This is a genomic window from Bacteroides sp. AM07-18 (assembly GCF_003602695.1).
GTDB classification, from domain to species: domain Bacteria; phylum Bacteroidota; class Bacteroidia; order Bacteroidales; family Bacteroidaceae; genus Bacteroides; species Bacteroides uniformis.
Genome location: NZ_QTLM01000010.1, coordinates 1 through 57,671 on the forward strand (window position 1 = coordinate 1; position 57,671 = coordinate 57,671).

The 57,671-nt window shown below is 45.4% G+C and carries 39 protein-coding genes (1 of these 39 running past the window's edge); 14 read left to right on the forward strand and 25 right to left on the reverse strand.

Annotation, left to right across the window (positions count from 1 at the left end):
- Positions 1 to 41: 41 nt before the first annotated feature.
- The 7 genes from rlmN to DW096_RS12635 all read right to left on the reverse strand — a co-directional run bounded on the left by rlmN (position 42) and on the right by DW096_RS12635 (position 8,739).
- Positions 42 to 1,082 (reverse strand): 23S rRNA (adenine(2503)-C(2))-methyltransferase RlmN, encoded by a 1,041-nt coding sequence (rlmN, locus tag DW096_RS12605; RefSeq protein ID WP_008665254.1) that lies wholly within the window; start codon positions 1,080 to 1,082, stop codon positions 42 to 44.
- 152 nt (positions 1,083 to 1,234) lie between these two features.
- Positions 1,235 to 3,373 (reverse strand): SurA N-terminal domain-containing protein, encoded by a 2,139-nt coding sequence (locus tag DW096_RS12610; RefSeq protein ID WP_005831949.1) that lies wholly within the window; start codon positions 3,371 to 3,373, stop codon positions 1,235 to 1,237.
- A gap of 122 nt (positions 3,374 to 3,495) precedes the next feature.
- Positions 3,496 to 4,752 (reverse strand): hemolysin family protein, encoded by a 1,257-nt coding sequence (locus tag DW096_RS12615; RefSeq protein WP_005831951.1) that lies wholly within the window; start codon positions 4,750 to 4,752, stop codon positions 3,496 to 3,498.
- A 4-nt stretch (positions 4,753 to 4,756) separates the two neighbouring features.
- Positions 4,757 to 5,383 carry an LPS export ABC transporter periplasmic protein LptC gene (gene lptC, locus DW096_RS12620; protein ID WP_117865908.1) on the reverse strand — a complete coding sequence of 209 codons (627 nt, stop codon included), beginning with the start codon at positions 5,381 to 5,383 and terminating at the stop codon, positions 4,757 to 4,759.
- Positions 5,384 to 5,387: 4 nt separating this feature from the next.
- Complete coding sequence (locus DW096_RS12625) at positions 5,388 to 6,713, reverse strand: M48 family metallopeptidase (protein ID WP_118930898.1); 1,326 nt, start codon at positions 6,711 to 6,713, stop codon at positions 5,388 to 5,390.
- Between the two features lie 45 nt (positions 6,714 to 6,758).
- Positions 6,759 to 8,021 (reverse strand): hypothetical protein, encoded by a 1,263-nt coding sequence (locus DW096_RS12630; protein ID WP_057089747.1) that lies wholly within the window; start codon positions 8,019 to 8,021, stop codon positions 6,759 to 6,761.
- Positions 8,008 to 8,739 (reverse strand): type III pantothenate kinase, encoded by a 732-nt coding sequence (locus tag DW096_RS12635; protein ID WP_118930899.1) that lies wholly within the window; start codon positions 8,737 to 8,739, stop codon positions 8,008 to 8,010. The genes DW096_RS12630 and DW096_RS12635 overlap by 14 nt, the downstream gene beginning before the upstream one ends.
- A 505-nt stretch (positions 8,740 to 9,244) precedes the next feature.
- On the opposite strand from DW096_RS12635, the gene DW096_RS12640 reads away from it, so the two are divergent.
- The 5 genes from DW096_RS12640 to DW096_RS12660 all read left to right on the forward strand — a co-directional run bounded on the left by DW096_RS12640 (position 9,245) and on the right by DW096_RS12660 (position 17,250).
- Positions 9,245 to 10,465 carry a DUF4105 domain-containing protein gene (locus DW096_RS12640; RefSeq protein ID WP_087331776.1) on the forward strand — a complete coding sequence of 407 codons (1,221 nt, stop codon included), beginning with the start codon at positions 9,245 to 9,247 and terminating at the stop codon, positions 10,463 to 10,465.
- Positions 10,465 to 12,033 (forward strand): alkaline phosphatase family protein, encoded by a 1,569-nt coding sequence (locus tag DW096_RS12645; RefSeq protein ID WP_057089745.1) that lies wholly within the window; start codon positions 10,465 to 10,467, stop codon positions 12,031 to 12,033. Before DW096_RS12640 ends, DW096_RS12645 begins: the two co-directional genes overlap by 1 nt.
- A gap of 97 nt (positions 12,034 to 12,130) precedes the next feature.
- Positions 12,131 to 15,466, forward strand: a complete 3,336-nt coding sequence (gene secA / locus DW096_RS12650) for a preprotein translocase subunit SecA (RefSeq protein ID WP_005831963.1) — start codon at positions 12,131 to 12,133, stop codon at positions 15,464 to 15,466.
- Positions 15,467 to 15,636: 170 nt separating this feature from the next.
- On the forward strand, positions 15,637 to 16,737 hold the full coding sequence (locus DW096_RS12655) for a DUF6340 family protein (protein ID WP_120028705.1): 1,101 nt from the start codon (positions 15,637 to 15,639) through the stop codon (positions 16,735 to 16,737).
- Between the two features lie 66 nt (positions 16,738 to 16,803).
- Entirely contained in the window at positions 16,804 to 17,250 is a 447-nt protein-coding gene (locus DW096_RS12660; protein WP_005831967.1) for a hypothetical protein, read from the forward strand.
- Positions 17,251 to 17,356: 106 nt separating this feature from the next.
- Here DW096_RS12660 and DW096_RS12665 read toward each other — a convergent pair whose 3' ends face one another.
- From DW096_RS12665 to DW096_RS12690, 6 genes are all read right to left on the reverse strand, one after another.
- Entirely contained in the window at positions 17,357 to 20,359 is a 3,003-nt protein-coding gene (locus DW096_RS12665; protein ID WP_120028706.1) for a glycoside hydrolase family 55 protein, read from the reverse strand.
- Between the two features lie 29 nt (positions 20,360 to 20,388).
- The gene (locus DW096_RS12670) at positions 20,389 to 23,403 is read right to left on the reverse strand and encodes a glycosyl hydrolase family 28-related protein (RefSeq protein WP_120028707.1); all 3,015 of its coding nucleotides are present in this window, start codon (positions 23,401 to 23,403) and stop codon (positions 20,389 to 20,391) included.
- A 71-nt stretch (positions 23,404 to 23,474) separates the two neighbouring features.
- The gene (locus tag DW096_RS12675) at positions 23,475 to 24,191 is read right to left on the reverse strand and encodes a DUF3823 domain-containing protein (protein ID WP_005831972.1); all 717 of its coding nucleotides are present in this window, start codon (positions 24,189 to 24,191) and stop codon (positions 23,475 to 23,477) included.
- Positions 24,192 to 24,216: 25 nt separating this feature from the next.
- Positions 24,217 to 26,208: a RagB/SusD family nutrient uptake outer membrane protein gene (locus tag DW096_RS12680; protein WP_005831973.1), complete on the reverse strand. Its 1,992-nt coding sequence runs from the start codon at positions 26,206 to 26,208 to the stop codon at positions 24,217 to 24,219.
- A 12-nt stretch (positions 26,209 to 26,220) separates the two neighbouring features.
- Entirely contained in the window at positions 26,221 to 29,622 is a 3,402-nt protein-coding gene (locus tag DW096_RS12685; protein ID WP_118930900.1) for a TonB-dependent receptor, read from the reverse strand.
- A 235-nt stretch (positions 29,623 to 29,857) separates the two neighbouring features.
- Entirely contained in the window at positions 29,858 to 30,871 is a 1,014-nt protein-coding gene (locus DW096_RS12690) for a FecR family protein (RefSeq protein WP_005831976.1), read from the reverse strand.
- Positions 30,872 to 31,008: 137 nt separating this feature from the next.
- On the opposite strand from DW096_RS12690, the gene DW096_RS12695 reads away from it, so the two are divergent.
- The 4 genes from DW096_RS12695 to DW096_RS12710 all read left to right on the forward strand — a co-directional run bounded on the left by DW096_RS12695 (position 31,009) and on the right by DW096_RS12710 (position 35,782).
- Positions 31,009 to 31,587: an RNA polymerase sigma-70 factor gene (locus DW096_RS12695; RefSeq protein WP_117962750.1), complete on the forward strand. Its 579-nt coding sequence runs from the start codon at positions 31,009 to 31,011 to the stop codon at positions 31,585 to 31,587.
- Positions 31,588 to 31,941: 354 nt separating this feature from the next.
- Positions 31,942 to 32,436 carry a hypothetical protein gene (locus DW096_RS12700; protein WP_005831978.1) on the forward strand — a complete coding sequence of 165 codons (495 nt, stop codon included), beginning with the start codon at positions 31,942 to 31,944 and terminating at the stop codon, positions 32,434 to 32,436.
- Complete coding sequence (locus DW096_RS12705) at positions 32,433 to 33,362, forward strand: ThuA domain-containing protein (protein WP_120028708.1); 930 nt, start codon at positions 32,433 to 32,435, stop codon at positions 33,360 to 33,362. The genes DW096_RS12700 and DW096_RS12705 overlap by 4 nt, the downstream gene beginning before the upstream one ends.
- Positions 33,363 to 33,367: 5 nt before the next feature.
- On the forward strand, positions 33,368 to 35,782 hold the full coding sequence (locus tag DW096_RS12710) for a glycoside hydrolase family 9 protein (RefSeq protein WP_120028709.1): 2,415 nt from the start codon (positions 33,368 to 33,370) through the stop codon (positions 35,780 to 35,782).
- 77 nt (positions 35,783 to 35,859) lie between these two features.
- Here the strand turns inward: DW096_RS12710 and DW096_RS12715 are convergent, their stop codons facing one another.
- On the reverse strand, positions 35,860 to 38,493 hold the full coding sequence (locus tag DW096_RS12715; RefSeq protein ID WP_117865915.1) for a valine--tRNA ligase: 2,634 nt from the start codon (positions 38,491 to 38,493) through the stop codon (positions 35,860 to 35,862).
- A gap of 101 nt (positions 38,494 to 38,594) precedes the next feature.
- Here DW096_RS12715 and DW096_RS12720 point away from each other — a divergent pair, with 101 nt between their 5' ends.
- Positions 38,595 to 39,641 carry a DUF3810 domain-containing protein gene (locus tag DW096_RS12720; RefSeq protein WP_117588457.1) on the forward strand — a complete coding sequence of 349 codons (1,047 nt, stop codon included), beginning with the start codon at positions 38,595 to 38,597 and terminating at the stop codon, positions 39,639 to 39,641.
- 8 nt (positions 39,642 to 39,649) lie between these two features.
- Entirely contained in the window at positions 39,650 to 40,474 is an 825-nt protein-coding gene (gene mazG / locus DW096_RS12725) for a nucleoside triphosphate pyrophosphohydrolase (protein WP_117962747.1), read from the forward strand.
- Between the two features lie 86 nt (positions 40,475 to 40,560).
- Here mazG and DW096_RS12730 read toward each other — a convergent pair whose 3' ends face one another.
- From DW096_RS12730 to rpsA, 6 genes are all read right to left on the reverse strand, one after another.
- The gene (locus tag DW096_RS12730) at positions 40,561 to 41,034 is read right to left on the reverse strand and encodes a hypothetical protein (protein ID WP_035449335.1); all 474 of its coding nucleotides are present in this window, start codon (positions 41,032 to 41,034) and stop codon (positions 40,561 to 40,563) included.
- A 25-nt stretch (positions 41,035 to 41,059) separates the two neighbouring features.
- Positions 41,060 to 41,425: a hypothetical protein gene (locus tag DW096_RS12735; protein ID WP_005832902.1), complete on the reverse strand. Its 366-nt coding sequence runs from the start codon at positions 41,423 to 41,425 to the stop codon at positions 41,060 to 41,062.
- Between the two features lie 47 nt (positions 41,426 to 41,472).
- On the reverse strand, positions 41,473 to 42,027 hold the full coding sequence (locus tag DW096_RS12740; RefSeq protein ID WP_117962719.1) for an RNA polymerase sigma factor: 555 nt from the start codon (positions 42,025 to 42,027) through the stop codon (positions 41,473 to 41,475).
- A 54-nt stretch (positions 42,028 to 42,081) separates the two neighbouring features.
- The gene (locus tag DW096_RS12745) at positions 42,082 to 42,996 is read right to left on the reverse strand and encodes a ribonuclease Z (protein WP_005832904.1); all 915 of its coding nucleotides are present in this window, start codon (positions 42,994 to 42,996) and stop codon (positions 42,082 to 42,084) included.
- Positions 42,997 to 43,030: 34 nt separating this feature from the next.
- Positions 43,031 to 43,825, reverse strand: coding sequence for a hypothetical protein (locus tag DW096_RS12750; RefSeq protein WP_057097779.1), 795 nt, complete (start codon positions 43,823 to 43,825; stop codon positions 43,031 to 43,033).
- A 175-nt stretch (positions 43,826 to 44,000) separates the two neighbouring features.
- On the reverse strand, positions 44,001 to 45,797 hold the full coding sequence (gene rpsA, locus DW096_RS12755) for a 30S ribosomal protein S1 (protein ID WP_005831997.1): 1,797 nt from the start codon (positions 45,795 to 45,797) through the stop codon (positions 44,001 to 44,003).
- A 196-nt stretch (positions 45,798 to 45,993) separates the two neighbouring features.
- Between rpsA and DW096_RS12760 the strand changes: the two genes are divergently transcribed.
- Positions 45,994 to 46,815, forward strand: coding sequence for an alpha/beta hydrolase (locus DW096_RS12760; RefSeq protein ID WP_005832910.1), 822 nt, complete (start codon positions 45,994 to 45,996; stop codon positions 46,813 to 46,815).
- Positions 46,816 to 46,818: 3 nt separating this feature from the next.
- On the opposite strand, the gene coaW is transcribed toward DW096_RS12760, so the two are convergent.
- Both coaW and DW096_RS12770 read right to left on the reverse strand, forming a co-directional pair.
- A complete protein-coding gene (gene coaW, locus DW096_RS12765; protein ID WP_005832001.1) occupies positions 46,819 to 47,649 on the reverse strand; it encodes a type II pantothenate kinase in 831 nt (276 codons plus the stop codon).
- Positions 47,650 to 47,808: 159 nt separating this feature from the next.
- Entirely contained in the window at positions 47,809 to 50,130 is a 2,322-nt protein-coding gene (locus tag DW096_RS12770) for a DUF5686 family protein (protein ID WP_034522728.1), read from the reverse strand.
- Between the two features lie 416 nt (positions 50,131 to 50,546).
- Between DW096_RS12770 and DW096_RS12775 the strand changes: the two genes are divergently transcribed.
- Positions 50,547 to 52,736, forward strand: coding sequence for a glutamine synthetase III (locus DW096_RS12775; protein ID WP_120028713.1), 2,190 nt, complete (start codon positions 50,547 to 50,549; stop codon positions 52,734 to 52,736).
- 292 nt (positions 52,737 to 53,028) lie between these two features.
- Positions 53,029 to 53,730: a Crp/Fnr family transcriptional regulator gene (locus tag DW096_RS12780; protein ID WP_005832010.1), complete on the forward strand. Its 702-nt coding sequence runs from the start codon at positions 53,029 to 53,031 to the stop codon at positions 53,728 to 53,730.
- 83 nt (positions 53,731 to 53,813) lie between these two features.
- Here DW096_RS12780 and trxB read toward each other — a convergent pair whose 3' ends face one another.
- The 3 genes in view from trxB to DW096_RS12795 are tightly spaced (at most 37 nt apart) and all read right to left on the reverse strand, a layout consistent with a single transcriptional unit that may run on beyond the window.
- Entirely contained in the window at positions 53,814 to 54,764 is a 951-nt protein-coding gene (gene trxB, locus DW096_RS12785) for a thioredoxin-disulfide reductase (protein ID WP_057255730.1), read from the reverse strand.
- Positions 54,765 to 54,801: 37 nt separating this feature from the next.
- Positions 54,802 to 55,452: a LolA-like putative outer membrane lipoprotein chaperone gene (locus DW096_RS12790; RefSeq protein ID WP_005832014.1), complete on the reverse strand. Its 651-nt coding sequence runs from the start codon at positions 55,450 to 55,452 to the stop codon at positions 54,802 to 54,804.
- Between the two features lie 3 nt (positions 55,453 to 55,455).
- Positions 55,456 to 57,671: the 3' portion of a DNA translocase FtsK gene (locus DW096_RS12795; protein WP_120028710.1), read on the reverse strand. 289 nt of this gene lie beyond the right edge of the window; only the last 2,216 of its 2,505 coding nucleotides appear in the window; its start codon lies beyond the right edge, outside the window; it ends in the stop codon at positions 55,456 to 55,458.

Sequence of the window (57,671 nt, forward strand, 5' to 3'; positions counted from 1 at the left end):
GCAAGAAGGACGCTGAAGAGCTTAGTTGCGGATTTGAGGATTTATATTAATTCTTCTTTATTCTCCTCCTGCTTGGCAGTGGACAACATGCCACAAGCAGCAAATATATCCTCTCCACGCGATGACCGTATAGTGGTAAACAGACCGTGCGAAGTCAGATAATCACGGAACGCAGTCATGGTTTCCATATCAGCCCCTTCAAGATTCACTCCAGGTATGGCATGAAAACGAATCAGGTTAATCCGGCAGTCCAGCCCACGTAGCAACTTCAGAAGTTCCTTTGCATACGGTAACGAGTCATTCACTCCTTTGAAAACAATATATTCAAAAGATAGTCTGCGCTGTTTGCTAAAATCATAGTTTCTTAACAATTCAACAATCTCCGTGATGGAGAAGGCCTTCTCTGCCGGCATCAGCTCGCGACGTTGCAAAGGTATCGGCGAATGAAGGCTGATAGCCAGATGGCAGTCCGATTCCCCAATAAAACGCTGCAAGCCCTTCTTCAATCCCACTGAAGAAAGGGTGACACGCTTGGGACTCCACGCATATCCATAAGAGGCGGTCATTATTTCCAGCGCTTTCAATACCTCGTCCAGATTATCAAGTGGTTCGCCCATGCCCATCATTACCACATTGGTCAGCTTGTCCCTTTCGGGCAACGAACTGATTTGGTTGATAATCTGGTTGGATGTCAGATTGGCGGTAAAGCCCTGCTTGCCGGTCATACAGAATTTGCAGTTCATCTTACAGCCCACCTGAGAGGAGACACAAAGCGTAGCCCGGTCTTCGTCGGGTATATAGACAGCTTCCACGAAATGTCCCTCGCCTGCCCGGTATAAGTATTTCACCGTACCGTCTACAGAGCGCATGGCATCTACCGGCGCTTCGGCACCTACCTCATAGATTTCTTTCAGCAATTCCCGATGCTTCAACGAAAGATTGCTCATTTCGTCTATAGAAGCCACCTTCTTGTCATACAGCCAGGAAGCTATCTGCTTGGCAGAGAAACCGGGCATTCCCAAATTCTTCACCACATTCTGCAATTCAGCGAGCGTCAAGCCCAATAGAGGTCGTTTCTGCATATCGTTTTTCATTAAAACAAAACTCTTTCAAAAATGCAAAGGTAGGAATAAAGTTGCACAAAGACAACGGAGAGTGTAGAAAATGAAATGTACAGACAATGAAAAAGCCGCCCGGAAGTACCGGACGGCTTTTCAATATGGGTTTTCTATTCTTAGAAGAATAAATAACGTTGGTCTTTTACGTTGGCTTTCATATACAAGTCACTGATGAACTGGCTTGCCATACGTGCATGCATGTTAGCCAAGTTAGCCTCTTCAGTTTCCTTGTTGAATGTTTCGTTCAGCTTCTCTTTTGCATATGGTTGCAGAACGAATACACCACCGTTACCCTTGATAGGAGCACTCAGCTTGTTCACTTCAGCAATAGAAGCGTACGCGCCTACCAGAGGTTCGCTACTACGCAATGCCGGGATATAGGCAGGAGCAGAGAAAGTAACGTGCTTTACAGAATCACTGACAGCATTTGCCATATTCTTGTACTGCTCGAACGAAGTTGCATTGGCAGCCTTCATATCAGCCATAATCTTCTCTGCTTTCTTGTCACGGAGAATTTCAGCTCTCAACTGGTCCTTTACCAAAGCCAGTGGGCGATAACCTTCAGGAACAATACTTGCAACACCTACTACCAGCATACGGTCGCTCTCGCCACATTCGTACAAACCAGAAACTTCACCGGCTTTTGCCTCAAACGCCCATTTCAAAGCATCTTTGGTTCCTCTGATACCACCGATACCATGTTCAGAGCTGTACAAATCGGCTCTATCCAGCAACTTGTAACCAGCATCTTCCGCATTGGCAATCATTTTCTCTAAAGTATTGTTTGCAGCGATGAACTGGCTGAACTCATTGTATGCCTTGCTGTAAGTTTCCTTGCTGAATTCTACCGGACGCTTGATAACGGCTACCTTATATTTATCCTTGACAGCCTTCTTGTTGGTTACTTGCAAAATGACATTTGCTTGTCCCAACGCCAGATTGGTCAGTTCGTTCTGTCCCAAAGTTGTGACAGCGGTAATGTATTTCAAGTTGTCACCGTCAATCTGTGCGCCTTCGTAGTTAGCAGAAGAAATCCAGGTAGGCTCACCGGTCTGACCGTACTTCTTCGCAACTTCAGCAAAGCTGGCACCACCCTTAATAGCATTGTAGATGCTGTCGGCCAAAGTCTTCGTCTTTTCAGCATCTTCGGCAACTACCTGAATCTGACGGAACTCGATAGAGTCCGGCATGGCAGCAGTAGCCAATTTCTTGAAAGAGTTGAGGGTATTGTCAGATACGTTATAATAAGGCCCGAACACACCACCCACCGCAACAGAGTCCAAACGGGCTGTCACATCAGCAGGCAGAGACTTAGTAGTGTAGAACAAGTCTGTATAAGGAGCTTCGGAACCGGTAGAACGGATGAAGGTAGTATAGTCAGAAGGATTGGCAGTAAGTTGTTCGGTGTATTCTTCCATTTCCTTCTGGAGAGCAGCTCTGTCTTCTGCACTTGCAGTAACTTGCACATCAATGAACTTGATATTGCGAGTTTCCACATATTGCTTGAACTGTTCTTTCTTCTTGTCGTATGCAGCTTTCAAATCGGAATCCTTGATAACGATGGTAGAGTCAACGATAGAAGAATAGGGAACTGCAGCAAGCAGCAGGTCTGACTGCTCTACTCTTGCATCAAAAGCGTCCTGAGCTTCTACCGGGTTGGAGAAAAGAGATTTTGTAATCAAAGCCTGATACTTCTCCTGAAGACGTGCCTGGATAAGGGACTTTTCGAGGAAAGACCAGAACTTGTACATGGATTCATAGTATTCTGCATATTGTGAAGGCATCTGTGCCTTATTCATTTTTGAATAGTCCACCAAGAACTTCTTCAACATATCCTTATCAAACGCACCGGTCTGAGGATTACGGAACGGAGTCTGTTGCAGCATCGGATGCACACCGGCATTAATGATAGCCTGAATCTCAGCCTTCGATACAACCAGACCGAGTTTCTTTGCTTCCTTTTCAATCAGCTTATTATTGACGTATGTTCTCCATACTTCATCTTTGATTTGGTTTGTCTGCTCATCGCTCAATGCACTGTTGCCACTGGAGAACTTGATGACTTCTGTATATTCTTCTACCAATGCTTGAAAATCCTGAGCGGAAATTGATTCCCCGTTCACTTCACCTACGTCTTGTGACTGGTGTGGCTGAAGCACTTTCCACGCGTCACCTGCGATGAAAGCAAACAGCGCCAAACCAATAACAATCACCAATAAAGGTCCTTTAGACCGAATGTTTTGTAATGTTGCCATTTTAGTTAATATGATTTATTTGTTTATTATTATTTTCCTAACATGTTCATTTTAGCGCACGAAGATACAAAAAATGCTAATACGCATCCATTTATTCTTTAAAAAATTACGCCTAAATGAAATTATTCAATGACTTTCAGTCTTACCAACTCAATTTTAGTGGCTGTTACCTTGATTATTTTAAACTGATAATTATCCACTTCAATCACTTCATGCAGTTTCGGGAAACTTTGATAACGGTTCAAAATCAGACCGCCCACTGTCAGATAATCATCCGATTCCGGCAGGTCGAGCCCGAAAGTCTCATTTACCTTTTCTATTTCCAGACGGGCCGAAAGCACATATTCACGTTCACCCAACTGCTTACACACATAGGATGTGTTATCATGCTCATCCTCAATATCGCCAAAAATTTCTTCCACCAAATCCTCTAAAGAGACGATACCCGCCGTACCACCGAATTCGTCCACCACTACAGCAATCGTTTTTTTCTGTTGCATGAACAGTTTCATCAGTTTGTGGGCCGACATCGTTTCGGGTACAATAGGCACTTCCTTCACGTTATTCCTCCAGTCCACCGGATTCCTGAACATCTCCGACGAGTGAATATATCCCACCACATTATCTATATTTCCATCATATACTATGATTTTGGAAATACCCGACTCCACAAAAAGACATTTCAATTCTTCCAATGTAGTGGTCAGATCTACAGCTACCACCTCTGTACGCGGTACAATACAGTCGCGTATCTTTATATTCGAAAAGTCAAGCGCATTTTGGAATATCTTTACCTCTGCATCCAGTTCTTCTTCACTTTCCGCATTCTCTATGCTCGACTGGATGAAGTAATCCAAATCCACTTTGCCAAAAGCCTTGGCCGACGCCTCCTTGTTTACTTTCATCCCAAATATCCGAAGGAACAGATACGACAATCCCGATGCAAACTTTGAAACAGGAAACAGAATGACATAACATATGAATAAAGGAATGGCACATACCCTCAGCATCAGATTGGGATTGATTTTAAACAAAGTCTTCGGCAAGAACTCACCGGTTACCAAAATAATAAGAGTGGAAATTACAGTCTGCACCAACACCATTACAAAATGATTGGAAATAATTCCGGCAAGAAGATTCACCTCTATGATTTGTGCCATCAAGATACCATAAATGACAAGCGCGATGTTATTACCCACCAGCATGGTCGAGATGAAGTTATTCGGGTTGCGAAGGAAATAGGAAATGATACCGGAAGTGACGCCTGACTTCCTTTCCATCTCAAAGCGCAGTTTATCTACGGAAACAAAGGCAATCTCCATTCCTGAAAAGAAAGCAGAGAAAGCCATGGTTATCAATAAAAAAATAACGGTATCCATTTTATCAATTTATGGTATCAGTCTGCAAGCTGTCTGCTGCGGCAGTCTCCTCGTCAACATAGAAGATACCCTCCGGCTTGCGAATCGTGTAAACAGTCATCTGCTGATTGGATTCAAAGCCATGTCCCGTAATGATACGGTCAGGCTGCTCGATACGGATAAACTCATCCGAATAAATTCTTTGTGCCCGCTGGTCCCAATACAGCAGCTCTGTATCAAACTGCTCACCTTTCAAATTCTGTATATGCACATTCCCCATCAGTTTCCACAACTCCTCCTTATTAAAGAAGTAGGCTGTATCAGCCTTGATACTTGCCTCCACTTGGAAGATAGAGTCGAACTTCTCCAAATAGACCCCCTTTTCAAAAGCCCAGTAAGGAGGATTTTTCCGGTCAAAGACCAGCCACTCTTCCGTATTGATGCGATAACGTGTTACACCCGAGTCAGACACCAGTGTAGTCACCCCGCGGGTATCCATCACTGCCATAGAGTCACGCTCGGTAATGGCATCTCCCAGCTCCTTCTTCTTCCCGGAACATGAAGAAAATAAAAGAAGCATAACCATTGCCCCAAGGACAATGGTTATGCTCGCATTTTTATGATAAACAACGTTGATGGGTTGTAGCAACATGATTTTATCTGATAGTTGTAGATTCACCTATCCATCCGCCGATAGTGATACGGTCACCAGCTTTGTAACCCAACATAAAGAGGTCTTTAGCCTGGGGAGTGTGGCGGGAATAAGTACCAATCAATTCGTTAGCACGTTCTGTAACTGAAGGATCTACAGCTTTAGCTCTCTGCAGCTTGTCAATTACTACAAAGTAAGTACACTTATTCAGAGCAGGCTCATCGGTCCAGTTAGGATTGGAGCCGTAAAGCTGTGCCAGTAAAATATAAGGCTCTCCATAGTTCTCCTTAAAGCTCATAGCCTTTTGGCAGTAGCTTCTTGCCTGAGAGAGTTTCTTGGCCTGCATCAAGGCTGCGGCAGTAGCGTATGCCATTTCAGCCTTCTTGTCATTATCTGTTTCTTTAGCCAATGCTTCATCAAAATACTTCACGGCATTGTCATAGTCACCTTTCTTATAGTACATGTATGCTACACCTACAGCTGCATCGGCAGTCGGGTCAATCTGATACATGTACTCAGATGCCTTGAAGTAAACTTCGCTTTCGTTGCACTTCATCAATTTCAGGATGTTCAATGCCTTCTTCAAGAAAGCGGAGTCAGTCTTGCTTGCTTCCACCTTAGGACCATAGATATTCTGCAAAGATTCACAATCAGCTACACCACTCTGAATGAACATGGCCACGAGGTTATCCTTGATAGCTTGCAAGTTAGCCTTCTTAGCTTCCTTGGTTTCAGCAGCAAGTGCGTCATCTGCATACTTGGAAGCATCAATATAATCCTGGAAGAACTGGTCGGTATGATTATCATCAGCCTTTACCTTCTGCATGGAAGTATCCAGGAAATAGTGCAACACCGCACCTTTGGAACCACCCTTTTCAGCATGAACAGATTCTTTCAGCCAATTATAAGCCGTATTAAGGTCCGGAGCAGGAGCGAACTGAAGATAATCCACAGCTTTGGCACCCAAGGCATCAGCCACACTCGGCACGCCCTTCATTCCCTTACCAATGAATTCAGGAATGTACTTCATTCTCAAATCATATACATCCATCAACTCATCAAAATACTTCTTGTAATCAGCAGAATTTCTATCCTTAATCTGACTCAAGAAACCCACTAAAATCTTCTGAGCATCTGTAAATGTGTAATACCGCAGTGTAGGACAATCCTTCAATACAGCCATACAAGGAGCGTATGCATCCTTAAAGTTACCAGCTCTCACTGCTTCATGAGAGATACTACTGTTCGAATTACAATTTTCAGTCTGTGCGAAAGTGCTGGTCACTCCACCCGAAAGGAGCAAGACAGCCACAAGCGTCTTAATTTTCATTGTATTTAAATTTTAGTTGTTATATTTTTGTCTATTCAATTTCCATTAATCCACTTTACGCTTGAAGAACCAACGTTCGTTAAAGGTTACTCCGATACAAATGCGCAATGTATTTTCGTTCAAGAACGCTGCTTGGGTTCCTTTGGTTCGCACGTATTGCGCAGAAAGGCTCAATACAGAACGGGTTCTCGGTATGGGTAATCCAAAACCGGCAGTAACACCATATTCATCAGCGGCACGTACACCGTCTATCTTATAATAAGGTTTGGAATAATAAGCTCCCAAACGATACTTCACATGAGACAAATAACTTCTTCCCATAGGATTCGGCAGATACTCTGCACCAACGGATATTCTTCCACGGTCGCAAAACGCCTCGTCATTGTTCATATAGCTCACTTTGCTCCAATTCTGGAACATCACATCCGCTCCTACCGTCAGACGATTGTCGTACACGTACGTCACACCTGCGCCAAATGTTGTCGGAATGCCGCAAGTAACAATAGTGTCCCTCGTTGCCGAAGTAGCTCCCGTATTGCTATCACCAGTCTGCGTAACTTCGTACGCATCGTTACTCAAATCATGCCCCGGAGAAAAGACGACTCCCAACGTTGCAACATGCTTTTTCCCAAACTGATGGGTGTACTGCGCTCCAAAATCCAACTTATAACTCTTTACAGCCACATTAGACTGTATTGTAATAGGAAATACACTTGAACTGGACGGAAAGGTTTCCGCAGCGGTTCTTGTTATATCTCCCCAAAGATACGAAAAATTCGCACCGACAGAAAGATTTTTAATTATTTTAAAGCCCGCACCTAAATAAAGCTGATGCAGACCTCCTTCTCCCGAATAGCTTACCGTCGTAGATTTGTCTGGGAATTCCGTATCTTCCCGGTACTCTCCCATGCTGTATCCCACATTCGAATAAGGCAACAATCCCAAGCTTATGGCAGCCCATTTACTTGCACGAAACTGCATCGTGATGTAATCAAAACTGGAATTCTTGGCATTTCGTTTCAGAGTACCGTTACTGAGGTTTGTATTCTGTAGAGAGACTGCTCCATCAAAGATAAAAGTCAACGAATCTACCGCCGTATAGGATGCTGGATTAGCGAAGTTAGTCTGGTACTTGTCTCGTAAACCATAGGCAATACCACCCATCGCCCTGCTGTTACTTGAGCCTTGTTCAGATAACTGTCCATATCCATATCGTGTATAGGGAGAATTTGTATTATTTTGAGCGACTGCCGCTCCTGATAATATCGTGAGCAAGAGCACTAACAGTGTTTGTCTATAGCCTGTCATTATTATAGTTTAAAATTCTATTTAATCCTTTCAACACTAAAAATCTGTCTGCAAAGATGATACTTTTTAAGTTTGTATCAAAAGAAAAATCATCCCCGCCCGTTAAAAAAACCAAAAGTTCAGGATATTTATGCTTCATAGCCGTAACGTAACCTGAAATTTCATATTCAATACCCTTCAGTACTCCGGCACGGATAGCTGTATCGGTATCCTTCCCCATGGGCACCATCCGCCCCTCAAGAGCCACCATTGGAAGCCGTCCGGTAAACTGATGAAGCGCCTTGAAACGCATCTGCAGGCCGGGAGAGATATTCCCGCCATGATAGCGGGCAGCAGCATCAACAAACTCATAAGTGATACAGGTACCGGCATCAATCACCAGTATATCCCTGCCAGGAAATTGCTCATTGGCTCCTACCACCGCCGCCATACGATCATACCCCAGCGTCCGGGGAGTTTCATAGAGGTTTTCTACCGGAAGAGAAGTCTTTTCATTGAGCCACAGAATAGGGACAGCCATACCTTCCAGTTGCGACAACACCTCTCTACTCAAATCAATGACAGTAGCCACTATCGCTTTTTCAATCGTATATGTACGGCATACTTCAGGCAACCGTTCCAACGTCAGATTGGAGTCATACACCACCTCCACGATACGTCCACCATCAAACACCGCCATCTTGGCGATTGTATTTCCTATATCAATAATGAGATTCACCGTATTGCATAAATTTAGCGGCGCAAAGATATAACATTAATATTGAAATTCAGCAGAAACCACCTCTTTATTAGAAGAACAACTGCACAAGAATTCTTATTCACATCCGCACCAAACAATCACAATGCCACTTCTACATTCTGTTGAAATTTATTAAAGCCACAGCATCATACCACAACCATCTGATTATCAATACAGCTAAATGCGCTACATTCAGTATACGACTGAGCCCTATTCAGTATACGATTGAATGGCATTCAGTATACGACTGAATCAGGTTCAATATACCACTATTTCTTGCACCCGTATCGTTTGTAAATAGAAAATACCTACCACTCGTACTCGACAGTTGATTCAAAACAACCAATAATGCGAATTAAGAATTGTATCAAGTTCATAATTAAAAAAGATTCTTCGGACACAGATGACCGGAACAACGCGAATAACCGCTTTAGTTCCTAATCACAAATTGGGATAATATTAGTTTTTTCCGTAAGTTTGCAGCATGAAACGAAGCCTACTTATACATATATATATAGTAATCTTTTTCTTCTGTTTGCCTTCAGCAAATGCCCAGGTGACACAACAGCAAAAGACTGCTGCAACAGACTCCGTACGCGTCAGCCTACTGACTTGCGCTGCAGGAGGAGAGATTTATTCCCTATTCGGACACACTGCCATACGATACGAGAACTATACACGTGGCATTGACGCCGTCTTCAATTACGGCATGTTCAACTTCAACGCCCCTAACTTCATCTTCCGTTTTGCCTTGGGAGAAACGGATTATCAACTTGGAGTCACCGATTATGAGCATTTCGCCGCCGAATACAACTATCTGGGACGCGATGTCTGGCAACAGACGTTAAACCTAACCGAAGAGGAAAAAGAACGCCTGATAGCACTATTGACAGAGAACTACCGCCCTGAAAACCGAGTATACCGTTACAATTTTTTCTACGACAATTGTGCCACCCGCCCGCGGGACCAGATAGAGCGTGCCATCAACGGCACTCTGCAATACGCTGACAATATGACTGCTAACAGTACGGGAATCTCTTTCAGGGATTTGCTGCATAAATACAGTGAAGGCCATTTGTGGTCACGTTTCGGCATGGACCTATGCATGGGCAGCAAAGCAGACGAGCCCATCAACCGGCGGCTGGCAATGTTCGTCCCCTTCTACATGCAGGAGTATTTCAATAAAGCGCAGATTGTGGACAAAGAAGGACAAACACGGCCACTGGTTGCTAAAGAAGAAAAAATCGTAGTAACGGGTAAAACACCAGCCGACTTCGTCAGCGGAGGCATCACACCGATGCAGTCGGCTTCGCTATTACTGATACTTGTAGCAGGCATCAGCATTTACGGCATACGAAGAGGGAAAACTCTCTGGGGCATAGACCTCATACTCTTTTTGATTGCCGGAATAGCCGGATGTATACTGGCATTTTTAGCACTATTCTCACAGCATCCGGCAGTAAGTCCCAATTATATATTATTTGTATTCCATCCATTTCACCTTTTCTGCCTTCCATTCATGCTATCCAGGGTACGAAAAAGGGAAATAAGCCGCTATATGCTGGTTAATTTTGCAGTTTTAACACTTTTTATAGGGCTTTGGACAATAATTCCGCAGAGAATTCCGCCAGCAGTATTACCTTTGGCACTGTGTTTGCTGATACGTTCTGCAAGCAACCTCATTCTAACATACAAACGAAAGTAATGAAAAAAGGACTGATAACTTCCATACTCGCACTTACATTCAGTGGTCTGCAAGCCCAACCGCTGCCTGCCTCCCCAAAGCTGGTGGTAACATTGACCATTGACCAGTTGCGTACAGACTATATGGAAGCATTTTCGTCCTTATACGGAGAAAAGGGGTTTAAGCGCTTACTGCGTGAAGGTAAAGTATTCCGTCAAGCAGAATTTCCTTTTTGCGGAACGGACCGAGCCTCGGCCATTGCCGCCATCTATACCGGGACAACACCGTCCATGAACGGCATCATTGCAGAGCAGTGGCTGGATGCAGGTACACTACGCCCCATAGACTGTGTAGAAGACCCCAACTTCATGGGCAACTATACCGACGAAAGCACTTCCCCCTCCCTATTACTGACCTCCACCATTGCCGACGAGCTGAAAATAGCTACCCGCAACAAAGGTCTGGTCTACGCCATCGCACCTTTCCGCGATGCCGCCATATTGGGTGCCGGACACGCGGGGAACGGTGCCTTCTGGCTTAATAACAATACCGGAAAATGGTGCAGTACAACTTATTATAATGAATTTCCGTGGTGGCTGAGTCAATACAACGACCGGAAATCTCCCGACTACCGTATCAAGGATATGGTATGGACACCTGCACTTCCTTTTACCAACTATACATTTCTGCCCGAATGGCGCAACGAGCCATTCAAATACAAGCTGGATGGTGAACGGACAAACAAGTTCCGCCGCTTGATAACCAGCCCTTTCATCAATGAGGAAGTCAACCTGCTGACCGAAGAGCTGCTGAATAAGAGCACTATCGGACAAGATGACGTGCCCGACCTATTATCGCTGACTTACTACGCAGGAAATTATAACCACCGAAGTACGCAGGAATGTGCCATGGAAATGCAAGACACCTACGTGCGACTGGACCGTAGTATAGCTTCCTTATTAGAGCTCATAGAACGTAAAGTTGGGCTCCACAACGTACTTTTCTGCATCACCTCCACCGGCTATGCCGACCCGGAAGCAGCCGACCCGGGCGTATACCGGATACCGGGTGGTGAATTCTACCTGAACCGCTGTGCCGCCCTGCTAAACATGTACCTCATGGCATCCTATGGCGAGGGACAATATGTGGAAGCTTATTATGACCAACAAATCTATCTCAACCATAAACTTATTGAGAACAAGCAGTTGAGCCTGACTGAAATTCAAGAAAAATCTGCCGAATTTCTGGTTCAGTTTAGTGGCGTGAGCGAAGTATATTCAGCTCATCGCCTGCTTTTGGGCCCCTGGTCACCGCAAATAGAACGTATACGCAATAGTTTTCATCGCAAGCGCTCTGGCGATTTGCTCATTGAAATACTCCCGGGCTGGACTATCATGCAGGAAAATAGTACTGATAACCGTGTAGTACGTACGGCCGATATTCCTGCTCCCCTCATTTTATTGGGAGGAGGAATGAAGGCTGAAACCATCCGTACCCCCATCAGTATTGACCGCATTGCCCCTACCTTGGCAAGTGTAATGCGCATCCGCGCCCCTAATGCAAGTACAGCATCTCCCCTTGACTTTTGATTCTAAAATAATCTGTGCAAATCTGGATAATCTGTATAGAAATCAGTAACTTTGCACGCTCAACTAACTCAGCAATAATAATAAAAACAAATATATAATGGGATTTAATGAATTTTTAAGCTCGATTTTCGGCAACAAATCCACACGCGACATGAAAGAAATACAACCGTGGGTGGAGAAAATCAAAGCCGCTTACCCGGAAGTAGCCAAACTCGACAACGACGCCCTACGCGCCAAGACAGAAGAACTGAAAGCCTACATCCACGATTCGGCAGCCGAACAACGCGCCAAAGTGGAAGAACTGAAAGCCAGCGTTGAAGATACCGAACTGGAAAAACGCGAAGACCTCTTCAACCAAATCGACAAAATCGAGAAAGAGATATTGGAGATTTATGAAAAAGCGCTGGACGAAGTATTACCCACCGCTTTCTCTATTGTAAAGGAAACAGCCAAACGATTCTCTGAAAATGAAGAAATAGTGGTTACAGCTACCGATTTTGACCGCCAACTGGCTGCCACTAAAGACTTTGTACGCATCGAAGGCGATAAAGCCATCTACCAGAACCATTGGATAGCAGGTGGTAACGATACTGTATGGAACATGGTACATTATGATGTACAGCTATTTGGTGGTGTGGTTCTACATAAAGGTAAGATTGCCGAAATGGCAACCGGTGAAGGTAAGACATTGGTAGCTACCCTACCGGTATTCCTCAATGCCCTGACTGGTAACGGCGTGCACGTGGTAACAGTGAACGACTATCTGGCAAAACGTGACTCCGAGTGGATGGGTCCTCTTTACATGTTCCACGGTTTGAGTGTAGATTGCATCGACAAGCACCAGCCCAACTCTGATGCCCGTCGCAAAGCTTATCTGGCAGATATCACGTTCGGTACAAACAATGAATTCGGTTTCGACTACCTGCGTGACAACATGGCTATCAGCCCCAAAGACCTGGTACAACGCCAACATAATTATGCCATTGTCGATGAGGTGGACTCAGTATTGATTGATGATGCCCGTACTCCGCTGATTATCTCCGGACCGGTTCCCAAAGGCGATGACCAACTCTTCGAACAGCTCCGCCCGCAAGTGGAACGTCTGGTAGAAGCTCAGAAAAAACTGGCTACCCAATACCTGGCCGATGCCAAGCGCCTGATTGCATCAAACGATAAGAAAGACCAGGAAGAAGGCTTCCTCGCTTTGTACCGCAGTCACAAGTGCCTGCCCAAGAACAAGGCACTCATCAAGTTCCTCAGCGAACAAGGCATCAAGGCCGGTATGCTGAAGACCGAAGAAATCTACATGGAGCAGAACAACAAGCGCATGCACGAGGTGACTGACCCGCTGTACTTCGTTATCGAAGAGAAAATGAACAGCGTGGATTTGACGGACAAGGGCGTAGACTTGATTAGTAGCAATGTAGAGGACCCCACTTTCTTCGTACTCCCCGATATCACAGCGCAACTCTCTGCCTTGGAAAACGAAACAGAGCTGACAGACGAACAGCGCCTTGAAAAGAAGGATGCCCTGATGACCAACTATGCCATCAAAAGCGAACGTGTGCATACCATCAACCAACTGTTGAAGGCATACACCATGTTCGAGAAAGATGACGAATATGTGGTAATTGACGGCCAAGTGAAGATTGTGGATGAGCAGACGGGACGTATCATGGAAGGACGTCGTTATTCTGACGGTTTGCACCAAGCCATCGAAGCCAAAGAAGGCGTGAAAGTAGAAGCTGCCACCCAGACTTTTGCCACCATTACATTACAGAACTATTTCCGTATGTACCACAAACTATCCGGTATGACCGGTACGGCAGAAACAGAAGCCGGCGAGTTGTGGGACATCTACAAACTGGATGTAGTGGTTATTCCGACTAACCGCCCCATTGCCCGTAATGACATGAATGACCGCGTTTACAAGACAAAACGTGAAAAATATAAAGCAGTCATCGAAGAGATAGAAAAAATGGTGGCAGCAGGACGCCCCGTACTGGTGGGTACCACTTCTGTTGAAATCTCTGAAATGTTGAGCAAAATGCTTACCATGCGTAAGATTGAACATAGTGTATTGAATGCCAAACTGCATCAGAAGGAAGCGGATATTGTGGCTACTGCCGGTTTGAAATGTGCTGTAACCATCGCTACCAATATGGCCGGCCGTGGTACCGACATCAAGCTGAGTCCGGAAGTGAAAGCTGCAGGCGGTCTTGCCATCATCGGTACAGAACGCCACGAATCACGCCGTGTGGACCGTCAGTTACGTGGTCGTGCAGGACGTCAAGGCGACCCGGGTTCTTCTGTATTCTTCGTATCTTTGGAAGATGACCTGATGCGTTTGTTCTCCAGTGACCGCATTGCCAGTGTAATGGACAAACTGGGTTTCAAAGAAGGTGAAATGATTGAACACGGCATGATTTCCAAATCCATTGAACGTGCGCAAAAGAAAGTTGAGGAAAACAACTTCGGCATCCGTAAGCGTCTGTTGGAATATGACGACGTGATGAACAAGCAACGTACAGTAGTCTACACCAAACGCCGCCACGCTTTGATGGGCGAACGTATCGGCATGGATATCGTGAACATGATTTGGGACCGTTGTGCCAATGCCATTGAAGCGCCCGACTACGAAAACTGCAAGATGGATGTGCTCCAGACACTTGCCATGGAAGTACCTTTCACCGAAGAGGAATTCCGTAATGAGAAGAAAGAAAAACTGGCAGACAGAACTTTTGACGCTGCCATGGAACTCTTCAAACGCAAGACAGAACGTATGGCACAGATAGCCTATCCGGTCATCAAACAAGTATACGAAACGCAGGGACACATGTACGAAAACATACTTATCCCCATCACAGACGGAAAACGTATGTACAACATCTCCTGCAACCTGAAGAGAGCTTATGAGACAGAATGTAAGGAGGTGGTGAAGTCATTCGAGAAATCCATCTTGCTGCACGTCATCGACGAAGCATGGAAAGAAAACCTGCGCGAGCTGGACGAGCTGAAACACTCCGTGCAGAATGCAAGTTACGAGCAGAAAGACCCGCTGCTGATTTACAAGCTGGAATCTGTGAACTTGTTTGATGCCATGGTGAATAAGATTAATAATCAGACTATCTCTATCTTAATGCGTGGACAAATCCCGGTACAAGAGGCTCCGGCTGAAGCCCCTGAGGCTCCCCAGGCTCCCCGCCAAGTAGAGGTGCGCCAGGCTGCTCCGGAACAACGCCAGGATATGAGCAAGTATCGCGAACAGAAGGTTGATTTGAATGACCCGAACCAGCAGGCCGCTGCGGCACAAGATACACGTGAACAACCAAGACGCGAACCTATCCGTGCCGAGAAGACCGTAGGACGCAATGATCCTTGTCCTTGCGGAAGCGGTAAGAAATACAAAAACTGCCACGGACGGAATGCATAAAGCAAAGCTATAAAATGATAAGGCGATAGGGTGATAAGATGATACCGTCAGGTATCTTTTATCACCCTATCACTTTTTCTCCTACCACATTATCACATTTTTTATTCGTTCCAGCTTTTGAATATTCAGCTAAAAGAGTACTTTTGCTCCAAAGAACAAAACCAAAGACTATGACCAAATATCACTATTGTCTGTTATTGATGGGGTCTCTGCTGTTAGGCAGCTGCCAGAGTGTAGAACAACTGTCCATTGATTATATGCTTCCGGCAGAAGTCAGTTTCCCGGCAACACTGAAACGTGTGGCTGTTGTCAACAACATGCCAAACGTACCGGACAACAAACTCATCATCACTGAGGAAGAACAGAAAAAAAGCGAGAATGAGGTGGCACGCCTCACCAACTACTACAATGGAGACGCCGCAATAACAACCGAATCCCTTGCAGAGGCCCTTGCCAACGAAAACTACTTTGAAGAGGTTGTGATATGCGACTCTGCCCTCCGGAGTAAAGACATCAATCCCCGCGAAAGCACATTATCGAGAGATGAAGTACTGGAACTTACACAGAATTTGGACGTAGATTTCCTGATAGCCCTGGAAAACATACAAATGCGTTCCAATCGCAAGATAAGTTATATGCCCGACTGGGGTGTGTTCCTCGGCACAGTGGATGTAAAGGTATATCCTACCGTCAGAATATATTTACCTAACCGCAAAGGTCCTATGGTGACCGTCAACAGCAATGACAGTATTTTCTGGGAAGAGGCAGGAAATGGTGAAGCGTCAGTACGTTCCCGCCTCATCAGCGAAGAAGACATGGTGAAGCAAGCATCTGAATTTGCAGGAACGGTTCCGGTAAGACATCTACTCCCTTATTGGAAAACTGGTAACCGCTATCTCTTCAGTGGTGGTTCTGTAAATATGCGTGACGCAGCCGTATATGCCAAAGAAGAAAATTGGAGTAAAGCAGTAGAGCTCTGGAAGCAGACCTACGAAACAAAAAAAGGAAAACAGAAAATGTATGCAGCCTATAACACCGCTTTGGGCTACGAAATGCAAGACAGCATAGATACTGCCTTGGAATGGGCATTAAAAGCGCAAACCCTTGCCCGTGAGAAAAGCAAGACAGACAAAAAAGAGACAGGCGAAATACATGATGGAACCATCTCCTATTACATCTTTATCAGCATGTATGTAGACGAATTGGAGAAACGAAAAGAGGGAATGGCACGCCTGAACATGCAAATGAACAGATTTGATGATGATTTTTAGTCAAATGATGCAGAGATAACCGTTTTTTTTATACCTTTGAACAACCATTAAGAAAAGAAAGTTATTATGAAGCTCAGTCAATCGTCATTAGCACTCTTGGAGGACACTCTTAAAAAAGCAATCGGCAAATACACCTGCGGTTGCGAACAGACTATCGTTACAGACATTCATCTGCAACCGAATCAGAATTCGGGCGAACTGTCTATCTTTGATGATGAAGATGAAGAGCTTGCCAATACTTCCATTGAAGAATGGATGACATACGAGGGGGATGATTTCTACGAAAATGTAGAGCGTATCTTGTCCTCACTGCTCTGCAACATGAAAAATGAAGGAAAGTTCGACAAGCTGACTATTCTGAAACCATTCTCTTTTGTACTGGTGGATGATGATAGAGAAACAATAGCAGAACTGTTGCTGATGGATGATGATACTCTATTGGTCAATGAAGAGCTACTGAAAGGATTGGATGAGGAACTGGATTCTTTTCTGAAAGAGCTGCTGGAAAAATAATATTCCAAACAATCAGCCTATAAGGAAAAGAGACCTTCTTATAATAAATTAGCCCCTGCGATATAAAACGACCGCAGGGGCTAATTCTTTTTTACCTATACAATACCTAACGTATCTTAATTCCATAGAAAGAACTTGAGGTGGTAACAAAAAGCATATCCTTCTGCCTTCCACCAATTGCCAAGGAAATCGGGCGTTCTTCTATCTGAATACGTCTCTGCTCTTTACCATATTTGTCATAGACAAATATTTCACCATCAGCAACATAGACATTTCCGTCAGCATCGGTCACATTACTGTATTGGCCATAAGGACATATTATTCCTTGTTCTGTCAAACGGCCATCCCCACCAACGGAAAGTTGTACTGTCGTTTTATTCATCTCATTTACAATATAAACCGGTTCTGACTGACCGGGAACTGTAACAGTCAAAGCACAAGAACGCCCCAAATCATAGGTATCCGGAATAATTGTCACGCCATCCGGAGCGACAAAACTATACTCAGGCATACTGGCAACCACCTTGTCAAAGTCACCTCTCCAACGACTGGAAGGGTGAATGACTTTCTGTATATTCTTCATACCGGCTGTAACGACACGTGGCATAGGCTTCATCGTAGCATCCACGTTATCCGGATTAAAAGAATACCCCCAAGCACTCCAGCCACTGTTACCCCAACCACTGTACATCGGATTATCATCCGGCAAGCGCACTACCGTTTCCTGCTTGCCGTTCACCAGATAACCCGGCTGAGGGTCATAGCGGAAAATAACCAGCAGATTGTCTTGCGTATCAGTAGTCAATGTAAAAGGCTTCCAGGGATAATCGGCTATCAAAGTAATCTGCTCCGTGTCTGCCGACCATCTATAGATTTTCTTCAGACGGTTTTCACAGAAGTAGATATTTCCTTTACTGTCGGTAGTAGCTCCGGAGGCCAGTTCAAAACCGGTAGCCAGCTTCACAGGCTTGTCCATGACCGTGCAGGAAGGGCGAAGGCTCTTCTCGCTACCCGAAACAGTGAGACGGGCAAAGTCCCACGAATAAACGGGCAACTTCTTATTCATATCATATATAGGAAACTCTATGACTGGCAATATCTGCGTATAATTGTGCATATTACGGAAAGTGATATTCTTGCAATCCCATATGCGGAAACCTATCCTCTTCGGCATAAAGGCACGGATAACGCGATACATCCACACATTTACCATTTCGATATTTTGACAATTGGACATTTCTGCCATATAACAATCAGGCCCTTCACGACCTTCTTCCTCAAACTGGAAAGCATAAATTTTCCAGTTGGCCACATTATGGAAACGGGCTTCAGTACGGACATGATGCTCCAAAGACATGGCATAAATACGTCCCGGAGTCTTCGTTTCGCTAATATAAAGCCCACTGGCAGCATACGTACTGGCTGTCCAAACATCCTTAATTGTCCCGCCGCCATTGTTTGTAATCCACAAACTCCAATACTGGTTGTCCCAAGCCATATCCTTACCGGTCTCCATGACCGGAGAAGACGGGGAACTAATTCGACGCTCGCCCCTGCGGTAAGACGACTGTCCGGAAACATTCGGAGCCGGTTTGCGCAAGGTGCCGTGCCCGCCTACAAACTTCACATCATTCAAGTACGAACGCTCACCCGCCATCCATTTACAGCCGACAGCACGGTAATTATACGCACCGGTATTAATACCTATGCCATTCAGCATGTCGTCGCCGCCTTCGGAAGATTCAACCAAAGGCACAGGCACGCCGAAACCACTGAATGCAGGCTCGCTTTCCTTCAACAGAAATTGAGTCCCAAAAGGATGCAGCCCAATCAGCTTAGTACCGGGAGACAGCTTCAACGTTCTCGTCAGGCGATACCAACCCTGGGGCACATAGATGTTTTTATGCAAAGAGACAGCTTTCTCAAAAACTTCCGTATCATCAGTCTCGCCATCACCTTTTGCCCCTAAGTCTCGGATATTGACCCATGTCTCCATTGCCGGAAGAACCGGAAGGTCCTTGCCAAGTGTAACCGGCAGTTTTGCCACCGGCTCTATTTCACATATTTCCCTGAAAGAAGAAGCATCATTCAAATCCTGATACACCAGACCGTAAGTAAACTCCTTGACTCTGTACATTTTTGCTTTTCCGGCAACTTTCTTTCCACTTTGAGCATAGCCCACCAGTACGGGAACATTCCTGCAATCCACATTCACCAGATTCAATTGCGAAAAAGTATTTCCCTCTACGCTTACCCTGACACCGGCTTCCGAAATATTCTCCCACAACGAATTCTCCACATGAAGGCGGTCTGCCAGATTCTCTGCCATTTCAAAGGCAACGGGCGTATTCTTCACATGCATATTGACGATGGCAAACCCCACCTCTTTTGAATAGACAGCCGCCTTTCTCTGCCCCTCAAAGTAAGTATCGACCATCATCATAGGCCATCCCGGAGAAGTCCTGGAGGAAATTATCCCATATTCACCGCCATAAAACCTGACGTCTTCCAGTTCATTGCCAACATCATACATGCCGGCTTTTCCCGAACCAATCCGAATGTCGCAATGATTGATAAATCCATGCTGGGCAAAATGCGCACGAATGGCGACGGCTTGAGGATTACCTTTGTCTATACGGAAATCCACATTGGACACCGCACTATAGAAAGTACCTGCACCAGCATCCGAAGGCTTCCTGCCCTCTTGTGCCAGCCCTCCCGTAAACCATATCATATAATTTTGAGTAGTCTGGAAACCGGGTGTATCGGCTCCCAAATAAATCACCGGCCGTTTCTTCCCATAACCAATCAGCCGGATGGATGAGGGAATTTGAATCGTCTTGCTAATGCGATAATTTCCTTCCGGCAGAAACAGTATCCCAAAGTTCTTTTCGCGCTTCACCTGATTGATTGCCTCTTGAAGTGCATCGGTCACGTCGGACTTTCCATCAGCCTTGAAGCCGTAATTCTCCGGGGTAAAGTAGAATGCTTCCGGATCGTCCGGTCTTTGCGTATAGGTGGAACCACCCTCTGCCGCCCACCCGGACGGCATATTACCGATAATCCAACAGACTATCAGCAGGTATCTCATTATTTGATAATTTCTCATTACACAGTTTGTTTTAATATGGATTTTCCTTATTTAATACGTACACCAAAGAACTTGGAACGGCCTGTGACAAACAATGTATTGCCATCCTTACCGCCAAACTGTAATGTGGACGGACGTTCGGGAACACGAATCATCCCTTTCTTCTTGCCATCCTTATCAAAAATATAAATTTCCCCATCCGCTATATAGAGGTTTCCTTCCTTATCTACCGCTGAACCAAATTCGCCCTGCTCCACAAAATAGCTCAAGTTGGAGAGCGTGCCGTCATTGGCCACATCCATCTTCACCATTCTGCGGTCATATTCATCAGAGGTATAGAAAGGCTTTCCCGGATAGGCTTCCAGCAGGGAAGAACTACGTGACAAGTCGAAATAATGAGGAATGATGGTTTTTCCATCCGGTGCCAGGAAGCACATTTCAGGAACATAGACCGACACCGCATTGAAATCGTGGAAGTCTCTCCAACGGTTAGAAGGATAAAGAGCCTTATACACGTTCTTCACTTGACCCATCGGAACACGCGGCAACAGTTTGATGGTCTCTTCCGGATTTTCCGGGTCAATGGAGTAGACTCTCATTGTATATGCGGAATTACCATATCCGCTGAAAGAAGTACCTTTTGTATCAGGCATTACCGGCATTTCCTCCGGCTTACCATTAATCAGATATCCCGGCTGCGCATCATATCTGAACAATACCAATAGATTATCTTCTGAATCAAAAGCCAGGTTGGAGGGTTTCCACGGGAAATCTGCCAGCAGCGACAAGCTGTTTGTCTCTACCGACCACTTAAAGATACGACGCATCCGATGGTCGCAGAAGTAAATGTTACCTTTACTGTCGCGCGCAATGCCTTCGGCAAATTCCAAATCGGAAGCCAATTGGTTCACCTTACCTATTTCATTGCCTAACGATTGCTGATGAGGTTCTTTTCCGGTTACAATCAAGCGAGAAAGTTCCCACGGGCGGATGTCAATGTCTTTGTTGACATCGAACACTGCAATGTTATTCGTATATTTAATCTGAGAATAGTTATGCAGGTTCAGAAATGCGATGTTCTCGCAATTGCGGATACGTACAGAACTGTGATACGGTTCATTGACACGGATAACGCGGAACATATACAAGTTTGCAAAGGTCACATCTTTGCAGTCGTCCATCTCTATCGGTTGGCAATCGGTACTTTCGCGGCTCTCTTCCTCGGTTTGCATGCAATACACCTTCCAGTTGGACACCTTGCTGAAACGTACTTCATTTCTTACATGATGCTCGATGGACATGGCATAGATACGCCCCGGAGTAGAAGTATTGTTGGCATAGAAACCATTGGTGGCATATGTGCTTGCTGTCCAGATATCTTTAAAGGTGCCACCACCGTTGTTGGTCACCCACAGACTCCAATACTGGTTGTCCCAAGCAAGATCCATGCCCGAAGCCGCTACCGGATTATCGGGAGAACTGATACGAGCCGGTCTGTTCCACCGGCCACGTGGTTCCTCAACACCCGGTTTAGGTTTCCATAAACCGCCATGCCCGCCTACAAACTTCACGTCATTCATATAAGAATCTGCATTTGCCATCCACTTCACACCTACAGCACGATAGTTATAACCGCCGGTATTGATACCAATGCCCATCAGCATATTTGCACCGCCTTCCGAAGATTCCACCATCGCTTTCGGACCGCCAAAACCACTGAATGCAGCAGTACTTTCATCTAGCCGGAACTGAGTGCCAAAAGGATGCAGGCCTATCAACTTGGTATCGGGCTTCATCTTCAAAGTTTCGGTAATGCGATACCAGCCCTGGGGCACATAGATATTATCGTACTTGTCAATAGCCTCCTGGATGACCTTCGTATCATCCGTTTCCCCATCTCCCTTTGCACCGAATTCGCGCAGATTTACCCATGTTGTCATTGCAGGCAGTGCAGGGATGTCCATCAGTTGGGCAACCGGCATCTTCTGTATCGGTTCAATATCAACCAACGTTTCATATTCCGGCATATCCACCATGTTATCCATCTGCAAGCCGTGGTCGTATGACTTTACCTTATAGATTTTATGAGCAACATGGGTGGCCGTATTGCTACGGGTATATTTCGCCAAGGTCGGTACATTCTTACAATATACATTGCGGAAGGTTATCTGATTGTTGCTGTTGTTCTCGTTGGTAATCACCACTGCCGGACCACTTACATTTTCAAAATAGCTGTTTTCCAAAAATAACTTGTCGCAATAATTAGGGTCAATATCAAATACAGCCGGAACATTCTTGGCATACAGATTCACCATTGCCAAACCGGACTCCTGGCAACGAAGAGCAGCTACACGCTGTCCCTCAAAATAAGAGTCGACCATCATTACCGGCCATCCGGGAGAAGCTTTTGTCGTATAAATGCCATAATCTCCCCCGTAAAAAGCAACGTTTTCCAACTCATTGCCCACATCGAACAGACCAGCCTTGCCTTTACCTATGTATACGGCCACATAACTGATAAAACTGTGTTGGGCAAAGTGTGTGCGTAGCGCCACTGCATGCGGATTGCCATCTTCTATACGCAAGTTGATATTCGACATGGCACTGTAGAACGTACTGGCACCGGCATCACGGGGTTTCTCACCTTCCTTGACAACGGCTCCCGTAAACCAGAACATGTATTTAGCTTTTCCTTTATCATCAGCTACTTCCTCCTGAAAACCCGGAGAATTCTTAGCCAGAATAAATTCCGGGCGATTCTTTCCATAGCCAATCAAACGAATAGCCGTAGGAATATAAATGGTCTTGCTAATTTTATATTTACCTTCAGGGATAAAAAGGATTCCGAAATTCTTTTCTTTCTTCACTTGATTAATCGCTGCCTGCAAAGCATCCGATACATCCATCTTTCCATCCGCCTTTATAGGATAGTTCTCGGGAGTGAAATAAAAAGCTTCGGAGTCATTGGGTTTTAGAGGATATATCGAATTCAATTGTACAGCATACAACTGAGTACATATCATCCCCAGCAAAATTAAAATAATCGTGTTCAATTTCTTCATGGTCTTATTTTTAATGTATGGATAAAAAAAGACGTTCTGCCGTCAAGCAGAACGTCTCCCTCTGCTATAAATTACAATTTTATAACTACTACCGGCGCATAATTATGCCGTACAGTGCCCACACCCGAAACATCAGCCAGAGCGCCAATACGGAAATAATAATTCTTGCTGTATTTCAAGACATCAGCATTTTGTCCCAGATCGATGGACAATGTATAAATATCAGCGCTATTTATAGCAGTACTCGGACTAAACACTTGCTTATCAGTCCCTCCATTCAACGTCAATTTCACATTGTTACCTACCCACATATCTGAAAAAGCAAACAGCTGAATCTCTTTCAATTTCACTTCTTGTTTACCAGCTTCCAACGAGAATGTAGCAGTAATTACATTGCCATTCTTTTCTACTTTTGGACTTTTAACGCGAATATAAGGAATAACCTTGAAATCATACACATTATCCCCTGACTTAACAACAAAATCCTTCACTTCAAATGGATAAAAATTCCCATTTTCAAAACGGACATCATAAGTGGCAGCAAAAACCATATTGTTACGGTATTCTCCGGTATTTGTGATATACCAGGTTTGATCCGTAGCATTAGTAAATCCATGCTCCCTCACTTTAATTGCATTACCGTTTTCCATATCAGAACCTACAAGTTCACCAGTCTGTTCGTCAAGGATAGAACCATGTATGGAAGCATCCGGTCCCTCATAATTATCAATTTCACAAGATGTCAATGCGAATAAGAAGCATGACACAAATAACAATATCTTTTTCATAACTTTCTACTTAATATTATTCAAATTAATGACCTGGATTCTGAACTAAACCATTCGTGGCAATATTAGGTATGCCCCTATAGTAGTTGATGTTCTGGAAAGTACGCCCTCCTCTTGTTTCGTCACCAAAGTAGTTCACCCTTGCAAAGACATATTTAGGCTCTGCACCACGCAAGTCAAGCATCGGCACCAAAGCTTTACGAATTCTATTATTGCTGAACTCAGTATGGAATTCCCTACGACGATTCATATCCCAAAAACGCTTTCCTTCAAACGCCATCTCCACACGACGTTCCTTCAAAACACTCTCTAATGTCAAAGATATCCGGTCGGTATGTCCGGCTCTACGTCGCAAAGCATTCAAATAGTTCTCAGCCAATTCCTTATCGCCAAATCCACTACCATTTTCCACAACAGCCTCAGCATAATTCAGGTAGACTTCTGCCAAACGCATATCAATATAAGAGGTAGTGGACGAAAGACGGTCGGGAGACATGCTCTCGCCCTCGGGCATATACTTACGAACTCCAAAACCTGTAGCAGTCCAATTAGCATCCTCACCACTGTTCACATTATTAAATCCAGAGAACATGGTTTCACCTTCGGCTCCTAAAGCATAATATGTTGTTCCATTTTTCTGAGTAGACTCGTTTGAATAAGCCACATAGCTATTATTGTCCTTAATAAATCCGCCCTGGATAATAATCTCAGTGCCGGCATAAGATGAACCCGGCACAACCACACTTGCCAACAGACGTGCATCCTTGTTGGCAAACGGTTCATACAAATCGTTATATTTAACAAAAGGTACCGACATCAAGGTGTTCACTACAGAAGCATTATTCATATTATGGAAATTAGGGATATAAGCATCTTCATTCCCATCCGTACGAGTTACAATCTTTGCACTTTTTCCCGTGCCGTCATCCGTATAATCTTCAAACAAATCAACGATTTCCAACATCGGATTGAAACGTCCATATTTCAGAGCGCCCGGATTGACTTGAGGAAGGATATTAAACTGAGCATAGCTATGTCCTTGATTAGTATTGGTTGTTCCATTAAGATACGCTTTACTGAAAATGACCTCTTCATTCTGGTCATTCAGGAACAAGGCCTGGAAGTTTGATGCAGCCTCCTTAACAGTAGCCGGAGCAGGCTTATAAAGAGATTTACCGGAATTCTCTATAAGGGACTTAGATGCTTCAATACATTCTTTATAGAATGCATCGGCATCGGCAGAAGTCATTCCACCCACCAGTTTCTGAGTGACAGCTTCACCAGCCAAAGGTGCCAGATTCCAATACTTGGCTACAGAAGCTGCATGAAGTGCAACTCTTGACTTCAACGCATAAGCTGCCCACTTGGTTACGCGATACAAATCCGAACCAGAAGTCGCATCGGGCAAAGTAGCAGCAGCAAGGGTGCACTCATTCAATACAAATTTCCAAGTATCCAACTCTGTACTGCGGGGAACTGCCACAGCGCCCGGTCCACCATCGGCATAATCATCGTCCTGCACTTTGTCAATCAGAGGAACGCCGCCATATCTTTTTACAAGCCCATAATACATATAAGCACGTGCAAAATGGGCTTCACCAGTCATACGATCCGCATCTGCAACAGAAATTGTTCCTGCTTCTTTGGCTTTTTCTACATTCTGCATAAAAATATTCACCTGACGAATATCTCCATAGGGCCAATAATTGAATCCTTCGTAACCTATATCCACTCCTCCGTCACTACGGGTAGCTTCGTCGGTAAGAAATGCCAAATTAGTAGTTTCATTCACACCATCATAACCGCGTTGATTAAAACCAGCGTTCGGACGATAATTAAAATCTTCCATAGGAATCATGGTATATATGTTTGCCAATAGTGCCTTTACACCACCTTCTGTCTCCAATAACTGATCGGGAGACACTTTATCCAGCGGTTCAAGTTCCAAGAAGGCATTACAACCGGACAATCCCATCAATGCACATAATGAGAATATCGATAAAATATTTTTTTTCATGGTATTTCAGAATTAAAAGTTTATGTTTAACCCAAAGTTATAAGTTCTCATCAACGGATATGCCAGGTTGGCTCCCCAATCCCTTTCCTCACGTTCGGGGTCAGCATCCTTCAAAGCCTTGTTACAGAACGTAAGCAGATTTGAACCATTGACAAAGATACGGGCACTGTTCAACCCGATTCTTTTCATAAATGATTTTGGCAGATTGTAACCGATCTCCATACTCTTCAAACGGAGATAAGTAGCTTGCGGAAGCCAAACGGAAATACCATAATTCCATCTACTACCATTATCCGAAGTATTAGAGAAATTGTGGCGTAATGCCGGATAATAGCCGGCTACCCATTGTGTGGCAGGATTATACGGATCATCTGTTATATTTGCAGGATGCCAACGATCTACATATTTCGCAATTAAATAAGATTTATTTGTCTTGCCACCATATCCCCAAACATCATCATTGGCATATCCGATGGAGTAACCGGAAGCTCCTTGAAACAGCATATTGAGATCAAAATTCTTATAAGAAGCCGCCAAAGTCAACCCATACTGGATAGGAGGATTTGCACCGGTTGCCCAAAACTCCGGAACACGGTCACTGCTGTTAATTCTACCATCACCATTCAGGTCAAGCAATCTGTAACTACCCGGAAGCATCTTAGAGTTACCCAAGTTCCCACCAATCAAAGGAGCCGTTTCATACTGTTCCAAAGAAGTATATTGGCCATCGTATTTATACAACCACATCACATTACTGTTACGGTTTTCCTTTCCATTCAGCCATCTATCCATAGAACTGGTATATTCGGCATGTTCCACATGCAGACTTCTTTCACGTGCATACGTAAAATTAGCACTTACTGAATATGAGAAGTCCTTACCGATTTGTCCTCTGTGTCCCAATTCAATCTCAAAACCCCGGTTCCGGTTAGAATTCAGATTTTCCTTCGGGAAACTTGCACCAAATGTATCAGGAGCAGATTGTGCACGGTCGGCCAAAATGCCTTCATTCTTACGATTGAACCACTCGATAGTACCACTCAACTTACCGTTCCATAAGTCAAAATCCAGACCTACATTGGAAATAGAAGATGTAACCCAAGAAAGCCGGTCAGTCACTACACCAGGAGCTACCATACCCATAATCTGGCTGGCACCATCAAAAACATAACCATTAGAAGCTGAATTATAAGCAGATACATATTGGAAAGGATCACCGGCATCATATCCACTTTGCCCAAAAGAACCCCTGATTTTCAAATTAGTAATAAACGGCAAATTGTCCTTGATGAAACTTTCTTCCGAAAGTCGCCATCCGGCACTTACCGACGGGAAGAACGTCCAACGCTTAGAAGGAGCATAACGATAAGAACCATCATAACGCCCTACTACTTCCAACAAGTATTTACCGGCATAATCATAGTTCGCACGCATCAGATAGGCTGCTAAACGGCCAAAACTACGATACCCTGAATTGGTAGCTGTACCCGGACTTGCCTGATTCAAAATATCATTAGTAAATAACTCTGAATATTGCCGGGAACCGGATAATTCATCGCGTCGTGTACTGCTCAACTCTGCCACAGCTGTCACATTCAAATTGTGCTGATTGAAAGAACGCATATAATTAGCCTGCAACCTACCATAAATCTTCTGATATATTCTCATCGTATTGGAATAAGCATCAGTACTACCTCCCGTACCGGCAGGCGCATCTGTATAATAATCATACAACGGATAAGAACGATTTAAAGAAGAGTTGTTACGATTGTTACCGTCAAATGACCCCAAAAGACTCAATGCCAACCCTTTTACAAAAGGAACTTGCCAATTCAATTCCACATCGGCAGAATACGTCAGGCCTCTGTTCTTGCGATAACCGTCTATATCCGGATCAACCAACGCAAAAGGATTCTTGTTTTCAGGACCGATTGCAGACAAATGATTGGGATTATTAATCGTATGAGTACCGATACCACGGTCATTAACCATCAAAGTCTTAAAAGTCCACATAAAATCCTCTCTCGGCCTTTGGGTTTCATCCCAACGCCCGGACAGATTCACATTCAGTTTCAGCCCTTTCGTAAGCTCTGCAGTCAGGTTACTTCTCAGATTATATCTATGATAGTATTGGATACCACTCTTCAGCAAACCATTATCGCCATTATAGCCGAAGCTCACATAATATTTCACCTTATCCGTTCCGCCTCTCACAGAAACAGTATGCGATTGCTGGAACGCCAGTTTATTCATAAACATGTCAATCCAGTTATTGTCTGTATAACCCTTAGCCCCGGTTCTATACAGTTCCAGAATATCGTCAGTGTATTCAGGGGCAGCCTGGTCATTACGTGCCCTTTCATTGGCCAACATGCGATAAGTATAAGCATCTACCGTTTCTTCCATACCCGTGGCATTCTTCATACCGAACAATGCTGAGTAAGATACCCGGGTCTTTTCGGCTACACCTTTTTTGGTAGTAACAATGATTACGCCATTAGCCGCATTCATACCATAAATAGCGGCAGAAGCATCTTTCAAAATAGAGATACTTTCTATATCCTCAGAATTCAGCTGTGCAAGTTCTTCAGTACCTTCACGTGTGATACCATCAATTACCACCAACGGGTCACCATAACCGCGAATGCTCACCATATTGTCGAAAGTTCCCGGCTCTCCGGTTTTCTGACGAATCAATAACCCCGGCATCTTACCTTGAATATTGCTAATCAGATTCTCGGTCTTGGTCGTAGCTATTTCATCAGCACCAATGGCTGCAATGGCACCGGTCAGTGATTCTTTCTTCTGTACACCATATCCTACAACAACCACTTCATCCAATATCTCAGCATCTTCTACCAAAACTATCTTGAACGAATTTCGGCCTGCAACCTTTATGTTTTGCGTCTTATAACCTACATAGCTTATTATAAGAGTAGCATCAGAGCCCACATTGGTCAGAATGAAATTACCGTCAATGTCTGTTATGACACCGTTGGTAGTTCCCTGCACCAAGATACTGGCACCAATCACCGGTTCACCGGTTGCATCGACCACAGAACCTTTCACTGTCGCAGCCTGCAAGGTTGCCTGTAGCCCATCAGCTCCTATAGCTTTATCATAAAGGATTATATTACGGTCCAATACCTTATAGCCTATATTGGTTCCTTTGAATACATCGTTCAGAACCTTGAATATGGTTTTGTTATTTGCCCGGACCGATACACGGCGCTTAACGTCAATCTGCTTGTTGTTGTAGAAGAAAACAAATTCGGTACCTTGTTCCAGCTCCGTCAGTACTTCATCAACGGTCTTGTCTTCAAGAGCAATGTTTACCATTGTCTTTTGAGCATAACCTTCATTGGCAAAAGTCATACCAACCAAACAAAACAACATAAATAATGTGCATCTCATAGCAAGAGGAATTTTTTTCATGCATCTCATCAGGACACTTTTTGCCCTAAATGATTGGATACAATAGTGTTTTTTCATAATTTTGTATTGATTTCTAGTGAAAAAATAAAGTTGCTTTATCTGTCGCCAAACAGATATTTAAAAGTTACTGTGTTTCATGCAGGAAAATGCGCCAACATTTTCCTGCATGTTTTTCTAAACGGACTTGTGTTTCATCATACTACTTTTTAAAGGGTTAATAAACTTCTATTACCTGTCTCTCGGCATCCACATCACCATCTTCAACAAACTTGAAATGAATATTCGAGGATATTCGGAAGTGCTCCAATATTCGCTCCAAACGTTGTTTGGTAAATGTAGCCGTAAAGGAATTCTGCTTCAATGAAGCCTTTTTCAGAATGAATTCCACATTATATCTTTTGCTCAAACTCTTCAATATATCTTCAAACGGAGTGTTCCTGAAAATCAAACGTCCGTCCTTCCAACATGTTTCCACGTCTACATTGACTTCTTTCACAACGACCTTTTCCCGCACTATATCATAAATAACCTTTTGCCCCGGTATCATCATTACATTATTTCTCCTGCCGTTATTCACATAGGAGAAACTGACTTTACCCGAAACCAAAGTGGTCTGTACCGTCCTGCTCCCTTTGTAAGCCTCTACGTTGAACTCCGTTCCATGTACTACTATCTTGGAATTGTTCAGCGTGCCGACAATGAACATCTTTTCATCTTTTGCGACAGAAAAGAATGCTTCACCCACCAACTTCACTTCCCTTTTATCATCGGCAAATCGGGAAGGATAGCGCAACGACGACGACGAGTTCAGAACGACTTCCGTTCCATCCGGCAATTCGACAGAAGTAGTCATTCCCGGATTTGTCCTGACTTCCATCATATGTATCTCTTCTTTATCCTTGTCCCAATAAAGGATAGACCACGATACCATCAAAGGGATGAATAAAATGGCGGCCGCCCGTTGCATCCCTCTAAATAATACCTGATACCTATTGACCTTTTTCTGTTTCATCTTACGATGTACATCCTCCAAGGCCTTCTTTACATCCAGCCTGGATGAAATCTGCGCCATGTCCGCCGCCAGACCGAGTGTCTGAACCTGGCGGGCTGTCCTGCGGTTCTCTTCCGATGCTTCCAGCCACTCCTCTACCAGAGCAGTTTCATCCTCCGTTGTCTCTCCTTCATAATAGCTGAGAAGCAGGTTCTCCATTCCCTCTCTTTTTACCATAATTTTTATTGCTAGCTTTAATCTAAAGACAAACGGGTGAAAAGAACTCCTAAACAAAAAGCTAAAAATATTTTATATACTTAGATTATAATGGGAAAAAAAGCTATTTTTGCCCAACAATAATGAACCCCCACCCTATGAGAAACATACCATTAGAAGATACATCTTTATTATCCGCCATACAAAAAGGAGATAGAAGTGCTTTTGATGTGTTATTTCAAAAGTACTATTCTGTGCTCTGCACCTACTGCTATCGTTTTGTCCGGCTGGAAGATGCAGAAGAGATTGTTCAGGACGTCATGCTATGGCTTTGGGAAAACCGCGAAAGACCCATTATCGAATATTCGCTCAAGCAATATCTGTTCAAGGCTGTCTACCATCGTTGCATGACCCGGATTGCCCAAAATGAAGTGAAGCAACGGGCAGACACCGCTTACTATGAACGAATGTTCACCATGCTGCAGGAGGTGGATATCTATCAAATCAACGAATTAAGCAAGCATATACAAAGGGCCATCAACGAACTGCCGCCTACTTATAGGGAAGCTTTCATCATGCATCGTTTCCAGAATCTGAGTTACAAGGAAGCTGCCGAACTACTCAACGTTTCCCCAAAAACGGTAGACTACCGCATTCAGCAGGCTTTGAAGATTTTAAGGGTCAAGCTGAAAGATTATCTGCCACTGATATTGATGCACCTGCTCACCTCGCATTAAGACCATACAAAAGCAGAACGTCCCCTATACCTTGCCGGCTACACACCGGGACTTAGCCCTAAAGAGTATAGAACTGAGAGGTCAAAACATCCGGATGTTTTACCCCAATACATGGGGATGTTTTCACCCAAAACACCCGGATGTATTACCCCAAAACATCCGGGTGTATTAATGGAAAGGATGCGGATGTTATGACCTCTCAGTATACGGGTCAGACTGGTTCAGTCCTGATGGGAGAGGCACTAAGTCCCTATACATCCCGTATTCATTAATTATTCTAAAAAAAGTTAGGGAAAACTCCGGGCCACCGGTCATATAAGCAAGAAGCAACCCTATTATTATCATAACCTCAAAATGCACGCAATGAGAAAACTGATTATCCTATTGTCGGCGCTGGTGTACGTCATCCATGCACAAGCGCAATTTTCAGTGACAGCCCATCAGGAAGGATGGGACAATATTCCTCCACAAGTACAAAAACCGGGATTTTCCTTTCAGCAATCCGTATTTGCCAATATGGACGGGGACGATGCCCTTGAAGAAGTAATGCTTTTCGGACGTGACAACGGACACTACCCCACTTTCGACCTTTTCAAGGCCTACTATGCAATCGTAGACAACTATACCAAAGAAGTACAATACATTTCCGACGAGATTTATGTCACCGACAAGTACAATCTCCTTGTAGAAGACCGCAACAAGGACGGCATCTCCGAGCTCTACATATCCTACTTCAAAGACGGAAAGTTCAGCGTAGACGAACAAGGTTACAATCTGCGCACCACACGCTGCTACGACCGTATAGAATGGAACCCTACTGGCAAAAACTTTAAATCTTCCGGAAAATGAAAACAAGACTGACACTTATCCTGGTACTCCTTATTTATATAGGAGCTGCCTCGCACACACACGCACAGCAAAAGAAAGTAATCAAAACCATGATGATAGCCGGGCAGGACGGCAGCCATTACTGGCAAGGCGCCTGCGAAGCCATGAAGCAGATATTGGAAAACAGCGGAATGTTCAAAGTGGACTTCGCCTTTACACCCGACTTTGGTGGAGACATCGCTACCTTCAAACCCGATTTCCACCAATATGATTTAATCGTCATCAACTACGGCGGAGCTACATGGACAGAGCCCGTACGCAAGAATTTCGAGAAATACGTTGCCGATGGAGGCGGTGTGGTAGTGATACATTCTTCCGTCGTCCCGATGGCCGACTGGAAAGAATACAACGAGATAATAGGCATGGGAGCCTGGGACGGACGAAACGAAAAGGACGGTCCGTATCTGTACTGGAAAGACGGACAATACGTCTACGACTACTCTCCGGGGTATGCCGGCTACCACGGCTTGCAGCACGAAACCGTCATAGAACACCGCGCCCCCCATCATCCTATCCTGCAAGGATTGCCTCCTCAATGGAAACACTTCAAGGACGAGATATATACCCGCCTACGCGGTCCGGTAAGAAACATGGAAATATTGGCCACCGCCTACGAACGCGGACGGCATGAACCGTTGATGTGGACAGTAAGCTACGGGAAAGGGCGCATATTCGTCGACCTCCTGGGGCACTGCGGCAACGACCCGAACATGACTTACTCCATGCGCTGCACCGGTTTCCAGGTGACTTTACTCCGGGGATGCGAATGGGCTGCCACCGGTGCCGTCACCCAAGAAGTTCCCACAGATTTCCCACTGAAGGATACTTATACATTACGTCCGGAGTTCAAGGCTCCTTTTCATACTTACCCTGAAACCAAACACTGAATACCATGAAATACATCATCCGAACACTGCTGCTGGCATGCTGCTGCATGCAGGCACAAGCACAAGCTCCGTGGAAACCCGATACGGAACTGGAGAAACAATTACAGCAAAGCAATCATGTGCACCGCATAATGAAAGCTAATCCCGCACACGCCGGACTGACGCGGTGGGAAAAGAAAGAGGTATTGAAAAGCAGGGTACTCCCTCTGGCCGAAGATTTCGGTGCTCTGCGCCATACCGGACCCGGAACCATACATGTAGACCGTAAAGTCACTGTCTCAGGCAAAGGAAGTGTCCGTCTGGACACTCCTGCCTCCTTGGGCAAGAAGAATCCAACAAACCGGAATTACGCCACCCCGGAGATTATCCGTCCCCTCGACCGGGAAGACTTGCGGGAATACAACCGCTTTTCCGTTTGGGTATATGTGGATGCACCGGGCGTTTATCTGACCTTTGCCGGATTCACCCTATACAATGAAGGGGAGAAAATCATGCCGACTCCCGGACGCTTTGAAGGACAACACTTCGAGACTGTCTATCCCAACAAATGGCAGCACATCATATGGGAAATACCGGACCTATACCGTGATTGTGTCACCGGCTTTTCGGTAAACATCATGCTGGCAGGTGCTCCTGCAGGAGCCAGCGAACACATGAGCCTATACATAGACGACATGCGCATCGAAAAGGTAGAAGCGGAAAACAGCCGGGGATTCGACCTGCGAAAAGATGCAATGGCCTACTGCCACAGCGGATACAAGCCGGGAGCACGCAAGCAGGCTTTGGTGCAGCACATGCCGGAAAGGGCTTTCAGCCTGCACGATGCCGCCACGGGACAAACCGTTTATCAAGGTACGGCCAGTCCTCTGAATCAGGACAAGAAGCTGGACAAAGGATTTCTTGTACTGGACTTCAGCAGTTTCAATACGCCCGGACAATACTTCCTCTCCATCGGTGATGTACAATCAAAGCCTTTCCCCATCGGAAATGATGCCTACCTGTCTACCGCCTGGCACACGCTGAACTTCTTCTTTTCCGAACGTTGCGGTTTCGACCAGCCCGGCATTCATCAGGAATGCCATCAGGATGTATTCGCCTATCATCCCGACGGACGGAGCATGAGCATTGCCGGAGGATGGCACGATGCAGCCGACCTGACTCAAGGAACGGGAAATACAGCCGAATCGTGCATCGCCCTCCTCGAAATGGCCGGTGCCGTACAAGGCAAAGACAGTATCTTCTACGAACGCCTGCTGGAAGAGGCACGCTGGGGAGTGAACTGGATTCTGCGTACCCGCTTCGGTGACGGCTACCGACTGGGTGGACTGATTATCGGCATTTGGACAAAGAATATCCGTGGTGACAAAGACGACATGCAGACAGAAGCACGAAATACGCCTACGGACAATCTGAAAGCCGCTTCCAGTTGCGCACTCGCCGCCCCTCATTTTGAAAAGAAAGACCCAGTGTTTGCACGGTGGTGCCGGAACAGTGCCATTGAGGACTTCCAATTCGCCATCGACCTGCTGGATACACAAAGGACGGAACAGAACGAAACAGAACTTTATGCCCTTGCCACCGTCACAGCCATGCGTTTGTACCGCCTTACACAAGATGTTTACTATCTGGACTGGGCAACCCGGCTGGCACGTACCGTCATGGCGGGCCAACAGTTGGAAAAGCGTACCGACTGGAAAATCCCCCTGCGAGGTTTCTTCTATGAATCTTCCCGGAAAAAGCGTATTCTGGCCTATTATCACCAAAGCCAAGAGCACTTGATGGCCGAAGGACTCTCGATGCTACTGACAGATGCCCCCACCCATCTGGACGCCCCGTTGTGGCAGGCATCTTGTGAAGCCTATGCAGACTATCTACGCGGGGTTTCACAACTGATTGAGCCGTACGGCATACTGCCAAGCGCCGTATATGAAGTGAATAATACCGATTATAAAAATCTGTACCACGAAGGTGAGCAGGTAGAACTTCCCAGCCTGGAAGAATACAATGCGCAAGTGCGCAACGGTATCCCTCTCTCAAAGAATTTCTACCTGCGCCGTTTCCCCGTTGCCTACCAGTTCAGGGGATTCCACGCTGTTGTCATGGGCAAAGCCAAGGCTGCCTTTATCCTTGCACGCCTATTCAATGATAAAGCGTTAAGGGATATTGCAACCCGCCAGATAGAGTATATATTGGGCTACAACCCGTTTGCCATGAGTACCGTTTATGGAGACGGATATGACTACCCGCCACTTTACGGAGCCTATGCCGGAGATGTGGTGGGAGCTGTACCCGTAGGAATCGAAACATTCGAAAATGAGGACGAACCCTACTTCCCGATGCAAAATAACTGCACTTACAAGGAAATCTGGACACACACCACCGCACGCCTGATGTGGTGTGTAGCAGAACTGTTCAAATAAACAGTTCATTATACCGCTAAAAAAAGCTCCGGAGTTGAAGGTTCCGGAGCTTTTTCTCTGTTTTATGTGATGGACAGTTATGCCTTTTTCAATGCTGCAATACTTTCCTTGAGAGATTTGATGATACTTTCAGCATCTGCCTGCTTCTTGCGTTCCATCTCAAGAACGGCGGCAGGAGCATTATTCACAAACTTCTCGTTACCCAGTTTCTTCAGCACACCCTGCAAGAATCCTTCCTTATGCTTCAGTTCGGCCTCCATACGGGCTATCTCGGCTTCCACGTCAATCATATTACCCAAAGGTACGGCATATTCCGTAGTACCTACCATGAAGGAAGCAGCACCGTCGGCCTTGTTCTCCACTATATTGATGGAGGAAAGGTTACACATTTTCATGATAACCGCGTTGAATGCCACAACCGGATTCTCACCGATAACCTGCAACTCAAGTGCCTCTTTTTGGGCGATGTTCTTCTGCAAACGGATGGAACGGATATTGCTGATAACCTCTTTCACCACTTCAAACTCCCGGATGATATCCTCATCTACCAATGCCGACATTGACAACGGGCTTACCATCAAGCTCTCACCGTCTGTACGGTCGCAAAGATGCTGCCACAACTCCTCTGTAATAAATGGCATGAACGGATGGAGCAGATGCAACAAGTTATCAAAGAAACCGATAGTTGCTTCATACACTTTCCGGTTGATGGGCTGGCCGTATGCCGGTTTAATCATTTCCAGATACCAGGAAGAGAATTCGTCCCAGAACAGTTTGTAAACAGCCATCAGCGCTTCACTCAAACGGTACTTGCTGAACAAATCAGCCACTTCGGCAGCCACTTCATTCTGCTTGGCCTCAAACCAGCGTATTGCCAGTTCTGAAGCTTCCGGTACCGGAACTTCCGCACTGACTTCCCAACCTTTAATCAGACGGAAAGCGTTCCATATCTTATTATTGAAGTTACGTCCTTGCTCACACAGTGCATCGTCAAAGAGGATGTCATTGCCAGCAGGAGCTGAAAGCATCATGCCCATACGTACACCATCGGCACCGTATTTCTCAATCAAATCCAGCGGGTCGGGAGAATTACCCAACGACTTGGACATCTTACGTCCCAGCTTGTCACGGACAATACCCGTAAAATAAACATTCTGGAACGGCATCTTACCTTCATATTCATAGCCTGCCATAATCATACGGGCTACCCAGAAGAAGATAATGTCCGGACCGGTCACCAAGTCGCTGGTAGGATAATAGTAGTTTATCTCCTCGTTACCCGGATTGTTGATACCGTCAAACAAAGAGATGGGCCACAACCAGGAGGAGAACCAAGTATCCAGGCAGTCCTCATCCTGACGAAGGTCTTCCAGTTTAAGGTCTGCATTACCCGTTTTCTCTTTTGCCAATGCCAAGGCTTCTTCGGGAGTGGCAGCCACTACATAACCACCTTCCGGCAAAAAATAAGCAGGAATGCGATGCCCCCACCATAACTGGCGGCTGATACACCAGTCCTTGATATTTTCCAACCAGTTCTTGTACGTATTCTTATATTTGGCAGGATAGAACTTCAACTCATCATTCATCACCGGCGGCAAAGCCATGTCGGCAAAGTGCTGCATCTTCAAGAACCACTGCATGGAAAGTTTCGGTTCGATGGGCACGTTGGTACGTTCGGAGAAACCTACCTTGTTGGTATAGGCTTCCACTTTCTCCAACAGACCGGCAGCAGCCAGGTCCTTCTCAATCTGCTCGCGCACATCGAAACGGTCCATACCGATATACAAGCCGGCAGCTTCACTAAGCGTTCCGTTATCATTGAAGATGTCAATGCTCGGCAGATTGTACTTCTCACCCAGCATGTAGTCGTTCACATCGTGGGCAGGAGTTACCTTCAGACAACCGGTACCGAACTCTATATCTACGTAATCGTCCTCGATAACCGGAATAACACGTCCTACCAACGGAACAATCACCTTCTTACCCTTCAACCAGGTATTCTTGGGGTCATTCGGATTGATGCACATGGCTGTATCTCCCATGATGGTTTCAGGGCGGGTGGTAGCAACCACTGCATAACGTCCTTCGGGGTCACCTTCTACCATATACTTCAGATAGTACAGCTTGCTGTGCTCTTCCTTATAGATTACTTCCTCATCACTAAGGGCGGTCAGTGCTTTCGGGTCCCAGTTCACCATACGGACACCGCGGTAAATCAGACCTTTGTTATACAAGTCGACAAAGACCTTGAGCACGCTTTCACTGCGTTTCTCGTCCATAGTGAAAGCCGTACGGTCCCAATCGCAGGAAGCGCCCAGCTTGCGGAGCTGCTTCAAGATGATGCCACCGTGTTCATCGGTCCATTCCCAGGCGTGCTTCAAAAACTCGTCGCGGGTAAGGTCTGTCTTCTTGATGCCTTGTGCGGCAAGCTTGTTCACCACCTTGGCCTCGGTAGCAATGGAAGCATGGTCGGTTCCCGGCACCCAGCAGGCATTCTTGCCTTCCATGCGGGCACGGCGTACCAGAATATCTTGTATGGTATTATTAAGCATGTGTCCCATGTGCAACACACCGGTGACGTTTGGAGGCGGAATGACGACGGTGTAAGGCTCACGACCATCGGGTTTCGAACTGAATAATTTGTGGTCCAACCAATACTGGTACCACTTTCCCTCCACGTCAGCGGGATTGTACTTACTTGCTAATTCCATGTTTTTAAATCTCTATAATTAATTTATTGCGAATAACGGGCGCAAAATTAATGAATTAAAATTTAAATATATATTTTTGTCCCTACAAAACAGTATATAAAATGAGGGGGAAGCTAAAAATCCGATATATCATATTAATTGTATTACTGTCTGTCGTATGGGCAACGCAGCTCATTCCAAGCTTGGGAGAAGTGTATGCACAGTCCGTATATCCGGTAATTTCCCATATCCTGTCCTCCTTTTCAAAACTCATACCTTTTGCCGTAGGCGACTTGTTCATTTTCCTCAGCATCATCGGGCTCCTCTTCAATCCCATCAGGGCACGCTATATCCAGAAGAAGAAGTGGAAACAGATTCTGCTGAACGAAATGGAATACTTGCTGTGGATATATGCATGGTTCTATCTGGCATGGGGACTGAACTACTCACAGAAAGATTTCTATGGCAGGACAAACATTCCTTATACTGCCTATACTCCCGAAATCTTTCAGTCATTTGTAGACAACTATATAGACAAGCTGAATGCTTCCTATACAGATGTCACCTCCATTGACGAACCATTGGTCTGCCGGGAAAGCGTACACGGATACAACCAAATCAGCGATACGCTGGGGATACATCGCCCTCCCCACTCCTCTCCGCGCGTGAAGACCATGCTTTTCACTCCGTTCATTTCCATGGTCGGTGTTACGGGAAGCATGGGACCTTTCTTCTGCGAATTCACGCTGAACGGCGATTTGCTTCCACCACAATATCCTGCTACTTATGCCCACGAGCTGGCACACTTTTTAGGCATCACCAGCGAGGCAGAAGCCAACTTCTACGCTTACCAGGTCTGCACCCGTTCGCAGGTGAAAGAGATTCGTTTCAGTGGGTATTTCTCCGTACTCCCACATGTGCTGGGCAATGCCCGCCGACTGATGAGCGAAGAAGAATACGCAGAACTTTTCAACCGGATACGTCCTGAAATCATAGAACTGGCCCAAAAGAACCAGCAATACTGGATGGAGAAATACAGTCCGCTCATCGGAGACATCCAGAACTTTATCTACGACTTGTACCTTAAAGGAAACAAGATTCAAAGCGGACGCAAGAACTATTCGGAAGTAATAGGCTTGCTTATCTCATACGAAGAATGGAAAAACTAAATTTCAAAATCATGCATACAAGAAAAGAACAGATGGAAGCCTTCGGCCGCTTCCTCGACATACTCGACGAGCTGCGCGAGAAATGTCCCTGGGACCGCAAGCAGACCAACGAAAGCCTGCGCCCCAATACCATCGAAGAGACTTATGAACTTTGTGACGCCCTGATACGCGATGACAAGAATGACATCTGCAAAGAGCTGGGCGATGTGCTGCTGCATGTGGCTTTTTATGCAAAGATAGGCTCCGAAACCGGTGATTTCGATATGAAAGACGTATGCGACCGTCTTTGTGAGAAACTTATTTTCCGCCATCCCCATGTCTTCGGCGATGTAAAGGCCGAAACCGCAGGCCAGGTTTCTGAAAACTGGGAACAGCTAAAATTGAAGGAAAAAGATGGGAACAAAACAGTGCTGAGCGGTGTACCCGCTGCCCTACCCTCGCTCATCAAGGCCTACCGCATCCAGGACAAGGCACGCAATGTAGGATTCGACTGGGAAGAACGCGAACAGGTGTGGGATAAGGTAAAAGAAGAAATCCGGGAGTTCCAGACAGAAGTCGACCACATGGATAAGGAAAAAGCTGAAGCTGAATTCGGCGATGTCATGTTCAGCCTCATCAACGCTGCCCGCCTCTACAAAATCAATCCGGACAATGCGCTGGAACAGACCAACCAGAAGTTCATCAACCGCTTCAACTATGTAGAAGCGCACAGCATCAAGGAGGGCAAAAATCTCCATGACATGACGCTGGAAGAAATGGATAAGCTATGGAATGAAGCGAAAGCATTGGAAAAAGAAAGCAAACAAGATGATTCTTCTAAAGGTCAGGTTTAGCTGGCTAAAGCGAGGTATCTATCATTAACAAAAGAAGGTTGCTCACATCATTGTGGCAACCTTCCTTATTTGTATTCATTCACTATTCATCTTTTTCCTTGTGTTTTTCGTGGAGAAGCATCCCCCTTTTTATGCATGCCTTTCAGTAATTCACGGTGGAAACGCATTTCAGCCCTTTGCACCAGATAAATCTTTTTACAAGGCAATATTTTCTTGAACTTATCAAAGTAGGTCTTGTCCAACCGGTCAGAAGCGATACGGGCATCATATACACCTTCCATAATTTCCTCATACTGGGCTTCGGTTGTTTTTTCATCTTTCCCTTGTCGAAGCAACTTCCAAGCCTCGTCATTTAGCTGCTTTTTCCGGTCCTGCAATTCAAAATACAATGGGAAGAACTTGGCTGCCTCCTCACTCGTCAGTCCGGCTTTCTCCGTTATAAACGCTTTTTGTTTGGCACGAAACTCTTCAGGTGACAGATGCTGGTCACATCCATCGCTAGCCCAAAGCAGAGGCATAATGCCACATATCATAACCAATAAAACAATTAGTTTCTTCATTTTTAAATAATTGAGTGTTGTTACCTTATTCTGCATCAGAGTCTGCCAAATAAACATACAATGAATAATCATCCAGCATGGAATTCTCTACAGCCATATTAATATATTCCATTTCTGTTTCCGTATCATCAGCAGCCATACGCTCTACAGATGGAGTATGCTCCGAAGAAGCTACACGGATAATCAATGCCGCACCTATAAACATGGCGGTCATATACAACCAAGGCCTTACCTTCTGCCACATTGTAGGCTCTGTCTGCACAGCAATGAGTTTCTCTTTTTCGGGAAGCCGGTTCATTACCTCTGAAGTAAGATTCTCAAAGTAGCCGTCAGGAACGCGGAAAGGATTTTCCGTCCCTATCTTTTTCAGTATTTTATCTTCTTCTTTCATAAGCTTTCTCCTTTCTGTTTAATTAGACATTGTTTTGTGGCAAAGGTTTAATACTCCTCACCCAAAAACTTTTCTATTTTCTTCAAGGCATGGTGATAGGAAGCCTTCAAGGCACCTACGGAAGTACCAAATATATCGGACATCTCTTCGTATTTCATTTCCTGGTAATACTTCAGGTTAAACACCATACGTTGTTTTTCCGGCAAGGCAAGCAAGGCTTTTTGCAAAGCCATCTCTGCTTTATCACCGGAGAAGTAAGGATCACTTTCAAGCTTTTGAAGTGCATCTGCCTCGGGGTCATCCAAAGAGACTGTGGAAGCAGCCCGTTGTTTGTTCAGAAAAGTGAGGCATTCATTCAAGGCTATGCGATAGAGCCAGGTAGAGAGTTTAGCCTCTGCCCTGAAATAATCTATATTAATCCATGCTTTAATGAAAGTATTCTGAAGTAAATCATTGGCATCTTCATGAGAGAGGACCATACGACGAATCTGCCAATACAGCTGCTCGCTATATTGGGTAACAATCATCTCAAATCCCCGCTTTTGTGTGCTTTCTTCTTGTAGAAGAGCCAACACTTCGCGTTCATTATAGGAAGGGGTCATAAATTTCTATTCGCATTTGTTGTTTTAGACTGCCAAAGATACGAAAAGTTTAATTCATACCGATACACAAAGTGTTTCTTTGGCAAGCTGAGTATCCGGAAAAATAGCGGATGCTTCTTGAAGCAAGATATTTTCATCTTCGTATCGTGCCGAAAAATGTCCTATCAACAACTTCTTCACTTCAGCCTTCCTGGCTATTTCAGCCGCTTGTGCAGCAGTTGTATGAAATGTTTCTTTGGCACGTGGCGCATCCTCATTCGCAAATGTCGCCTCATGAAAAAGTAAATCAACCCCTTTTATCTGCTCCACGATAGAAGGAAGATAGATGGTATCCGAGCAATAAGCATAACTGCGGGACGGAGCAGAAGGACGGGTCAACAAGTTGTTGGAAACAGTTTTTCCCTCCGGTGTCACGTAATCGGCCCCATTCTTTATACGATTCAATTCGTATACCGGCACTTGGTAGAAATCGACCATTTCACGGATAATATGGTTAGGACGCCGCTTTTCTGCAAACAAAAAACCACAACACGGCATACGATGACGCAAAGGAATGGTAGTAACCGTCAACGAACGGTCTTCATAAATCAGCATCGGTTCTTTCGTATCAAACTCATGGAAAAGGACCTTGTACGTCATCTGCCTATTAAAAAAATCCAGCATAGGTGTCAGTAATGTTTCCAGCCCTTTGGGAGAATGGATATGCAACTCTGCTGTACGTCCTAAAAGGTTAAGTGTAGAAATCAGTCCTAATAAGCCAAAACAATGGTCTCCATGCAAGTGAGAGATAAAAATATGATTCAAACGTGAAAACTTCAGATGTGATTTACGGAACTGCAACTGCGCCCCTTCCCCACAATCAATCATAAACAACTTGTCGCGCACGTTCACAATTTGAGACGTAGGGAAATGACGCGTTGTGGGTAAAGCGGAACCACAACCAAGAATATGTAACTCAAATTTTTCCATTCCAAACCTTCCGAACTGATTTCTACTCCTTGATTTATAGAAGAGCCTTTATCTCTGAAACTCCAAAAGATATTTCAAAAGTTTCTCCGGATTTATTCCCTTTATACAGATAGCCCACCCCTTTATCACACTTCACACATACTTCCAAGAACATGCGCAAGGCTGGATCGGAGGAGTTCAAAGAGTTCTTCACATTTGCCTTCATCTGTTCGGCATTTTCCTTCAAAGCAGACATCTGTACTACAGATTCGTCAATCGTATAATGATAAAGCACCTTATCCGACTCGATTGTCAGTTTATTGAGCATAGTGGCTTCATCCACCTGCATCGGGCACGATACGTTGGTCATCTTCACTTGCTCTTCCAGTTTCTTCTCGTCACTGCTGTCGGCAGATGCACCACCACCATTCAATATATCTTTCAAGTCCTGAGTAGTCAGATAACATTCCACTTCGTTACCGGATGTCTTTCCTTTATATATGAACTTTATACCGGAATCAGTACCGACAACCAAATCCAGCATCTCTTTAATAGACCCTTGTGGATTACCGAACATAACAGTCACAGCAGACTTCATTGCATCAGGATTCTCTTTCAAAGCGTCTATATTGAGGAAACTTTCATTCATAAGCAGTACATATACCACATCCGACCCATCAAAAGTAATACTGGATATTTCGCCGGAAGCTCCCATATCCATGGGACATTGTTTGTTGGCTGCTGCGATAGCCAGCTTGAGTTTAGACTTCTGGCCGCATGCGGTTAGTAACATCAGCGACAGGCAAGTGAACAACACCATCTTCCCTGCATTTTTGAACATGTTTTTCATAATAAATGAAAATTAAATTATTGAATATTTCTATGATTGCAAAAGTAACCACCCTGCAAAGATAAACATTTATGGAAAAACCATCCTTAATTCCATAAAATTCTATTGACAAATCATAAAAAAGAAGGGCACTTGTTTGCGCAAGTACCCTTCCTTCATTTATAGAACGGAGTAATTATTTCTTTCCAGCTTCCATCTGTTCCTTCAAGGCAGCCAAAGCATCAATGTCACCCAGAGTAGTAGATGCAGCCTGGTTTTGGATAGCAGGAGCAACGTCTTCTCTCTTACCGGTTGACTTCTTAGTAGCAGCCTTCTTTTCAGCTCTTTCTTCTGCCTTTGCAGCATCTTCGAAGATACGGCTGTGAGAAAGGATGATACGCTTAGCGTCCTTGTTGAACTCAATTACCTTGAATTCAAGCTTCTCGTCCAACTGAGCTTGTGATCCGTCTTCCTTAACGAGGTGCTTCGGAGTAGCGAAGCCTTCTACACCATAAGGCAGAGCAACTACAGCACCCTTATCCAGCATTTCGATGATAGTACCTTCGTGTACAGAACCTACTGTAAATACAGTTTCGAATACATCCCAGGGATTTTCTTCGAGTTGCTTGTGGCCAAGGCTCAAGCGACGGTTTTCCTTGTCGATTTCCAGAACTTGTACGTCGATGTCTGCACCAATCTGAGTGAATTCAGACGGATGTTTAACCTTCTTCGTCCAAGACAGGTCAGAGATGTGAATCAAGCCGTCAACACCTTCTTCGATTTCAACGAATACGCCGAAGTTAGTGAAGTTGCGAACTTTTGCAGTGTGCTTGCTGCCGATAGGATACTTCTCTTCGATAGTTTCCCAAGGATCAGACTTCAGCTGCTTGATACCCAAAGACATCTTACGCTCTTCGCGGTCCAAAGTCAGGACTACTGCCTCAACTTCGTCACCTACCTTCATGAAGTCTTGTGCAGAACGCAAGTGTTGTGACCAAGACATTTCAGATACGTGAATCAGACCTTCAACACCCGGAGCGATTTCGATGAATGCACCGTAGTCAGCCATAACTACAACTTTACCCTTCACGTGGTCGCCAACCTTCAGGTTAGCATCCAGTGCATCCCAAGGATGCGGAGTGAGTTGCTTCAAGCCGAGAGCGATACGCTTCTTCTCATCATCGAAGTCAAGGATAACGACGTTGAGTTTCTGGTCGAGTTCAACCACTTCTTTCGGATCGCTAACACGGCCCCAAGAAAGGTCTGTAATGTGAATCAAACCATCTACGCCACCCAAGTCGATAAATACACCATAGGAAGTGATATTCTTAACGGTACCTTCGAGAACTTGTCCTTTTTCGAGTTTACCGATGATTTCCTTCTTCTGTTGTTCCAGTTCGGCTTCGATAAGAGCCTTGTGGGAAACAACCACATTCTTGAATTCCTGGTTGATCTTAACAACCTTGAATTCCATAGTTTTGCCAACGAATACATCGTAGTCGCGGATAGGCTTCACGTCGATTTGAGAACCCGGCAAGAAAGCTTCGATGCCGAATACGTCTACAATCATACCACCCTTTGTGCGGCACTTGATGTAACCCTTGATAATTTCTTCGTTTTCCAAAGCTGCGTTTACGCGATCCCAAGAACGGGTAGCACGAGCTTTACGGTGAGACAGAACGAGCTGTCCTTTCTTGTCTTCCTGATTTTCGATGTATACCTCAACAGTATCACCAACCTTCAGCTCAGGATTGTAACGGAATTCACTCATCGGAATGATACCGTCTGATTTGTAACCGATGTTCACAACTACTTCACGCTTGTTCATTGCGATTACGGTTCCATCAACTACCTCGCGGTCGTTAACCTTGTTCAACGTATTGTCATACGCCTTTTCCAGTTCTTCGTGGCTTGCACTGGCTACTGATTCGCCGTTCTCATAAGCATCCCAGTTGAAGTCTTCAATAGGAGCTACATTCTTTAAATTTTCCATTAATAAATAAATTGTTTAACTCGTTAATTAAGTGAGACTTTATGTTGACTCATTGTAAATCGGGCGCAAAGATAGAAGTATTTTCTTGAACTACAAAACAAAAAGCATTCAAAACAGCAGTGGAATAATCAATTAAAGAATAAAAAAAATGTTACCTTTGCATCGTTTCATTTATACATAATCTCAATAATTTATCATGAAAAAGATAATCGCATGCATTTCCATCATTTGCTATACATTATTATGTTATAGCCAAAATCAGACAACGGACAACAACTACCGTACGCAAAAGAACATTTCCTATCTTCATCCCGGCGAAAAAGACAGTTATAAGCTGGAGCGTTGCAAGCTCGACCTCCATTATCCTACTGATAAAAAAGGATTTGCCACCCTTATCTGGTTCCACGGCGGAGGACTGGAAGCCGGAGAAAAACATTTTCCGAAGGAGTTCCTGGAGCAAGGCTACGCCGTGATAGCCGTAAACTACCGACTCAGCCCGCGTGCCCAAAATCCTGCCTACACGGAAGATGCCGCAGAGGCCGTTGCTTGGACTTTCGAGAATATAGAAGAATTCGGAGGAGATAAAGACAAAATATACATAGCCGGTCATTCAGCCGGTGGTTATCTCTGTCTGATGCTCAATCTGGACAAGAGTTACCTGGCAAAGTGGAATATTGATGCCAACAGCCTGGCAGGCGCTTTCCCCATCAGCGGACAGACCACCACTCATTATACCATCCGCAAAGAACGCGGACTGCCTTCCGACACTCCGATTATAGATAAATATGCTCCTTCCAATAACGTAAGAAAAGACGCTTCACCCATGATACTTATCACTGGCGACAAAGAGTTGGAGATGCTGGCACGCTATGAGGAAAACGCCCATTTATATGCCCTCCTCAAAGCATTGGGACAAAAAACCACCCTCTATCAGATGGAGGGATTTGACCACGGTACGGTGGCCGCTCCCGCATGTACCTTGATAAACAGCTATATGAAGAAGGCAGGCAAGAAGTAACCACTACCCTTGCCTTTCTTTTATATATGCCAATGCCGCTCCTATTGCTGTTCTATATTCAGCATAGGGCGGTATATGAAAATGTACATGATAGATGGCTTCCATTTTAGAAAACACCTCCCGGCACTGGGGCAGTTGGGTGAGATTTCCTATCAGAACGAAATCCTTGATAGGACTGTTCAAAGCTGACAGTACAGCAGCTCCTCCAATGGTTTGAAGTACCGTATAAATTATACCGCAGGCAATATCTTCTTGAGAAGCATTGCTATCTGCTTTCCCGAAAAGAGAGGCGGTAGCACTCACTGGCAAGTCAGGCAAAGCAGTGTTGCAAATATCACCTATCTGCAAGTTGACACGAGTTACATCCCCTTTCTCAGCCAACTCGGACACCTGATGAATATCATGAGTTTTCAACAGCAACCTCGATAATCCCTGCAAGGTACCTCCACCAATCCCCAAGCCGCCAATATGCTGCACCTTGTCTCCGTCTATTTTCACAAAAGAAGTGCCGGTACCCATGCTGACTACAATCAGTTGGTCTATATCCGTTGCATGTCTGGCTCCCAAACCATTGGCAATAAACTCATCCGTTTTGCGAGTAGGCAGTCCATATAGAGGGCTGTTGACAAATGCGCTTCCCACTCCCGTCAGCATCACCTGCTCCACATCGGCCAGCTGTATACCATTGTCATAAATATACTTACCGAATGCTCCGAATAAGGAAGTCACCGGGTCGGTAGCCGTAATAAACATTGGAGACTGTATCTGTTCTCCATTGATTCCAACGATTTTCGTGGTACTTCCACCCACATCTATTCCTATTACTATACCCATAGCTCCAAGCAATTTGCAGCAAAGTTACAAAAGAATCAATAATTGACAATTGATTAATGTGATAATGTGCCAATATGCTAATTGGCTGCGCTATGTTTATGCTACGCCATCACGCCCTGGTCATTGACACATTGGCACATTAATCACATTACCACATTGCTATCTGTTAAACAGTTCGAAGGTAAATTTGCAACCTATTTCCTGATACTTCCAGTTTGCAAAGCTGGCAAACAAGCCAAAGTCAAATATATGTGTACCAATGCCATACCCTACTTCCAGATAAGGTTTCAAGTGAGGAACCACCAATGCATTCAGATACAGACGTTCATTCAATACATATTGGGTATATTTCATCAGATGGCGGAGCAGGAGGAAAGGCGCTTCATAGGTAAGGTGTCCGCGGATATATTTACGGGAAGAGTTATACCAGCGGCCGTCCAGCAACTGGAACACCCCGCCAATATCATCACTCCAACCCATAGGAAGATTGGAACGCCGCAAATTGGCAAAGTCCACAAAGTACAGTTCCTTCTGATTGGTAAACTCTCCCCAACCAAAACGCCAATAAATATCACGCATCAAGCCCAAAGAAACCTGATGCTGCAAATCAATCTCTACACGCTCGTACGAACCACTGCTCTGCAACACTCCACTGAGTCCCCGCTCCCAATCTACTGAGATGGAAGGATACTTGGAATGAAGATTTACTTTACGGTCGCCATTCATATAATAGTATTGTCCCGGAGTCCAGGTGAGGCGGACGCGGGGAGCAAAACTATTATAGGTATGGCGGAACTTGTTCAGGATATTCGGGTCAAAATTCGGAAAGAAGGATGAACCTCCGGAACCGGCACGGGTGGCCGACTTGGTAGGCGGCATGCTCGGGTAGTTCAGTTCAAACCGGGAGCGGTTCACTTCCGTACGTCTGTGCATGGATACACCCACTTCCAGCGACAGACCGTTTACTATTTCCCAGCTATGACGCAGATTCAGATACAAATCTTTGAAATAATCCAAGTGTATCTGGTTGAAGTCAAAAATACTGTCGGGGATGGCTTTCAGGTCGTCCAGCACATCACTGCTGTAAATCCGGTTACCGTTACCAAACTCCAGATGCAATGCTGCACGCTTACGGGGCCAATAATCAAAATCGGACCTCACCCTCCAGTAAAACTCTTTTTCCTTAAAATTATAACCTATCCGGGGAACGATGCGCAGCAGGCGATCACCGGTAAAAATACGGTTGTACTTGAACTCCTGCCGATACGAAATTCCATGCTTGCCGCTATAGCTCAAAAGAAAAGGATTGATTAGTGGTGAACAGCGCACACTCCCCAATTTATCAAGGTCTACCGTATAGCGACTGATCAATGCATCTCCAATCTGCCCCCAAAACTCCAAGTTCTTATTCACCGGTTTCTTTTTCCGGGCGAGCGTATCCCGACGCAAGAAGAAATCCTGATACAGTGTCTCCTCATGCGGAGTCAAAGGAATGGGACGCAAAGTTTTAAAGTAAGCAGTATCACGTAGATAAGCATTCGTATCAGTACGCAACGTGTATGAATCGGACAAGTCATATTTACTTTTCTTCACCGACCTCCGTATATCACTGCCAGAAGTTTTCTGAATGATGTTCTTATAATCGAGTACAGCTTCATAAGTGCCATCTACCACATTTCCCAAAAAACGAAACGTTGCATCCACATCATACTGCAACGGAAGAAATTCGTCCGAATCGCCCACATTACCCATCTTCACCAGATTATTGAACCGCACCATCTCATTACGTCCGGAAAAACGCATCTCGCGTACACTCCACACGTTATCACTCACAATCAGATAACCGCCCACCAGCTGAAAGCTTTTGCTTTTTGGCATAAAACGGATTTTATACTGAAGGGCATGCCGTTCCCCCATCACCGTATCAATCCGATAGGTATAATATTTTTTGGCATTGGGTGCTAAAGGAGAGAGTAGTTTGTCATATAATAAGGTAGAAGAATAGATGTTGATGTGAAAATATTCCGGCAGCCGTCCGTCCATTTCCCAAAACTCGGAAGCAGTACCGACACTTGCCTTTACCTTCTGGTCATAGATGTCGGGAGCAGTAAAATGCAAATCGCTATAAGTTTCCATCATATATTCCCGCACCCCTTTCTTGGGCCGGAACATGGAAGGGATGTAGCGGAGAATATGATTCTTCTTACGGATATTCACCCAGCCCTTTATGTAAAGCTCAGCCTTGTAACTTTCAATAATACGTTCATAAAGGGGGGCAAAGAAGATGACTTTCTCCATGATGGAGTCTGCCGAACTCACATGTTTGTCAACCGGATAAGATACACGCTCCGCCCCTGCCTTCTGTACAAAAGAAAACAAGAAGCAAATCCAAATCCATATAAACAACAAACGTTTCAACCGCAATTTCTCCTTATAGAATCGGGACAAATATACGGAAGAATTTGTGTAATGCAAAAACATGTTCCATAAAGAAGCGGGAATGACACTTGTGACACCCTTTATTATAAAACATATGTTACGCGCGAGAGACAATAATACACAAGCACACATAGTTTGTGCGAGATAAATACGAACCTATATTAATTGTTATAAAAAGGGTGCCACAAGTGTCATGTACAGAATGATTCGTAATTGTGACACATGAAAATTACTAATCACGACGCACTAAGATTACTAATCGTGATGCGGAAAGATTACTAATCATGGCATGTAACAAACGCAAGCTTTTGGTCGTTTTTCCATAACAAGCAGACTTTTTTAGGGGGTCTATTCTCAAAAAACACTAATATTTTCGAGAATACCCCCTAAAAAAGAGGGGGTAGTTCAGAAAAAACATGTATTTTTGCGCCCAACAACCAATAAAAGGAGAGACTTATATGTCAAAAATGCGATTTTTTGCTTTGCAAGAACTTGCCAATCGGCAACCTCTTGAAGAGACCACCCCTTCAAACAAACTGTCCGACTACTACGGCAGCCATGTCTTCGACCGTAAGAAAATGCAGGAATACCTGCCTCGTGAAGCCTACAAAGCCGTGACCGACGCCATCGAAAAAGGCACTCCCATCAACCGCGAAATGGCAGACCTGATTGCCAACGGCATGAAAAGTTGGGCAAAGTCCCTCAACGTCACCCACTACACGCACTGGTTCCAGCCTCTGACGGACGGAACAGCCGAGAAACATGACGGCTTCATCGAATTCGGAGAAGGAACGGAAGTGATTGAACGTTTTTCCGGCAAACTGCTCATCCAGCAGGAACCGGATGCATCCTCTTTCCCCAACGGGGGTATCAGAAACACATTCGAAGCACGAGGATATACTGCTTGGGATGTTTCCTCACCTGCCTTTGTGGTAGATACCACACTTTGCATCCCCACTATCTTCATCTCTTATACCGGCGAAGCGCTCGACTACAAGACTCCATTGCTCAAAGCCTTGGCAGCCGTAGACAAAGCAGCGACAGACGTATGCCAGTTGTTCGACAAGAATATCACACGCGTTTATACCAATTTAGGCTGGGAACAAGAATATTTCCTCGTCGACTCGGCACTGTACAATGCCCGCCCGGACCTTTGTCTGACCGGACGTACCCTGATGGGACACTCCTCGGCCAAAGACCAGCAGCTGGAGGACCACTATTTCGGCTCCATCCCCCCACGTGTCACAGCTTTTATGAAAGAACTGGAAATCGAATGTCACAAACTGGGTATCCCGGTCAAGACCCGCCATAACGAAGTAGCTCCCAACCAGTTTGAGCTGGCGCCTATCTTTGAGAATGCCAACCTTGCCAACGACCACAACCAGCTTGTGATGGATCTGATGAAACGCATCGCACGCAAGCATCACTTCGCCGTACTGCTTCACGAAAAACCCTACAACGGCGTGAACGGCTCCGGCAAGCACAACAACTGGTCGCTTTGCACCGATACGGGTATCAATTTGTTTGCACCGGGCAAGAATCCGAAAGGAAACATGCTGTTCCTTACCTTCCTGGTAAACGTACTGATGATGGTATACAAAAACCAGAACTTGCTGCGCGCCTCCATCATGAGTGCCGGAAACAGCCACCGTCTGGGAGCCAATGAAGCACCTCCCGCCATTCTGTCCATCTTCCTGGGCAAACAGCTGTCTTCCATCCTCGACGAGATAGCTCGCCAGATAAGCAGCAGCAAGATGACATCGGAAGAAAAGACAACACTGAAATTAGGCATCGGACGTATTCCCGAAATATTACTGGATACCACCGACCGTAACCGTACTTCTCCATTCGCCTTTACCGGCAACCGCTTTGAGTTCCGTGCCGCAGGTTCGTCCGCCAACTGTGCCGCCGCCATGATTGCCATCAATGCAGCTATGGCAAACCAGTTGAACGAATTCAAAGTCTCCATCGACAAACTGATGGAAGAAGGAGTCGGCAAGGATGAAGCCATCTTCCGCATTATGAAAGAGACCATCATCGCCTCCGAGCCTATCCGCTTTGAGGGTGACGGCTACTCCGAACAATGGAAGCAGGAAGCCGCCCGCCGTGGGCTGACCAACATCTGCCACGTTCCCGAAGCCCTGATGCACTACATGGATAACCAGTCCCGTTCCGTACTCATCGGCGAACGTATCTTCAACGAAACGGAGCTTGCCTGCCGCCTGGAAGTAGAACTGGAGAAATACACCATGAAGGTACAGATAGAAAGCCGTGTGCTGGGCGACCTTGCCATCAACCACATCGTACCGACTGCCGTTATCTACCAAAACCGTCTGCTGGAAAATCTCCGTGGCCTGCGCGAGACCTTCTCTCCCGAAGAATACGAAGTCCTCAGTGCCGACCGGAAAGAGCTTGTACGCGAAATTTCCAAGCGCGTAACAGCCATCAAGGTACAAGTACGCGAAATGACCGAAGCCCGCAAAGTAGCCAACCACATGGATAACTACAAAGACAAGGCTTTCGCTTACGAAGAAACCGTACGCCCTTATCTGGAAAGTATCCGTGACCACATCGACCACCTTGAGATGGAAATTGATGATGAAATCTGGCCGCTTCCGAAATATAGGGAGCTGCTGTTTACAAAGTAGGCCTCTCCCTAGCCCCTCCCCCGTAGGGAGGGGGATAGAGATACTACGATAAACAATTAAGTTACTACGATTTACGATTTGACGGTTTACGGTTGGAGTTACTCATACAATCATAAACCCACCTGCTAATGAGTAGTTGTTTAACAATACAAACTTCAATCGTAAATCGTCTAATCGTAAATATATAGATTTTCCTTCATCTCCCCCCCTACGACATCTTTTTGTCATATTTGTGCAATATTTAATTTTTTCTTTTTACATTTGTGCTGTATAACACAGTTTTGCAGCAGTTATGGTAAAAGTAAACTTGTCTGATATTAATGTTCCGGAGTTGATTGCAGATATATGGTCTCCCTTGAATGACGAACAACGGGAATTCCTCGCCAACCACTTCACACTCCAGAACTACAAAAAAAACGAAGTCATCCATTGCGAAGGCGAGACACCTACGCATTTGATGTGTCTGCTGAGTGGAAAGGTCAAAATCTATAAAGACGGAGTCGGTGGTAGAAGCCAGATTATCCGTATGATTAAACCTGTCGAATATTTCGGTTACCGCCCTTACTTTGCAAAAACAGACTATGTCACGGCAGCATCTGCATTCGAGCCGTCTCTTGTTTGCCAAATCCCCATGACTGCCTTGATGACTCTGCTCACACAAAACAACGACCTTGCCATGTTCTTCATCAAGCAATTGTCCGTTGACTTGGGCATTGCCGATGAACGCACTGTAAACCTGACGCAGAAACATATCCGCGGAAGACTCGCAGAATCCCTACTATTCCTCAAAGAAAGTTATGGTTTGGAGGAAGACGGCTCCACCTTGAGTATCTATCTCTCGCGTGAAGATCTGGCCAATTTGTCAAACATGACCACTTCCAACGCCATACGTACGTTGTCACAGTTTGCCACAGAACGGTTAATCACCATCGACGGGCGTAAAATCAAAATCATAGACGAAGAAAAGCTGAAGAAAATCAGCAAGATAGGATAAGGAATAAGTGACAAGGGATAAGCGATTAGGGGTTAGCATAATAAAAACACATTGTTGCCATCCTAACCCCTAATCACTAATCACTAAATCAGTCCTTTCGCAGACAAATATCTTTCCGCTTCAATGGCTGCCTGGCAACCAGTTCCGGCAGCGGTGATGGCTTGACGATAGTGAGGATCAGCAACGTCTCCGGCGGCGAATACGCCCGGCACTTTCGTACGCGGTGTTCCCGGCTCGGTGACGATATAACCTACTTCGTCCGTATCTACATAAGGTTTGAAAATATCCGAGTTGGGTTTATGGCCGATGGCAAGGAAGAAACCGTCAATAGCTACATCATAGCGCTTCTCATCCGGTTCACCCATACGCTGTACCAAATGTACACCTTCCACACCGTTCTCTCCAAACAAGCCTACGGCATTATGTTCGAACAGTACTTCAATCTTGTCATGCTTCATCACACGCTCCTGCATAATCTTGGAAGCGCGAAGATAAGGTTTGCGGACAATCAGATAAACCTTGGCAGCCAGTCCGGCAAGGTAAACAGCTTCCTCGCAGGCAGTATCTCCACCCCCTACAACAGCTACCGTTTTCTTGCGGTAGAAGAAACCGTCACAAGTGGCACAAGCGCTGACACCCATTCCCGCATATTTCTTTTCATCCTCCAGCCCCAGATACTTCGCAGCGGCACCTGTAGCAATAATCAGCGTTTCAGCCTCAATCATCTTTTCGTCATCAATCGTAATCTTGTAAGGTGCTTCAGCAAGATTGGCTGCGGTAGCAACTCCATAACGCAAATCTGCGCCAAAACGTTCGGCTTGCTTCCGCAGGTCTTCCATTAATTCCGGACCTCCGATACCTTGGGGATAACCGGGGAAATTCTCCACATCAGTAGTGGTTGTCAACTGGCCACCGGGCTGCAATCCTGCATAAAGTACCGGTGAAAGATTGGCACGGCCTGCATAAATAGCGGCAGTATAGCCGGCAGGACCCGAACCGATAATCAGACATTTTACTTTTTCTGTTTCCATCATTATATTATTTACTATTTGACTATTTACAATTTACTATTTAGCGCATGTCGATGACTTCAGCTGTAGGATAGGCTTTTTTGTCAAAGACAAAGAAACTATCCGGATAGGATTGTCCTGTCTGGTAGCTATCAATAAGGATAGTAGTCATATACTTACTCCCCCGTGGTGCCAAGTCCACTTGATGCAGACGATACGTATCCTTTGTCACAAACAGATAGACACTTTCAGGGTCTTTTCTCTTGTCGGCAGCAGTCATGGTGATGTAATAAACAGACTTGTCTTGCTTACCACCGACACTGCTCAACTTCAATCTGTATCCCTGCTTGTAGAGGGACAACCAAGCATACGGATTAAGAGTCTGCAATTCCTCCTGCGTAGGTTCCGATACATTCACCTCATCTGCCGAAGCCACATAGCTCCACTGCGTATGTCCGTCAAACCAAGTCTTCATTCCCTCGGTCTCAACCACAAACTTCTCACCTTCCAGATAGAGAACTCCCGCATAAGAGCCTTGTTGTTCGTTCACGGTAAACGCCAGCTTCACCCCTCCCGCTTTCCGAAAGGCTTCGGCTGTACGCTCCAATATATTCTTGGCATCCGGTTGTTGTGCCGACATCGGCACAGCAAACAACAGCAATAGCACACCAAGTAAAAGCTTATCAAATTTCATCATTCTATAAATAACCATTCCTTATTGCAAATTGTTTAACCGCATTTCCAGGTCGCTCTCATCTATACAGAACACCTCACGCGCCTTACTACCTTGCGCCGGTCCCACAATCCCCGCTTTCTCCAACTGGTCCATGATGCGGCCGGCACGATTATAACCGATGGCAAACTTACGCTGAATGAGCGATGTGGAACCCTGCTGGTGAATAACAACGAGACGGGCTGCATCCTCGAACAAAGGATCGAGACGTCCCATATCCACATCCCCCAAATCACCTCCTGCATTTTCATCCACATATTCGGGCAGATAGAAAGCAGTGGGGTAACTCTGCTGGCGGGCGATAAACTTCGTAATCTCCGCCACTTCGGGCGTATCGATAAAGGCACACTGCACACGCACCGGGTCAGCTCCCTGCAGGAATAACATATCACCGCGGCCTATCAGCTGGTTGGCTCCCGGACGGTCGAGGATGGTACGCGAATCGACCATTGCCGATACACGGAAGGCGATACGCGCCGGGAAGTTGGCCTTAATCGTACCCGTAATGATGTTTGTTGTCGGTCGCTGTGTAGCGATAATCATATGTATACCCACGGCACGCGCCAACTGGGCGATACGTGCGATGGGCAGTTCCACATCCTTACCGGCTGTCATAATCAAGTCACCGAACTCGTCGATAACGACTACGATATAAGGCATGAACTTATGCCCCTTTTCCGGATTCAGACGACGGTTGATGAACTTCTCGTTATACTCCTTGATATTGCGCACATGGGCAGCTTTCAGCAAGTCATAGCGAGTATCCATCTCCACACAGATGGAGTTCAAAGTCTGCACCACCTTCGTGACGTCCGTAATGATGGCATCTTCCCCGTCGGGTAATTTCGCGAGGAAGTGATGCTCAATTACGGAGTAGATGCTGAATTCTACTTTTTTGGGGTCTACCAGCACAAACTTCAGCTCTGCCGGATGCTTCTTATATAATAAGGAGGTGATGATGGCATTCAACCCCACGGACTTACCCTGACCGGTAGCACCGGCAACGAGCACGTGCGGCATCTTGCACAAATCCACCATAAACACTTCATTCGTAATCGTCTTACCCAGTGCGATGGGCAAGTCGTAAGTAGACTCCTGGAACTTCTTGCTGCCGATAATACTCTGACCGGATACAATCTTCGGATTGGAGTTGGGCACTTCGATACCAATCGTACCCTTTCCCGGAATGGGAGCGATGATACGGATGCCGAGCGCCGAAAGGCTGAGGGCAATATCATCTTCCAGACCGCGTATCTTCGAAATGCGGACGCCCTGCTCGGGAGTGATTTCATACAGCGTCACCGTAGGACCTACCGTCGCCTTAATGGTACTGATTTCTATACCGAAACTACGCAGAGTATTGATAATCTTATCCTTGTTCGCGTTCTGCTCTACCATGTCAATGGTCGGACCATTGTCATCGTAATGCTTCATCAGGTCTATTGTGGGGTAATGATAGTTTTCCAAATCCAGACGGGGATTGTACGGCTCCTTCTCCGTTCCCACATACTCCTCCTCTTCGGCCTTTTCAACCTGGAATGCCGGCTCCTTCTCTACCGGCTGTTCCCGAAAAGGGGGCACCGGCTCCGGTGCAGGAGTCTCAAAAGTCATGGTAACGTCCTCATCCGCAGACTTGGCAGGCTTTATCTTTCCATCACTTCCACCCAAGTCAAGGGTGATTTCATTCAGCGGTTCGTCCTCTTCTTCCTCTATAGCAATCTCCTCCTCCTTTTCAAGAACCTTTTCCGGCTCCGCAGCTTCCGGTGTCGGAGCAGCCGCCTTTTCCTTTGCACCCCAAGAGGTCTTGAACTCTTCCGGCGTTTCACCCTGCACGCTTTCCGCCTTCTCCTTACGCTTCAAGAAGCTGAGACTGAACAATCTGCGCAACCAGATGACAGTCCTTGCACTCAGATAGATGAGGAAGCAGATGGCAGTTACCAACAATAGCAGCCATACTCCCGGCACACCGACTTGAGACACAAGCCAGTTGCTGACATTGTATCCGTGCATACCGCCCAGATAGAGGAAAGAGTCCTTGTACTGGTCTACAAACACAAAACCGAAAAATACCGAGAACCACACCAGCATCAACGAACAGCCGATGAACCACTTCCACAAGCGCACCACACGCACCCGCATCAGCTTCAATCCCGCCACAGCCAGGAACACGAGAATCAAGAAAGACGATACGCCGAAAC

Coding starts and splice junctions, on each gene's coding strand:
- rlmN (WP_008665254.1), bottom strand. CDS start 1,082: ATGCAGAAACGACCTCTATTGGGCTTGACGCTCGCTGAATTGCAGAAT.
- DW096_RS12610 (WP_005831949.1), bottom strand. CDS start 3,373: ATGGCAACATTACAAAACATTCGGTCTAAAGGACCTTTATTGGTGATT.
- DW096_RS12615 (WP_005831951.1), bottom strand. CDS start 4,752: ATGGATACCGTTATTTTTTTATTGATAACCATGGCTTTCTCTGCTTTC.
- lptC (WP_117865908.1), bottom strand. CDS start 5,383: ATGTTGCTACAACCCATCAACGTTGTTTATCATAAAAATGCGAGCATA.
- DW096_RS12625 (WP_118930898.1), bottom strand. CDS start 6,713: ATGAAAATTAAGACGCTTGTGGCTGTCTTGCTCCTTTCGGGTGGAGTG.
- DW096_RS12630 (WP_057089747.1), bottom strand. CDS start 8,021: ATGACAGGCTATAGACAAACACTGTTAGTGCTCTTGCTCACGATATTA.
- DW096_RS12640 (WP_087331776.1), top strand. CDS start 9,245: ATGAAACGAAGCCTACTTATACATATATATATAGTAATCTTTTTCTTC.
- DW096_RS12645 (WP_057089745.1), top strand. CDS start 10,465: ATGAAAAAAGGACTGATAACTTCCATACTCGCACTTACATTCAGTGGT.
- secA (WP_005831963.1), top strand. CDS start 12,131: ATGGGATTTAATGAATTTTTAAGCTCGATTTTCGGCAACAAATCCACA.
- DW096_RS12655 (WP_120028705.1), top strand. CDS start 15,637: ATGACCAAATATCACTATTGTCTGTTATTGATGGGGTCTCTGCTGTTA.
- DW096_RS12660 (WP_005831967.1), top strand. CDS start 16,804: ATGAAGCTCAGTCAATCGTCATTAGCACTCTTGGAGGACACTCTTAAA.
- DW096_RS12665 (WP_120028706.1), bottom strand. CDS start 20,359: ATGAGAAATTATCAAATAATGAGATACCTGCTGATAGTCTGTTGGATT.
- DW096_RS12670 (WP_120028707.1), bottom strand. CDS start 23,403: ATGAAGAAATTGAACACGATTATTTTAATTTTGCTGGGGATGATATGT.
- DW096_RS12675 (WP_005831972.1), bottom strand. CDS start 24,191: ATGAAAAAGATATTGTTATTTGTGTCATGCTTCTTATTCGCATTGACA.
- DW096_RS12680 (WP_005831973.1), bottom strand. CDS start 26,208: ATGAAAAAAAATATTTTATCGATATTCTCATTATGTGCATTGATGGGA.
- DW096_RS12685 (WP_118930900.1), bottom strand. CDS start 29,622: ATGAGATGCACATTATTTATGTTGTTTTGTTTGGTTGGTATGACTTTT.
- DW096_RS12690 (WP_005831976.1), bottom strand. CDS start 30,871: ATGGTAAAAAGAGAGGGAATGGAGAACCTGCTTCTCAGCTATTATGAA.
- DW096_RS12695 (WP_117962750.1), top strand. CDS start 31,009: ATGAGAAACATACCATTAGAAGATACATCTTTATTATCCGCCATACAA.
- DW096_RS12700 (WP_005831978.1), top strand. CDS start 31,942: ATGCACGCAATGAGAAAACTGATTATCCTATTGTCGGCGCTGGTGTAC.
- DW096_RS12705 (WP_120028708.1), top strand. CDS start 32,433: ATGAAAACAAGACTGACACTTATCCTGGTACTCCTTATTTATATAGGA.
- DW096_RS12710 (WP_120028709.1), top strand. CDS start 33,368: ATGAAATACATCATCCGAACACTGCTGCTGGCATGCTGCTGCATGCAG.
- DW096_RS12715 (WP_117865915.1), bottom strand. CDS start 38,493: ATGGAATTAGCAAGTAAGTACAATCCCGCTGACGTGGAGGGAAAGTGG.
- DW096_RS12720 (WP_117588457.1), top strand. CDS start 38,595: ATGAGGGGGAAGCTAAAAATCCGATATATCATATTAATTGTATTACTG.
- DW096_RS12730 (WP_035449335.1), bottom strand. CDS start 41,034: ATGAAGAAACTAATTGTTTTATTGGTTATGATATGTGGCATTATGCCT.
- DW096_RS12735 (WP_005832902.1), bottom strand. CDS start 41,425: ATGAAAGAAGAAGATAAAATACTGAAAAAGATAGGGACGGAAAATCCT.
- DW096_RS12740 (WP_117962719.1), bottom strand. CDS start 42,027: ATGACCCCTTCCTATAATGAACGCGAAGTGTTGGCTCTTCTACAAGAA.
- DW096_RS12745 (WP_005832904.1), bottom strand. CDS start 42,996: ATGGAAAAATTTGAGTTACATATTCTTGGTTGTGGTTCCGCTTTACCC.
- DW096_RS12750 (WP_057097779.1), bottom strand. CDS start 43,825: ATGAAAAACATGTTCAAAAATGCAGGGAAGATGGTGTTGTTCACTTGC.
- rpsA (WP_005831997.1), bottom strand. CDS start 45,797: ATGGAAAATTTAAAGAATGTAGCTCCTATTGAAGACTTCAACTGGGAT.
- DW096_RS12760 (WP_005832910.1), top strand. CDS start 45,994: ATGAAAAAGATAATCGCATGCATTTCCATCATTTGCTATACATTATTA.
- coaW (WP_005832001.1), bottom strand. CDS start 47,649: ATGGGTATAGTAATAGGAATAGATGTGGGTGGAAGTACCACGAAAATC.
- DW096_RS12770 (WP_034522728.1), bottom strand. CDS start 50,130: ATGTTTTTGCATTACACAAATTCTTCCGTATATTTGTCCCGATTCTAT.
- DW096_RS12775 (WP_120028713.1), top strand. CDS start 50,547: ATGTCAAAAATGCGATTTTTTGCTTTGCAAGAACTTGCCAATCGGCAA.
- DW096_RS12780 (WP_005832010.1), top strand. CDS start 53,029: ATGGTAAAAGTAAACTTGTCTGATATTAATGTTCCGGAGTTGATTGCA.
- trxB (WP_057255730.1), bottom strand. CDS start 54,764: ATGATGGAAACAGAAAAAGTAAAATGTCTGATTATCGGTTCGGGTCCT.
- DW096_RS12790 (WP_005832014.1), bottom strand. CDS start 55,452: ATGGTTATTTATAGAATGATGAAATTTGATAAGCTTTTACTTGGTGTG.